The sequence below is a fragment of the Streptomyces sp. MST-110588 genome, assembly GCF_022695595.1.
Lineage (GTDB): Bacteria > Actinomycetota > Actinomycetes > Streptomycetales > Streptomycetaceae > Streptomyces.
On the sequence record NZ_CP074380.1, the window covers coordinates 1,826,698 to 1,884,368 of the forward strand.

General features: G+C 72.3%; 37 protein-coding genes, 6 pseudogenes and 1 riboswitch (2 of these 44 only partly in view). Of the genes and pseudogenes, 13 read left to right on the plus strand and 30 right to left on the minus strand.

What is annotated here, in order from left to right; translation table 11 throughout:
• Positions 1-1,058 (plus strand): annotated as a pseudogene (locus KGS77_RS08015) (D-arabinono-1,4-lactone oxidase); its annotated part reaches 235 nt to the left of the window's first position; the annotation flags it as partial.
• 51 nt (positions 1,059-1,109) lie between these two features.
• Here the strand turns inward: KGS77_RS08015 and KGS77_RS08020 are convergent.
• Positions 1,110-1,715: a hypothetical protein gene (locus KGS77_RS08020; protein WP_242579825.1), complete on the minus strand. Its 606-nt coding sequence runs from the start codon at positions 1,713-1,715 to the stop codon at positions 1,110-1,112.
• A complete protein-coding gene (locus tag KGS77_RS08025) occupies positions 1,649-2,155 on the minus strand; it encodes a hypothetical protein (RefSeq protein ID WP_242579826.1) in 507 nt (168 codons plus the stop codon). Before KGS77_RS08025 ends, KGS77_RS08020 begins: the two co-directional genes overlap by 67 nt.
• 494 nt (positions 2,156-2,649) lie before the next feature.
• On the opposite strand from KGS77_RS08025, the gene sepH reads away from it, so the two are divergent.
• Positions 2,650-3,729: a septation protein SepH gene (gene sepH / locus KGS77_RS08030; protein ID WP_242579827.1), complete on the plus strand. Its 1,080-nt coding sequence runs from the start codon at positions 2,650-2,652 to the stop codon at positions 3,727-3,729.
• Between the two features lie 434 nt (positions 3,730-4,163).
• On the opposite strand, the gene KGS77_RS08035 is transcribed toward sepH, so the two are convergent.
• Entirely contained in the window at positions 4,164-5,042 is an 879-nt protein-coding gene (locus tag KGS77_RS08035; protein ID WP_242579828.1) for a sulfurtransferase, read from the minus strand.
• Positions 5,043-5,312: 270 nt separating this feature from the next.
• On the opposite strand from KGS77_RS08035, the gene KGS77_RS08040 reads away from it, so the two are divergent.
• Positions 5,313-6,182: a VOC family protein gene (locus tag KGS77_RS08040; RefSeq protein ID WP_242579829.1), complete on the plus strand. Its 870-nt coding sequence runs from the start codon at positions 5,313-5,315 to the stop codon at positions 6,180-6,182.
• 116 nt (positions 6,183-6,298) lie between these two features.
• On the opposite strand, the gene KGS77_RS08045 is transcribed toward KGS77_RS08040, so the two are convergent.
• The 4 genes from KGS77_RS08045 to KGS77_RS08060 all read right to left on the minus strand — a co-directional run bounded on the left by KGS77_RS08045 (position 6,299) and on the right by KGS77_RS08060 (position 11,866).
• Entirely contained in the window at positions 6,299-6,952 is a 654-nt protein-coding gene (locus KGS77_RS08045; protein ID WP_242579831.1) for a thymidine kinase, read from the minus strand.
• Between the two features lie 105 nt (positions 6,953-7,057).
• Positions 7,058-8,314 carry a nucleotide pyrophosphatase/phosphodiesterase family protein gene (locus KGS77_RS08050; protein WP_242579834.1) on the minus strand — a complete coding sequence of 419 codons (1,257 nt, stop codon included), beginning with the start codon at positions 8,312-8,314 and terminating at the stop codon, positions 7,058-7,060.
• Positions 8,314-8,907: a DUF5998 family protein gene (locus KGS77_RS08055; protein ID WP_242579841.1), complete on the minus strand. Its 594-nt coding sequence runs from the start codon at positions 8,905-8,907 to the stop codon at positions 8,314-8,316. The genes KGS77_RS08050 and KGS77_RS08055 overlap by 1 nt, the downstream gene beginning before the upstream one ends.
• 46 nt (positions 8,908-8,953) lie before the next feature.
• The gene (locus KGS77_RS08060; RefSeq protein WP_242579842.1) at positions 8,954-11,866 is read right to left on the minus strand and encodes a bifunctional GNAT family N-acetyltransferase/acetate--CoA ligase family protein; all 2,913 of its coding nucleotides are present in this window, start codon (positions 11,864-11,866) and stop codon (positions 8,954-8,956) included.
• 237 nt (positions 11,867-12,103) lie between these two features.
• Here KGS77_RS08060 and KGS77_RS08065 point away from each other — a divergent pair, with 237 nt between their 5' ends.
• On the plus strand, positions 12,104-12,385 hold the full coding sequence (locus KGS77_RS08065; protein ID WP_242579843.1) for an HPr family phosphocarrier protein: 282 nt from the start codon (positions 12,104-12,106) through the stop codon (positions 12,383-12,385).
• A 350-nt stretch (positions 12,386-12,735) separates the two neighbouring features.
• On the opposite strand, the gene KGS77_RS08070 is transcribed toward KGS77_RS08065, so the two are convergent.
• The 4 genes from KGS77_RS08070 to KGS77_RS08085 all read right to left on the minus strand — a co-directional run bounded on the left by KGS77_RS08070 (position 12,736) and on the right by KGS77_RS08085 (position 17,831).
• The gene (locus tag KGS77_RS08070; RefSeq protein WP_242579845.1) at positions 12,736-13,425 is read right to left on the minus strand and encodes a GntR family transcriptional regulator; all 690 of its coding nucleotides are present in this window, start codon (positions 13,423-13,425) and stop codon (positions 12,736-12,738) included.
• A gap of 241 nt (positions 13,426-13,666) precedes the next feature.
• Positions 13,667-14,461: a M23 family metallopeptidase gene (locus KGS77_RS08075; RefSeq protein ID WP_242579847.1), complete on the minus strand. Its 795-nt coding sequence runs from the start codon at positions 14,459-14,461 to the stop codon at positions 13,667-13,669.
• 13 nt (positions 14,462-14,474) lie between these two features.
• A riboswitch (cyclic di-AMP (ydaO/yuaA leader) is annotated at positions 14,475-14,631 on the minus strand.
• Between the two features lie 289 nt (positions 14,632-14,920).
• Positions 14,921-16,339, minus strand: coding sequence for a pitrilysin family protein (locus KGS77_RS08080; RefSeq protein ID WP_242579850.1), 1,419 nt, complete (start codon positions 16,337-16,339; stop codon positions 14,921-14,923).
• 73 nt (positions 16,340-16,412) lie between these two features.
• The gene (locus KGS77_RS08085) at positions 16,413-17,831 is read right to left on the minus strand and encodes a pitrilysin family protein (RefSeq protein ID WP_242579852.1); all 1,419 of its coding nucleotides are present in this window, start codon (positions 17,829-17,831) and stop codon (positions 16,413-16,415) included.
• Between the two features lie 331 nt (positions 17,832-18,162).
• On the opposite strand from KGS77_RS08085, the gene KGS77_RS08090 reads away from it, so the two are divergent.
• Positions 18,163-20,610, plus strand: a complete 2,448-nt coding sequence (locus tag KGS77_RS08090; protein ID WP_242579854.1) for a DNA topoisomerase IV subunit A — start codon at positions 18,163-18,165, stop codon at positions 20,608-20,610.
• 166 nt (positions 20,611-20,776) lie between these two features.
• Here the strand turns inward: KGS77_RS08090 and KGS77_RS08095 are convergent, their stop codons facing one another.
• Positions 20,777-22,021 (minus strand): CobW family GTP-binding protein, encoded by a 1,245-nt coding sequence (locus tag KGS77_RS08095; protein WP_242579855.1) that lies wholly within the window; start codon positions 22,019-22,021, stop codon positions 20,777-20,779.
• A gap of 29 nt (positions 22,022-22,050) precedes the next feature.
• Entirely contained in the window at positions 22,051-23,262 is a 1,212-nt protein-coding gene (locus tag KGS77_RS08100; RefSeq protein WP_242579856.1) for a citrate synthase/methylcitrate synthase, read from the minus strand.
• A gap of 124 nt (positions 23,263-23,386) precedes the next feature.
• Here KGS77_RS08100 and KGS77_RS08105 point away from each other — a divergent pair, with 124 nt between their 5' ends.
• Complete coding sequence (locus tag KGS77_RS08105) at positions 23,387-24,679, plus strand: citrate/2-methylcitrate synthase (protein ID WP_242579857.1); 1,293 nt, start codon at positions 23,387-23,389, stop codon at positions 24,677-24,679.
• Between the two features lie 272 nt (positions 24,680-24,951).
• Here KGS77_RS08105 and KGS77_RS08110 read toward each other — a convergent pair whose 3' ends face one another.
• On the minus strand, positions 24,952-25,722 hold the full coding sequence (locus KGS77_RS08110) for a class I SAM-dependent methyltransferase (RefSeq protein ID WP_242579859.1): 771 nt from the start codon (positions 25,720-25,722) through the stop codon (positions 24,952-24,954).
• 429 nt (positions 25,723-26,151) lie between these two features.
• On the opposite strand from KGS77_RS08110, the gene KGS77_RS08115 reads away from it, so the two are divergent.
• From KGS77_RS08115 to KGS77_RS08125, 3 genes are all read left to right on the plus strand, one after another.
• Positions 26,152-27,222: a sucrase ferredoxin gene (locus tag KGS77_RS08115; RefSeq protein ID WP_242579861.1), complete on the plus strand. Its 1,071-nt coding sequence runs from the start codon at positions 26,152-26,154 to the stop codon at positions 27,220-27,222.
• 426 nt (positions 27,223-27,648) lie between these two features.
• A complete protein-coding gene (locus KGS77_RS08120) occupies positions 27,649-29,391 on the plus strand; it encodes a sensor histidine kinase (protein ID WP_242587351.1) in 1,743 nt (580 codons plus the stop codon).
• A complete protein-coding gene (locus tag KGS77_RS08125) occupies positions 29,388-30,074 on the plus strand; it encodes a response regulator (RefSeq protein WP_242579863.1) in 687 nt (228 codons plus the stop codon). Before KGS77_RS08120 ends, KGS77_RS08125 begins: the two co-directional genes overlap by 4 nt.
• Before the next feature lie 91 nt (positions 30,075-30,165).
• Here KGS77_RS08125 and KGS77_RS08130 read toward each other — a convergent pair whose 3' ends face one another.
• From KGS77_RS08130 to KGS77_RS08145, 4 genes are all read right to left on the minus strand, one after another.
• The gene (locus KGS77_RS08130) at positions 30,166-30,843 is read right to left on the minus strand and encodes a response regulator transcription factor (RefSeq protein WP_242579866.1); all 678 of its coding nucleotides are present in this window, start codon (positions 30,841-30,843) and stop codon (positions 30,166-30,168) included.
• Positions 30,840-32,009 (minus strand): histidine kinase, encoded by a 1,170-nt coding sequence (locus KGS77_RS08135; RefSeq protein ID WP_242579868.1) that lies wholly within the window; start codon positions 32,007-32,009, stop codon positions 30,840-30,842. The genes KGS77_RS08130 and KGS77_RS08135 overlap by 4 nt, the downstream gene beginning before the upstream one ends.
• A gap of 31 nt (positions 32,010-32,040) precedes the next feature.
• The gene (locus KGS77_RS08140; protein ID WP_242579871.1) at positions 32,041-32,529 is read right to left on the minus strand and encodes a DUF1453 domain-containing protein; all 489 of its coding nucleotides are present in this window, start codon (positions 32,527-32,529) and stop codon (positions 32,041-32,043) included.
• A gap of 311 nt (positions 32,530-32,840) precedes the next feature.
• A complete protein-coding gene (locus tag KGS77_RS08145; protein ID WP_242579873.1) occupies positions 32,841-34,961 on the minus strand; it encodes a DNA topoisomerase IV subunit B in 2,121 nt (706 codons plus the stop codon).
• A gap of 445 nt (positions 34,962-35,406) precedes the next feature.
• Here KGS77_RS08145 and KGS77_RS08150 point away from each other — a divergent pair, with 445 nt between their 5' ends.
• Positions 35,407-35,637, plus strand: coding sequence for a hypothetical protein (locus KGS77_RS08150; protein ID WP_242579875.1), 231 nt, complete (start codon positions 35,407-35,409; stop codon positions 35,635-35,637).
• Positions 35,638-35,802: 165 nt separating this feature from the next.
• Here the strand turns inward: KGS77_RS08150 and KGS77_RS08155 are convergent, their stop codons facing one another.
• The 7 genes and pseudogenes from KGS77_RS08155 to KGS77_RS08185 all read right to left on the minus strand — a co-directional run bounded on the left by KGS77_RS08155 (position 35,803) and on the right by KGS77_RS08185 (position 48,072).
• A complete protein-coding gene (locus tag KGS77_RS08155; RefSeq protein WP_242579877.1) occupies positions 35,803-36,618 on the minus strand; it encodes a serine protease in 816 nt (271 codons plus the stop codon).
• Between the two features lie 311 nt (positions 36,619-36,929).
• Positions 36,930-38,480, minus strand: coding sequence for an RNA polymerase sigma factor (locus tag KGS77_RS08160; protein ID WP_277994203.1), 1,551 nt, complete (start codon positions 38,478-38,480; stop codon positions 36,930-36,932).
• A 716-nt stretch (positions 38,481-39,196) separates the two neighbouring features.
• Entirely contained in the window at positions 39,197-40,180 is a 984-nt protein-coding gene (locus KGS77_RS08165; RefSeq protein ID WP_277994204.1) for an FCD domain-containing protein, read from the minus strand.
• 276 nt (positions 40,181-40,456) lie between these two features.
• Positions 40,457-42,787 (minus strand): ATP-binding cassette domain-containing protein, encoded by a 2,331-nt coding sequence (locus KGS77_RS08170; RefSeq protein ID WP_242579882.1) that lies wholly within the window; start codon positions 42,785-42,787, stop codon positions 40,457-40,459.
• Between the two features lie 752 nt (positions 42,788-43,539).
• Positions 43,540-44,303: pseudogene (locus tag KGS77_RS08175) on the minus strand (NUDIX domain-containing protein).
• A 48-nt stretch (positions 44,304-44,351) separates the two neighbouring features.
• Positions 44,352-46,415 (minus strand): glycogen debranching N-terminal domain-containing protein, encoded by a 2,064-nt coding sequence (locus KGS77_RS08180; protein WP_242579884.1) that lies wholly within the window; start codon positions 46,413-46,415, stop codon positions 44,352-44,354.
• Positions 46,416-46,546: 131 nt separating this feature from the next.
• A pseudogene (locus KGS77_RS08185) lies at positions 46,547-48,072 on the minus strand (DUF4192 family protein).
• Positions 48,073-48,396: 324 nt separating this feature from the next.
• On the opposite strand from KGS77_RS08185, the pseudogene KGS77_RS08190 reads away from it, so the two are divergent.
• A pseudogene (locus KGS77_RS08190) lies at positions 48,397-50,561 on the plus strand (RecQ family ATP-dependent DNA helicase).
• A 238-nt stretch (positions 50,562-50,799) separates the two neighbouring features.
• A pseudogene (locus tag KGS77_RS08195) lies at positions 50,800-51,324 on the plus strand (hypothetical protein); the annotation flags it as partial.
• 658 nt (positions 51,325-51,982) lie between these two features.
• Here KGS77_RS08195 and KGS77_RS08200 read toward each other — a convergent pair.
• The 5 genes and pseudogenes from KGS77_RS08200 to KGS77_RS08220 form a co-directional block, all read right to left on the minus strand.
• Positions 51,983-52,653 (minus strand): annotated as a pseudogene (locus KGS77_RS08200) (hypothetical protein).
• Positions 52,654-52,719: 66 nt separating this feature from the next.
• Positions 52,720-53,421 carry a ribonuclease HII gene (locus KGS77_RS08205; protein WP_242579885.1) on the minus strand — a complete coding sequence of 234 codons (702 nt, stop codon included), beginning with the start codon at positions 53,419-53,421 and terminating at the stop codon, positions 52,720-52,722.
• Positions 53,422-53,952: 531 nt separating this feature from the next.
• A complete protein-coding gene (locus KGS77_RS08210) occupies positions 53,953-54,861 on the minus strand; it encodes an ADP-ribosylglycohydrolase family protein (protein ID WP_242579887.1) in 909 nt (302 codons plus the stop codon).
• A gap of 11 nt (positions 54,862-54,872) precedes the next feature.
• Positions 54,873-55,532: a histidine phosphatase family protein gene (locus tag KGS77_RS08215; RefSeq protein WP_242579889.1), complete on the minus strand. Its 660-nt coding sequence runs from the start codon at positions 55,530-55,532 to the stop codon at positions 54,873-54,875.
• Between the two features lie 209 nt (positions 55,533-55,741).
• Entirely contained in the window at positions 55,742-57,367 is a 1,626-nt protein-coding gene (locus KGS77_RS08220; protein WP_242579891.1) for an ABC-F family ATP-binding cassette domain-containing protein, read from the minus strand.
• Positions 57,368-57,500: 133 nt separating this feature from the next.
• On the opposite strand from KGS77_RS08220, the gene KGS77_RS08225 reads away from it, so the two are divergent.
• Positions 57,501-57,671: the 5' end (the start) of a TetR/AcrR family transcriptional regulator gene (locus KGS77_RS08225; RefSeq protein ID WP_242579893.1), read on the plus strand. 534 nt of this gene lie beyond the right edge of the window; only the first 171 of its 705 coding nucleotides appear in the window; it begins with the start codon at positions 57,501-57,503; its stop codon lies beyond the right edge, outside the window.

Here is a 57,671-nt window from a genome sequence, read left to right on the forward strand (position 1 = left end):
CCGTGGGCGCCGGCACCCCGCTCAAGCACCTGAACCGGACCCTGTCCGCGCACGGCCTGTCGCTGACCAACATGGGCGACGTCATGGAGCAGACCGTCTCGGGAGCCACCAGCACCGGCACCCACGGCACCGGCCGGGACTCGGCCTCGATCGCCGCGCAGATCAGGGGCCTTGAGCTGGTCACGGCCGACGGCTCGGTGCTCACCTGCTCCGCCGAGGAGAACCCGGAGGTCTTCGCGGCGGCCCGGGTGGGTCTCGGCGCGCTGGGCGTGATCACGGCGATCACCTTGGCGGTGGAGCCGGAGTTCCTGCTCACGGCCCGCGAAGAACCGATGCCCTTCGAGCAGGTGACGGAAGAGTTCGATCAGCTCGTCGCCGAGAACGAGCACTTCGAGTTCTACTGGTTCCCGCACACCGGCAGTTGCACGACCAAGCGCAACAACCGCAGCCAGGGCCCGGCGGCGCCGCCCGGCAGGATCAGCGGCTGGATCGAGGACGAACTGCTCTCCAACGGCGTCTTCCAGATCGCCTGCTCGGTCGGCCGGACGGTGCCGGCCGCCATACCGGGCATCGCCAAGGTCTCCAGCCGCGCCCTGTCCGCCCGTACGTACACCGACATCCCGTACAAGGTCTTCACCACGCCGCGCCGGGTGCGCTTCGTGGAGATGGAGTACGCGCTGCCGCGGGCGGCGGCCGTCGAGGCGCTGCGTGAACTGAAGGCGCTGGTGGAGCGCTCCGCGTTCCGGGTCAGCTTCCCGGTGGAGGTACGGACCGCGCCCGCCGACGACATCCCGCTGTCCACCGCCTCTGAGCGGGACACGGCCTACATCGCCGTGCACATGTACCGGGGGACGCCGCACGCGGCGTACTTCGCCGCCGCCGAGCGGATCATGGTCGCGCACGGCGGACGGCCGCACTGGGGCAAGCTGCACAGCCGCGACGCCGACTACCTCCGCGGTGTCTACCCGCGCTTCGGGGAGTTCACGGCGCTGCGGGACCGGCTGGACCCGCAGCGCCTGTTCACCAACGCCTACCTGCGGCGCGTCCTGGGCGAGTGAGGAGCGGCGGCCGTCCCGGGCGGGCGGGGGCGAGCGGCGCCGGCGGCCGGCTCAGGAGGACTTCGGGTCCGGGGCCTGCCGGCCGTCCTGCGAGCCGGGCCGCTGCTGCCCGCTCCCGCCTCCGTCGGCGGCGCCGCCCTCGGCACCGCCGCTCTTCCCCCGGTCGCCGGTGCCGGAACCGGAATCCGAGCCGGAGCCCGAGCCGGAACCGGAGCCCGAGCCGCTCTTCGAGCCGCCGTCCGACCCGGTGCCCGTACCCGTGCTCGGCGAGCCGCCGGTGCCGGGCGACGGGGGCGGGGAGGAGGTGCCGTCCCGGGACGGCGAGGAGTGCGGTGACGCGGAGGGGTCCGCGCCCGCGGAATCACCGGTTCCGCCGTCGGTGCCTTCCTTCTTCCCCGAGGACTCGCCGGGGCCGGGGGTCGCCCCGCCGCTGCCGTCGCCCGCTCCGTCACCGGGCGAGCGGTCCTCCGAGGTCGAGCCGTCCGGCTTCTTCGGCGCGTTGTCCTTGGAGCCGGCCGGATCGATGACGCGCCCCAGGGAGCTGCCCGTCCCGCCGTCCGCCGCGTGCCCCGTCGCCAGTTCGATCCCCGTCACGACGCCCATCGCCAGGACGAAGACCGCCAGCGCGGCGAGGACCGGTCGTTTCCAGCCACGCATCCGCGTCCCGTACGTGGCCGAGGTGAACTCCCCCGTGCCCCCGGAGGCGGCGACGGCGGTCGTCCCGTCCGGCGCGCCCGTCCGGTCGTACGTGGGCAGCACCACGGTGGGGTCGGCGGGCGGCGGGAGGGCGGCACCTGGCCCGTACGGGAGCGGCGCGGTCCGGTCCGGGTACTGACCGTGACTTCCTTGAGCTGCTCACCCGTACGCCGGAAGAAGTGCTGGAAGACCGGGCCGCCGGTGGTGGCCACCACGCTGACCAGGCCCGCTCCGACGATGGTCCCGTAGACGCCGAGCCGGCCCGCGAGGAAGGCGGCCATCGCCGCCGCCAGGGAGCTGCCCGCGACCTGGGCCAGGCTCAGGTCGATCCGCTTCCCGCCCTTCTCACCCTTCTCGCCGGCCCCCTTCTCCTTTGTGCCGGTATCGGTTCGCTCGTCCATCTCCCGCCCTTGATCGGCCTTTCGATCCGTCTTGCACGGAGAAGGGACCTTCAAACGGCGGAGTTAGTTCCGAATCGGACCAATCTGTGAACCTCGCCACCCTGCTTTGTGTAGAGAGATCGACAAGACGACCCAACTCCCTTGACTTGCGAGAAGTTCGGCGGCGCGGCGGTCCACCTCAGTGGCCCGAATGGAGTACTGTGGCGAGCCCTGGCCCCGGAACCCGTCCGGCTGCCCGGACCCACGGGAGGGGCCCTGAAGGCGACACTCACCCGGGGGCGCCGCCGTTCGGAACGGGTCGATCGGGCCCAGGGCAGGACATGGTCACTGAGCGTTGCGAACTGGTAACCGTGTCATAACGGCGTTTCTGGGCCAAGCCCCGACACGCCGGGTAACTCGGCAATGTTGTGGCAGGCTGCACCCGGGCAGGCCACACTCGACTAGCGGAAGCAGCGACGCACGTGACGTCGGCAGGCACCACCCGGGAGGTCCCCATGCCCGAACTGCGTGTCGTGGCCGTCTCCAACGACGGCACACGGCTGGTGCTCAAAGCTGCGGACAGCACCGAGTACACGCTTCCGATCGACGAGCGGCTGCGCGCCGCGGTCCGCAACGACCGCGCGCGTCTGGGCCAGATCGAGATCGAGGTCGAGAGCCATCTGCGTCCGCGGGACATCCAGGCGCGCATACGGGCCGGTGCCTCCGCGGAGGAGGTCGCCCAGCTCGCCGGCATCCCCGTGGACCGCGTACGCCGCTTCGAGGGCCCCGTGCTCGCGGAGCGCGCCTTCATGGCCGAGCGGGCCCGTAAGACGCCCGTACGCCGGCCCGGCGAGAACACCGGACCGCAGCTCGGCGAGGCGGTGGCCGAGCGGCTGCTGCTGCGCGGCGCCGACAAGGAGTCCGTGCAGTGGGACTCCTGGCGGCGGGACGACGGCACCTGGGAGGTGCTGTTGGTCTACCGCGTGGCCACCGAGCCGCATTCGGCGAGCTGGACGTACGACCCGCCGCGACGGCTCGTCCAGGCGGTGGACGACGAGGCGCGGGCGCTGATCGGCGAGACGGACGACACCCCCGAGCCGAGCTTCCCCTTCGTACCCCGCATCGCGCGGCTGCCGCGTGACCGGCCGCTGGACCGCGCCCTGGACCGCCAGATGCCGGACCGCGACCGGGACCGTTCCGAGCGCGACCGCGCCAAGGTGTCCGCCGAGGACTCCGGGAGCGGCGAGGAGAACACCGCCGGTGAGCGGGAGCGCGAGCGGGACTCGCTGACGAGCCTGCTGGAGGCCGTGCCCAGCTTCCGGGGCGACATGATCGTGCCGGAGTCCGCCAAGACGGCGCAGAGCGATGAGCCGGCCGCGCAGGCGGAGGTCGAGGAGCCGCCCGCGGCGAGCGCCGGCGCCGGTTCCGCGTACGCCGACGTGCTGATGCCCAGGGCGGTGGCGGGCCACCGCGACCGGCTGACCGGGACGACCGACCGGCAGGCCGAGGCGGACGGCGTACGGCCGGGGCGGCGGGCCGCCGTGCCGAGCTGGGACGAGATCGTCTTCGGGACGCGGCGCAAGAAGCCGGAGTAGGAGCGGGGCCGGGAGCCGGAGGCCGGCCGGCCCGTTCCACCAGGAGGTTCGCAGCGCGATCAGCAGGTCCGCAGCGCGATCAGCCCTTCCGTGCCGCTGTGTGCCCTGTACCTGCGCGCGTACGGGGCTGCCGAACTCCGCACGCCGTACGGCCTTGCCGCCGTACGCCGTACCGCCGCATGCGGCCCCACAAAGCCCACCGCGCCGCGCTTCCCGACCCCTGACGGCGGGCCCGCGTGCGTCGCCGTACGCGCGCCCGGCGCCCGCGCCCTTGCGGCACTCCCCCCGGTGCCCCTTGGCACCGGTACGCCGCCGGCCTCACCCGTACGGCCCAACCGCCCCTGATTTTTTTGCCGGGGCGCACGGGGTACGGGCGCGAGCCCGCCGTCGCCCGAGCCGCGCCCCCTTCTTGCCGGCTTCTTGCCGGCTCCCGCTCAGCCCGGCTGCGGTCCCGTGGCGACCGGCCGCGACGCGTCCGAGGACCACTCGCTCCAGGAGCCGACGTACAGCGCGGCGGGCACGCCGGCGATGGCCAGGGCGAGGACTTCGTGGGCGCCCGAGACGCCCGAGCCGCAGTAGACGCCGACCTCCGCGCCGGCCGTCGCGCCGAGCGAGGAGAAGCGTTCGGCGAGTTCACCGGGCGCCCGGAAGGTCCCGTCGGGCGCGAGGTTCTCCGTCGTCGGGGCGCTGAGCGCGCCCGGGATGTGGCCGCCGACCCGGTCGATGGGCTCCACGTCCCCCCGGTAGCGCTCGGCCGCCCGTGCGTCCAGCAGGACACCGCGGCGGGCCAGGGCCGCCGCGTCCGGCGCCGTGAGCAGGGGCAGCGCGCCGGGAGCGGGGGTGAAATCGCCCGGTACGGGTTCCGGTACGTCGGTGGTCAGGGCGCCGCCGGCCGCGGTCCAGGCGGCGAGGCCGCCGTCCAGGACCCGTACCGAGGAGTGCCCGGCCCAGCGCAGCAGCCACCAGGCGCGGGCCGCGGCCCAGCCCGCCGCGGGGTTCTGTGCCGGGACCTCGCCCGGCCCGCCGTCGTACACGACCACCTCGCTGTCCGCGCCGATGCCCGCCCGGCGCATGGCCGCGGTGAACACCTCCAGGTCCGGCAGCGGGTGGCGGCCGGCCGGACCGGAGGGGCCCGCCAGTTCGCCGTCGAGGTCGACGTAGACCGCGCCGGGCAGATGGCCGGCCGCGTACTGCGGACCTCCCGGCGGCCCCCCGAGCTGCCAGCGGACGTCCAGCAGGACCGGCCGGGCCTTCCCGGGCTGCCCGCCCGCGAGTTCGGCCATGAGTTCGGTCGCGGTGATGATGACAGTCATGGCGCCCATCCTTGCGTAGCGACCCCTACGCGCTGAAGCCCGGCGTCCGCCCTGCGCACGACGGACAACGCCCGTCGGCAACAGCATCGGCAACAGCGCCGAAACGGAAGCGAAACATCAAATCGGGCAATCTCCTGTGGGAACGCGCCGAAGTCGGCGCGGCCGGGGCGCGTAGCAGGTCCGGTGGTGCGAGCATCGGCTCGGGGCCGGATCCAGTGACGTACCGACCCCGCACGGTCACCATCCCGAGGGTCCGAGGAGCAAGTGACGATGACGACGGAGGCAGCGGCCCGGCGGACGCCGGGCGCGCCCTGCTGGGTAAGTCTCATGGTGCACGGCCTGTCCGCCACGCAGAAGTTCTACAGCGCTTTGTTCGGTTGGGAGTTCGGGCCGGGGCCGCAGCACTTCGGCCCGTACGTCCGTGCCTTCCTCGGCGGCCGGGAGGTGGCCGGGATCGGCGAGCTGGCACCCGACCGGCATCTCCATGTCTCCTGGACCACCTATCTCGCCAGCGACGACGCGGACGCGGCGGCCGAGCGCATCCGCTGCTGCGGCGGCACGGTCGGCGTCGGTCCGCTGGACGCGGACCAGGAGGGGCGGATGGCCATCGCCTCCGACCCGCAGGGCGCGGTCTTCGGGCTCTGGCAGGGCAAGGCGATGCAGGGTACGGCGGTGGCCGGGGAGCCGGGCACCCCGGTGTGGAACGAGCTGGTGACCAGGGAGACGGACGCGGTCGGGGCCTTCTACGAGACGGTCTTCGGCTACGAGACCGAGCCGGCCGCGACGGCCGGGGTGGATTATCTGACGCTGTACCTCAAAGGGCACGCGGTGGCGGGGATCCACGGCGTGGGCGACGCGCTGCCGCGTGACCGGGGGCCGCACTGGATGACGTACTTCGCGGTCTCCCACACCGATGCCGCGGTACGCCGGGTCGCGGAGCTGGGCGGGCGGGTGCTGCGGGGGGCGCGGGACTCCGCACACGGGCGGCTGGCGACCGTCGCCGACCCCGAGGGCGCGGTCTTCACGGTGATCGAACCGTACGAAGACCCGGAAGACCCGGCAGAACCAGCAGGACCAGCAGGACCGGCGGGCCCGGCGGGCCCGGCGGGCCCGGCGGGCCCGGCGGACCCGAACGAGTGAGCGGGGAGAGCATGCGGCGGTCCGGGTTATCCGGTAGGGATGGACCATCGGCTCCACCTAACGGTGGCCGCGAGCCTGCCACGTCACCCGTGTCGACGCGCTGGGGCCCCCTGCGTTTAGCGCGCGGCGTCGACCGGCAGGACGTCCGGTGACAGGGCCGCCGCGTGGGCGGTGGCGGAGGTCTGGCGGCGCCGGTGGTGACGCCGGCACAGCACCTCGTAGCCGACCTCGGCCCGCGGGTCGTCCACGTCGCCGATGACGACCTGCGCGCCCTCGACGACCATCCTTCCCCCCACGGTACGGGCGTTGTGCGTGGCGCGGGCGCCGCACCAGCACAGGGCCTCGACCTGGAGTACTTCCACCCGGTCGGCCAGTTCCATCAGGCGCTGCGAGCCGGGGAAGAGCTTGCTGCGGAAGTCGGTGGTGATGCCGAAGGCGTAGACGTCCAGGTCCAGGTCGTCCACGACGCGCGCGAGCTGGTCGATCTGCTCGGAGGTGAGGAACTGGGCCTCGTCGGCGATGACGTAGTCGACACGTCCGCCGGAGGTCAGATGGCCGACGACATGCGCGTAGAAGTCCATGTCGTCCGCCGCCTCGACCGCCTCGGTGACCAGGCCGAGACGGGAGGAGAGCTTGCCCCGGCCCGCCCGGTCGTTGCGGGTGTAGATCATTCCTTGCAGGCCGCGGGCCGAGCGGTTGTGCTCTATCTGCAGAGCGAGGGTGCTCTTTCCACAGTCCATCGTTCCGGAGAAGAACACCAGCTCGGGCATAGGGGGTTGCGGGCCTTTCGGGCTCGTGCGCAGGGCGGATGCGGAGGGGGCGGGTCGGGCGGCAGGTCGGGGGCGTTCGGGGCGGCGGTGCGCGGCGGGGTCGGCTCAGGTACGGACTTCCAGGAGCGGGACCAATTGTTCGACCGGGGTCATCGAGCCGTGCATGCCCACCATCGCGGACTCCCCGGGCTCGGACTCGGTCGCGACGACCACCATGTCGGCGTGCGCGGCGGCGACGACGTCACCGATGCGCTCACGGACCCGGTCCTCCACCCGTGGCCCGAACCACCCGGCGGCGATGGCCTCTTCGCGGCTCGCCACCCACATCTGCTCGCCGACCACCTCACGCCAGACGGCGAGCACGTCGGCGGCGGCGCCGGGGTGGGCGTACACATGCCGGGCCCGTCCCTCGCCGCCCAGCAGCCGCACCCCCGCGCGCAGCTCCCAGTCCTCGTCGAAGTCGATACGGGACTCCGGGCCGAAGGGGATGTCGATCATGCCGTGGTCGGCGGTGATGTACAGGGCGGAGCGGGGCGGGAGTTGTTCGGCCAGGCGCTGCGCGAGACGGTCGACGTACATGAGCTGTCCACGCCAGGCGTCGGAGTCGACGCCGTAGCGGTGGCCCTTGCCGTCCACCTCCGCGTAGTACGTGTAGACCAGCGAGCGGTCCCCGGCGGCCAGTTGTCTGGCGGCCAGGTCCATCCGCTCCTCGCCGGAGAGCCGGCCGTGGAAGGTGCCGCCGCTCAGGGCGATCTCGGTGAGCGGGGTGTGCTGGAAGTGCGGGGAGGAGACCTGGCAGGTGTGGATGCCGGCCGCGTCGGCGAGCTGGAAGACCGTCGGGTACGGCTGCCAGGCGTACGGGTCGGTCCAGGGCTGCCAGCGGAGCTGGTTCATCAGGACGCCGGCGGCCGGGTCCTGGCAGGTGTAGCCGGGCAGGCCGTGGGCGCCGGGCGGCAGTCCCGTACCGACCGAGGCCAGCGAGGTGGCGGTGGTGGACGGGAAGCCGGCGGTGATGGGGCGGCCGGTGTTGTTGAACGAGGTGCCGAGGAGGGACGTCAGGAACGGGGCCTCGTCAGGGTGGGCGCGGAGCTGCTCCCACCCGAGGCCGTCGATCAGGAAGACGCAGGCGCGGTCGGCGGGGGTCAGGTCCATGCCCGGGTACGCGGGTGGGGCCGGGTCCTCGGGGGCGTCCGGGCCGCCCGGGTTCGGCACCTCCGGTACGGCGTGCGGCAGCAGGCCCTGGCCCGCGACGATCGCGGGGAGCAGGTCGGCGAGCGAGCCGGTGCCGTACCGGGGAACGGGAGCCGTCGCCGGGTCGAGCGGTTCGGGTTCGGGCCAGGCGGGGGCGGCGGAGTGCGCCATCAGCGGGCGGTGGCGGTGGCCGCGGTGGCCTCGGAGAGCGCCTGGGCGAAGGCGAGGGTCTGGCGCACGGTGTCCGGGCCGTCGCCCGCCTCGCTGACCCGCAGCGAGAGGTCGTCGGCGGTGGAGGAGCCGGTGTAGCCGTGGTCCGCGTCGCAGTCGGGATCGCCGCAGCTCGCGGGCTCCAGGTCCAGCCGGGCGACGGCACCCCAGCCGATGGTCAGGACGACCTCGCGGGGCAACTGCCCGGGGGTGTAGGACTCGGGGTTGGCCACGACGCGGCTGAGCACCACGGAGGAGATCCGGCCGAGCTTGACGGACTCGGTGGAGGTGGTGGCGTACGGCGAGGGGGAGGTGGCGTCGGCGGCCTGCTCGTCGGTGTGGCTGACGATGAAGCGGGTGCCGGTCAGGACGAGGACCGTGACATGGCGGCGTACCTCGTTGGCGTCGAAGGTCGTCTCCTGGTGCACCAGGTACGAGACCACGGGTTCACCGCCGACCGCGGCCTGCACCGCCTCGGCCACGAGTGCCGGGTAGTAGCCGCTGCGCTCGATCGCCGCGCGCAGCCCCTGGGTCGTCGTACCGGTCTTTGCCATGGGGTCCATCCTACGGGGCGTACCGGGCTGTATGGGTCTGCGCGCTTCAGTAGGCGGGCAGCCGGCGGGGGCCGAGGTCGGTGGTGGCCGGGGGGCGGGCCAGCCGGACGACGGCCTCCAGCACCGAGACGCCGTGCGGAGCGACGACGACCGGTTCCAGGTCCACGCCGACCACCTCCGGATGGTCGTCGACCAGCCGGGAGACGCGCAGCAGCAGCTCTTCGAGGGCGGCGGTGTCCACGGGCTGGGAGCCGCGCCAGCCGAAGAGCAGCGGGGCGGTGCGGATCGACCGTATCTGCCCGGCGACGTCACGGTCCGTGGCCGGGATGAGCCGGTGGGCGGTGTCACCGAGCAGTTGGGAGGGGGCGCCGGCCAGGCCGAAGGTCAGGACGGCGCCGGCGGCGGGGTCGATGGCGGCGCGTACGAGGGTGTCGACGCCGCGCGGCACCATGCTCTGGACGACCGGGCGCAGCTCTTCGGGCGTGCCGAGGGAGTCGGTCAACTCCGCGTAGGCGCGGCGCAGTTCCGCCTCGCCGGGCAGGTCGAGCCGGACACCGCCGAGGTCGGGGCGGTGCCGCAGGTGGGGGGCGGTGGTCTTCAGGGCCACCGGGTAGCCCAGGCCGGCGGCGGCGCGGACGGCGGCGTCCGGGTCGGGCGCCGGGAGGGCGGGGCGGACGTGGATGCCGTAGCGGGCGAGGAGGGCGCGGGTGGCGTCGGGCGGCAGCGGGACGGGCCGGGCGGGGTCGGCGTCCCGGGTGAGGTCGTTCAGCAGCCGCTCGATGTCGGCTCCGGCGGCGGCTTCCTGGATGTCGTCGTACTCCGGCACCCGGCCCGGCTCGGCCGCGTCCTGGCGCCACTGCGCGTAGCGCACGGCCTCGGCCAGGGACCGTACGGCCCGCTCGGCGGCGGGGTAGGCGGGGATTCTCGGGGCGATGGGGATGGCGGAGGTGGCGGGGGCGACAGAGGTGGCGGAGTCGGCAGGCACGGTGGGGGGCCGTACGGGGGCCGTGGAGCCGCCCTCCTCGGTGGGCGGCCGGAGTTCCGTACCGGTGTCCGGGCCCGGGTCCGTACCCGGCGGCAGGCCGGTGCCCAGGGCCTCGGCGAGGGCGTCCATGGCGAGGTGGACGACGGCCACCGGCTTGGCCGCGCCGCCGCCGGCCGCCTCGCGCAGCGCCGTGGCCAGGGCCGCGCCCTCGCCCGGCACGGCACTGCCGCCCTCCCCCACCCAGGGGATCGCGGTGACCACGACGGCGTCGCAGCGGTCGTCGGCCAGGGCTTCCTTCAGGGCGGTACGGAAGTCGCCGGGGGTCGCCGAGGAGGCCAGGACGTGCGGGCGCAGGGGCCGCAGCCCTTCGGTGAGACAGGCGTCGTACGTCAGCAGGGCCAGCGCCTCGGAGTTGCCCAGGATCGCCACCCGCGGGCCCGTGGGCAGCGGCTGGGAGGCCAGCAGCAGTCCGGCGTCGATCAGCTCGGTGACGGTGTCCACCCGCAGTACGCCGGCCTGGCGCAGCAGGGCGGAGACCGTGCTGTCGGGGATACGGGTGGTGGGGACGGTGTGTCCGGGCGGGGCGGTGCCGTTGTGGCGGGCGCCCTTGGCGACGACGACCGGCTTGACGGCGGCCGTGCGGCGGGCGAGGCGGGTGAACTTGCGCGGGTTGCCGATCGATTCGAGGTAGAGGAGCGCCACGTCGGTGTCCGGGTCCTCGTACCAGTACTGCAGGAGGTCGTTGCCGGAGACGTCCGCGCGGTTCCCGGCGGAGACGAAGGTGGAGATGCCGCAGATCCCGCCGTCCCCCGGGCCGCGCTGGTGGAGGCCGCTGAGCAGGGCGATGCCGATCGCGCCGGACTGGGTGAACAGGCCGATCCGGCCGGCGCCGGGCATCTGGGGTGCCAGCGAGGCGTTGAGGCGGACGGCCGGGGCGGTGTTGATCAGCCCGAAGGCGTTGGGACCGATCAGGCGCATGCCGTACGAACGGACCTGGCGCAGCAGGTCGCGCTGACGCTCCCGGCCCGGCGGCCCGGACTCGGCGTACCCGGAGGAGAGGATGACCAGGCCCTGGACGCCGTGTTCGCCGCAGTCCCGGACCACTTCGGGGACCTGGGCGGCGGGCACGGCAAGGAGGGCGAGGTCGACGGGCTCGGGGATGTCCCGGACCCGCCGGTAGGCCGGTACGCCCTCGGGCTCCAGCCTGCCGCCGCTTTCGGGGAAGGCGTGGTTGACCGCGTACGTACGGCCCGTGAAGCCGGAGCCGAGGAGGCTGCGCAGCGCGGAGCGGCCGACGCCGCCGGGGGTGCGGCCCGTACCGACGACGGCGACCGAGCCGGGGGCGAGCAGGCGCTGCACCGAGCGGGCCTCGGCACGCTGCTCACGGCCGCGCATCACGGCCATGGACCGCTCGGTGGGCTCCAGGCCGAACTCCAGGCGGACCACGCCGTCTTCGAAGGTGCGCTTGTGGGTGTAGCCGGCGTCCGTGAACACCTTGATCATCTTGGAGTTGGCGGGCAGCACCTCGGCGGCGAAGCGGCGGATGCCGCGCTCCTGGGCGACGGCGGCGATGTGCTCCAGGAGGGCGGAGGCCACACCGCGGCCCTGGTGGGCGTCCTGGACGAGGAAGGCCACCTCGGCCTGGTCGGCGCCGGGCTCCTTGGCGGGCAGCCCGCGCTCGTCGATGCGGTCGTAGCGGACGGTGGCGATGAACTCGCCGCCGACGGTGGCCGCCAGGCCCACCCGGTCGACGTAGTCGTGATGGGTGAAGCGGTGCACGTCGCGGTCGGACAGGCGGGGATAGGGCGCGAAGAAGCGGTAGTACTTCGACTCGTCGGAGACCTGCTCGTAGAAGGAGACCAGCCGCTGGGCGTCGTCGGGCGTGATGGGGCGGATCCGGGCGGTGCCGCCGTCGCGCAGCACCACGTCGGCTTCCCAGTGCGCCGGGTAGGCGGACTCCGACAAGGTCGACATGCGCACAGCGTACGACCCGCCACCGACAACCGGCTCGGCATGCGTGCCCGTACCGCGCGGGCAGGCTGAGCGGGCGGGAGGGATACCGGCCGAAAGGCGGGGAAGACGACCGCCGGGCGCGGAAAAGGCGAGGTCAGGGCGCGGGAAAGGAGAGGCCGGGACGTGGCCGCGCCGGAGCACTCCCAGCAGCGTGCGACACTGGTCTAGACAACCCGCAACGACTTGAAGGGCAACACCATGGCTGAGCGCCGCGTCAATGTCGGTTGGGCCGAGGGTCTGCACGCCCGCCCCGCCTCGATCTTCGTCCGTGCGGCCACCGCCGCCGGGGTGCCCCTGACGATCTCCAAGGCCGACGGCAAGCCCGTCAACGCCGCTTCCATGCTCGCGGTGCTGGGCCTGGGCGCCCAGGGCGGCGAGGAGATCATCCTGGCCTCCGAGGCCGAGGGCGCCGACGCCGCGCTGGACCGCCTGGCCAAGCTCGTCGCCGAGGGCCTGGACGAGCTGCCCGAGACCGTCTGAGCCCCGAGCCGGGCTCCGGTCCCCGCGGGCCCTTCGGGGACCCCGGGATCCGGCACGCGCGGCCCTGTCGCAAAGACCGTACGACGGTCGCCGCGGCAGGGCCGTTTTCTTTGCAGACACCTGCTCGCAGACACCCGGCTCGCAGACACCCGGCTCGAAGATTTCCGGCTCGAAGATTCTTGGCTCGGGGATTCCCGGCTCGAAGGATTCCGGCTCGAAGAACCTCGGCCGTACGTCGTGCCGCGCCGCGGAACTTACGGGGAGGCGGTCCCGGAGCACGCATCGCCCACCCGCCCGATCCCGATCCACCCTTTCCTTTTCCGGCCCGAATCCCGTATACACCGGAATTGTTAATTGCGGGCACGCGCCGTGTTGACGGGATGTTTCGCGGTGCTCACCACGTGCGCGGCGGGACGGCGCAGCCGGTAGGCCGGCAGCGCCCGCTCGATGTGCGCCGCCATCAGGGCCCGGGCCCGCTCCCCGTCCCCGCGGCCCACCGCGTCCACCACCGCCCCGTGCTCCCGCCACGACTCGGCGGCCCGGGCGGGCGGCCCGACCACGTACATCCACTCGATCTTGCGCCGTAACTGGGTGAGCAGCGCGGTCAGGCTCGGGCTGCCGGACGCCTGCGCCAGCGTCCCGTGGAACCAGCCGTCCAGTTGACGCAGGTCCGCGGCGAGCCCGTGGCGGGCCCTGGCCTGTCCCAGTTGCACCAGCGCCCGCAGCACCTTCAGGTGGGTGGGGGTGCGGCGGGCCGCCGCGCGGGCCGCGCCCAGCGGCTCCAGCAGGGCCCGCATCTCCAGCAGGTCGGCGGCCTCCTGTTCGGTCGGCTCGGCGACACAGGCACCGGCGTGCCGGCGGGTGGTGACGAACCCCTCCGACTCCAGGGTGCGCAGTGCCTCCCGTACGGGGACGCGGGAGACCCCGTAACGGCCGGCGAGCAGTTCCTCGACGAGGCGGCTGCCCGGCGCCAGGGCGCCGGAGACGATGTCGTCGCGGATCGCCGTGCACACCGCGTGCGCGGAAATATGGCCTCGCATCGTCCGTGCCTCCCCGCGATTCCCGGGAAACGCCGCCGGTCGGCGGCTTTTCCGTGACTCTATTCGACCGTGGTCGCCTTTCCGGTGGCCTTCTCCCGTTCATGGATATGTTTTGGCCATGAGCACGGGTGACGGAAACCCGTGGAGGGAAATCCGCCCGAAAACGCCGGAACCCCGGCCGGGGCCGGGGTCGGAGTCGGGGGAAGCGACGGTCTTCTCGTCAGGGGCGACGGTCTTCCCGTCAGACGTTGACGCCGTGTGAGCGCAGGTACGCCACGGGGTCGATGTCCGAGCCGTAGTCGGGCGACGTACGGGCCTCGAAGTGCAGGTGCGGGCCGGTGGTGTTGCCCGTGTCGCCCGACAGGGCGATCTGCTGTCCCGGCATGACGGTCTGGCCGACCTGGACGCTGATGGAGGAGAGGTGGCCGTACTGGGTGTACGTGCCGTCGTTCATCTTGATGACGACGTTGTTGCCGTACGCGCCGCCCCAGCCGGCCTCGACGACGGTGCCCGCGCCGACCGCGTGGACGGTGGTCCCGGAGCCGGCGTGGAAGTCGACACCGGTGTGGCTGCCGGAGGACCACAGGCCGCTGGACGCCTTGTACTGGGTGGAGACGTAGGAGCCGTCGATCGGCGCGACGAAGGCGTTGAGGCGCTTGCGCTCCTCCTCGCGGGCGGCCCGCTCCTTGGCCTCGCGGTCCTTCTTGGCCTTCTCCTCGGCCTTGCGCTTGGCCTCTTCGGCGCGCTTGAGGGCCTGCTGCTCGGCCTTGGCCTGGGCGGCGGCGGCCTCGGCAGCCTCCTGCTGGGCGTCGGCCTGGGCCGTGAGGTTGTCGGCGAGCTCGTCACCGATGGCGACGGCCTGGCGGAGGCCGGTGTCGTGCAGGCTCGCGTCGTCCGTGCCGGCGGCCATCGCGGGGGAGGCGACGGAAGCCATGACGCCGGACGCGGCGAGCGTGGCTATGCCGGCGATGTTGCGGGTCGTACGGGCGCTGCGGCTCGGACGACGGTGCTTCCCGGTGGCACGGGTGAACGCCATGGGGCGGCTGTGTCCTTTCCTTCCCTCTCGCCTACCGGGTTAGCTGACGGGTTCGGAGCAGGAAGGTCTCCTACGGGCTCCTCCGGAGAGGAGACCGATTCACCCCATGGGGACGTTGGGTCCCCGGCTCCCCTGGCTCGCGCCGTACGGGGACTCGGCGATCGCTGTCCGGCGCCGCGGCGCGGCTCACTGGTGACGGACAGCGCATCCGACGCTAGACGCGCCGTCTTGGAATCGGCAAACAGAAGCGCGAATTTGTGCCGTACGCCACACGACTCTCGTGGAACCGCCCCCAACAACCCGGGCAAAAGGAAGATCCCAGGGCACATGAGCACCCTGGGATCTCTTGCGTCCCTCAAGGGGCGCCGTACGTCTCTCAAGAGCCGCCGTGCGCCCCACGAGGGCCGTCGACGGCCGATGAGTTGCCGCCGGCTGGCGCCGGCGGCCGGCCCACCGGGGTCAGCCGGTGACGATCCGTACCTCGCCGATCCCCAGCGCCTTGACCGGCTCGGCGATCTCCGAGGCGTCCCCCACCAGGACCGTGACCAGCCGGTCCACCGGGAAGGCGCTGACCACGGCCGCGGTCGCCTCGACCGTGCCGGTCTCGGCCAGCCGCGCGTACAACTGCGCCTGGAAGTCGTCCGGGAGGTGCTGTTCCACCTGGTCGGCGAGGGTCCCGGCGACCGCCGCGGCGGTCTCGTACTTCAAAGGAGCCACACCCACCAGGTTCTGCACCGCCACGTCACGCTCGGCGTCCGTCAGGCCCTGCGCTGCCAGCGTGCGCAGCACCTTCCACAGGTCCTCCAGCGCCGGGCCGGTGGAGGCGGTGTCGACCGAGCCGCTGATGGCGAGCATCGCGGCGCCCGTACCGTCCGGGGCGGAGCGCAGCACCTGGCCGAAGGCCCGTACGCCGTAGGTGTAACCCTTTTCCTCGCGCAGCACGCGGTCCAGACGGGAGGTGAGCGTGCCGCCCAGGCAGTACGTGCCGAGGACCTGGGCCGGCCAGACGGGGTCGTGCCGGTCGGCGCCGATACGGCCGATGAGCAACTGCGTCTGGACGGCGCCGGGGCGGTCCACGATCACCACCCGGCCGGTGTCGTCGGCGGTGACGGGCGTGGCCTTGAGGGGCTCGGCGGCGGAGCCGGTCCACGCCCCGAGGCTGTCCGCGAGCGCCGTGTCCAGGTCCACGCCGGTGAAGTCGCCGACGATCACGGCGGTGGCCGTGGCGGGGCGCACATGGGCCTCGTAGAAGGCGCGTACGGCCGAGGCGTCGATGCGCTCGACGGTCTCCTCGGTGCCCTGGCGGGGCCGGGACATCCGGGAGCCGGCCGGGAAGAGCTCCTTGGACAGGGCCATCGCCGCGCGCCGCGCCGGGTTGGCGAGCTCGTGCGGGATCTCGTCCAGCCGGTTGCGTACGAGCCGCTCGACCTCGCTGTCGGGGAAGGCGGGGGCGCGCAGCGCGTCGGCGAGCAGACCGAGCGCCTTGGCCAGCCGGGAGGCCGGGACCTCAAGGGAGACCCGTACGCCCGGGTGGTCGGCGTGCGCGTCCAGCGTGGCGCCGCAGCGCTCCAGCTCGGCCGCGAACTCCTCGGCGTCGTGCTTGTCCGTGCCCTCGGACAGGGCGCGCGCCATGATTGTTGCGACCCCGTCCAGGCCCTCGGGCTCGGCGTCCAGCGGGGCGAGGAGGTTGATCTCGACGGCGACGACCTGCTGGCCGGGGCGGTGGCTGCGCAGCACTGTCAGGCCGTTGGGCAGCGTGCCGCGGCCGGGGGCCGGGAACGCCCACGGCTTGGGGGCGCCGGCCTGCGGCTGAGGGTGGAATTCCATGGTCGCTCCGGCCTGCTCGGCCTGTCCGGTGCTGGTCACGGCGTCGCTCATCGCTGCTCCTCGCTGCGTTCGGAGCCGCGTGCGCCCGGCGTGCTCCTGTTGATGTTTCCTGCGCGGCGCCCGCTCACCGGGCCGCCTCCTTGGCGCCGGCGGCACCGGCGGCGGCATCGGCGGTCCCGTCGTCCTCGGCGCCCTCGTCGCTCTTCCCGCTCCCCTCGGCCCCGTCGGTCTCGGCCGCGGGCCCCGTGGGCTCGTACACCAGCACCGCGCGGTTGTCGGGGCGCAGCCGCGCCTGCGCGACCTGCTGCACCTCCTGGGGGGTGATGTCCAGTACGCGGTTGACGGCGGTCAGCGCGAGCTGCGGGTCGCCGAACAGCACGGCGAAGCGGCACAGTTCGTCCGCCCGCCCGCTGACCGTCGCCAGCCGGTCCAGCCACTCGCGCTCCAACTGGGCCTGCGCGCGCTCCATCTCCTCGGGCGTGGGGCCCTCGGCGGCGAAGCGGGCCAGCTCCTCGTCCACGGCCCGCTCGATGTCCGGCACCTCGACACCGCCGGAGGTCTTCACGTCCAGCCAGCCCAGCGAGGGCGCGCCGGCCAGCCGCAGCAGGCCGAACCCGGCGGCCACGGCCGTACGGTCGCGGCGCACCAGCCGGTTGTACAGGCGGGAGGACTCGCCGCCGCCCAGCACGGTCAGCGCCAGGTCGGCCGCGTCCGCCTCACGTGTGCCGTCGTGCGGCAGCCGGTAGGCGGACATCAGGGCCCGGGCGGGGACCTCCTCCTCGATCACCTCGCGCAGCTCGCCGCCGATGACGTCCGGCAGCGTGCCGTCGCGCGGCGGGCGTTTGCCGTCGTGCGAGGGGATCGAGCCGAAGTACTTCTCCACCCAGGCCAGCGTCTGCTCGGGGTCGATGTCCCCGACGACGGACAGCACGGCGTTGTTGGGCGCGTAGTACGTACGGAAGAACTCCCGTGCGTCCTCCAGGGAGGCGGCGTCCAGGTCGGCCATGGACCCGATGGGCGTGTGGTGGTACGGGTGGCCCTCCGGGTAGGCCATGGCCGTCAGCCGCTCGAAGGCCGTGCCGTAAGGAACGTTGTCGTACCGCTGGCGGCGCTCGTTCTTCACGACGTCGCGCTGGTTCTCCATGGACTCCTCGTCCAGCGCGGTCAGCAGCGAGCCCATACGGTCCGCCTCCAGCCACAGCGCGAGTTCGAGCTGGTGGGCGGGCATGGTCTCGAAGTAGTTGGTGCGCTCGAAGCTCGTGGTGCCGTTGAGGGAGCCGCCGGCGCCCTGGACGAGTTCGAAGTGGCCGTTGCCCTTCACCTGGGCCGAGCCCTGGAACATCAGGTGCTCGAAAAGGTGAGCCAGACCGGTACGGCCCTTGACCTCGTGGCGCGAGCCGACGTCGTACCAGAGGCAGACCGCGGCGACCGGTGTCAGGGGGTCCACCGAGAGCACCACGCGCAGGCCGTTGGCCAGCCGGTGCTCGGTCGCTGTCAGGCCGCCGGAGCCGGCTTGTTCTGTGGCCGTGTGACCCATGGGCATGTACGTCCCTTCGATCCGCTTGCGAGGAAGTTCTGTCACTGTATGCAAGCGCGCCGACGTATGGCGAAGTTCCCGCCCGAGCGGCCCCTTACGAGCGGATCCGGGCGTCCCCCTCCGGGGTGGGCGCGGGGTCCCGCCGGCGGAAGAGGGAGGGTCGCGGTCGGCGTTGTCAGTGGGGCGGTCCACAATGGTCGGCGTCGGACACAGCAGAACCACATCCGCGTCGGACACAGCAGACCCACACCTCGGCCCCAAGACTTGGCAGAACCGGCCGGACTTGGCCGCCCACCCCCCATCGGCAGTAGACGCAGCAGAAGGAGCCGCAGCCGCGATGGCCCGCCGCAGCACGAAGACCCCGCCGCCGGACGACTTCGAGGAGAGGATCCTCGACATCGACGTCGTCGACGAGATGCAGGGTTCCTTCCTTGAGTACGCGTACTCGGTCATCTACTCCCGCGCCCTGCCGGACGCCCGCGACGGCCTCAAGCCCGTACACCGCCGCATCCTTTATCAGATGAACGAGATGGGGCTGCGGCCCGAGCGCGGCTACGTCAAGTGCGCCCGGGTCGTCGGTGAGGTGATGGGCAAGCTCCACCCGCACGGCGACGCCTCCATCTACGACGCACTGGTGCGCATGGCACAGCCGTTCTCCATGCGGCTGCCCCTGGTGGACGGGCACGGCAACTTCGGCTCGCTGGGCAACGACGACCCGCCCGCCGCCATGCGGTACACGGAATGCCGGATGGCCTCGGCGACGTCCCTGATGACGGAGTCGATCGACGAGAACACCGTCGACTTCGCCCCGAACTACGACGGCCAGGAGCAGGAGCCGGTCGCGCTGCCCGCCGCGTACCCGAACCTGCTGGTCAACGGCACCTCCGGGATCGCGGTCGGGATGGCGACGAACATGCCGCCGCACAACCTGGGCGAGGTCATCGCCGCCGCCCGCCATCTGATCAAGCACCCGAACGCCGACCTTGAGACGCTGATGCGCTTCGTGCCCGGCCCCGACCTGCCGACGGGCGGCCGGATCGTGGGCCTGGGCGGCATCCGGGACGCGTACGAGACCGGCCGCGGCACGTTCAAGATCCGCGCCACGGTCTCGATCGAGAACGTCACGGCCCGCCGCAAGGGCCTGATCGTCACCGAACTGCCCTTCACCGTCGGCCCCGAGAAAGTCATCTCCAAGATCAAGGACCTGGTGGGTGCCAAGCGCCTCCAGGGCATCGCGGACGTCAAGGACCTCACCGACCGTGAGCACGGCCTGCGGCTGGTGATCGAGGTCAAGAACGGCTTCAACCCCGAGGCCGTACTGGAGCAGCTCTACAAGCTCACGCCGATGGAGGAGTCCTTCGGCATCAACAACGTCGCGCTGGTGGACGGCCAGCCGCTGACCCTGGGCCTCAAGGAGCTGCTGGAGGTCTACGTCGACCACCGCTTCGAGGTCGTCCGCCGCCGCAGCGAGTTCCGGCGCGGCAAGCGGCAGGACCGGCTGCACCTGGTCGAGGGCCTGCTGACGGCCCTGGTCGACATCGACGAGGTCATCCGCCTGATCCGGTCCTCCGAGAACAGCGCCCAGGCCAAGGAGCGGCTGATCGGGCGCTTCTCGCTGAGCGACGTCCAGACCCAGTACATCCTCGACACCCCGCTGCGCCGCCTGACCAAGTTCGACCGGATCGAGCTGGAGGCCGAGCGGGACAAGCTCACGGCGGAGATCGAGGAGCTGACCAAGATCCTCGATTCGGACGCCGAGCTGCGCAAGCTCGTCTCCGGCGAGCTGGCGGCGGTGGCCAAGAAGTACGGCACGGACCGGCGCACGGTCCTGCTGGAGTCGGCGGGCGCCCCGGTCGCCTCCGTACCGCTGGAGGTCTCGGACGACCCCTGCCGGGTCCTGCTGTCCTCGACGGGGCTGCTGGCCCGTACCGCCAACGGCGAGGCGTCCTTCGACACCGACGCCAAGCGCGTCAAGCACGACGTGATCGTCTCGGCCGTGCCGGCGACGACCCGCGGCGAGGTCGGGGCGGTGACCTCCCTGGGCCGGCTGCTGCGGCTGCCGGTGATCGACCTGCCGCAGCTCCCGGACACCGCCGCGGCGCCGAACCTGTCCGGCGGCGCCCAGATCTCGGAGTTCCTCTCCCTCCAGGACGGCGAGGAGCTGGTCTGCCTGATGACACTGGACGAATCCTCGCCGGGCCTGGCGCTCGGCACGGAAGCGGGCGTCGTCAAGCGCGTGGTCCCCGACTATCCCGCCAACAAGGAGGAACTGGAGGTCATCACCCTCAAGGAGGGTGACCGCATCGTGGGCGCGATGGAACTGCGGACGGGCGAGGAGGACCTGGTCTTCATCACCAGCGAGGCGCAACTGTTGCGCTACCCGGCCGCGCAGGTGCGCCCGCAGGGCCGTCCGGCGGGCGGTATGACGGGCATCAAGCTGGGCCCGGACGCCAAGGTCATCTCCTTCACGGCGGTCGACCCCGCGGCCGACGCCATGGTCTTCACCGCCGCCGGCTCGCACGGCACGCTCGACGACACGCCCACGACCGCCAAGCTCACGCCGTTCGACCAGTACCCGCGCAAGGGCCGGGCGACGGGCGGGGTGCGCTGCCAGCGGTTCCTCAAGGGCGAGGACCGGCTGGTGCGGGCGTGGGCGGGGGCCGCGCCGGTACGGGCCGCGGACGCCAAGGGCGCTCCGGTGCCGCTGCCGGAGGCGGACCCGCGGCGGGACGGCTCGGGGCTGCCGCTGGCCAAGCCGGTGGCCGCGCTGGCCGGGCCGGTGTAACCGGTGTAACCGCCTCCGCGCGCGGACGCGTGAAGGTGCGTGGCGCCGGGCCCTGAGGGAGGGGAGGGCCCGGCGCCTGCCGTCCGAGGTCTGTCGTCCGGCTTCCGGTGTTGCGGCTTCCGATGTTGCGGCGTCCGGTGTTTCGGCTTCCGGCGTCCGGCGTCGGTCAGGCGGTCGGGTCGTACGGTGACGGGTCATACGCCGTGGGGTCGTACGCCACCGAGTCGTACGCCGTGGGGTCGTACGCCGGTTCCGTACCGTCCGCAGGCTCGGACGGGACGACGTAGCGCAGCACGCCCCACATGCTGTCCGCCGTGCTGTCCGCGTCCTGGGCTCCCCCCGGCGTGCCGGTCCGGCGGCAGCCGGCCAGCTCCTCGCGGAGGGCCGGGGCGTCGATACCGCTGCCGATCATGACGAGCTGGGTGACACGCGGCTCGTCCCGCTGCCACGGACCGGGATAGAAGCGCAGGAAGTCGCCGACGGCGTGCACGGTGAACTTCTGGCGGTTCTCCGGGACGTCGAAGTGGACGAAGCCCTTGATGCGGTAGAGGCCCGCGGGCCTGCTGTCGAGGAACGCCATCAGCCGGCGGGGATCCATGGGCTCCTCGGAGGTGAATTCCACACTCTGGTAACCGGAGTGCAGATGACGGCCGCAGTCCGGACCGTGCTCGTGCTCCGCACCGCACCCATGCCCCGGAGCGCAGCCTTCCGCTTCCGCCCCTCCCTCCGCTTCCTCCGCTTCTTCCCGCGCCTCACGGAGGAAGTCCTCGAAGGAGAGCTGCCGGACCGCTTCGTGAAGGTCCTCGCGCGGCTTGCGGTCGAAGAACAGCTCCGGGTCGATCCGCCCGTACGCCGCCGGGACGACGGGCGTTGCGGCACTCAGCTCCGCGAGCGTGTCCAGGAGGGACTGCCGCTCCCGCTCACCGATCCGGTCAGCTTTGTTCAGGACCACGAGGTCCGCGACGGCCACATGCCGGTCCAGCTCCGGGTGCCTGACCCGCGTGGCCTCGAACTCGGCCGCGTCGACGACCTCGACGAGACCGCCGTACACGATGCGGTCGTTCTCGCTCGCCAGGACCATACGGATGAGTTCCTGCGGTTCCGCCAGGCCGCTGGCCTCGATGACGATGACGTCGATACGGGCCGCGGGGCGGGCCAGCCGGTCCAGGTACTCGTCCAGCTCACTAGTGTCCACCGCACAGCACAGGCACCCGTTGCCCAGGGAGACCATCGAGTCGACCTGCCCGGCGACCGCCATGGCGTCGATCTCGATGCTGCCGAAGTCGTTGACGACGGCCCCGATGCGGCTGCCCCCGCTCCTGCTCAGCAGGTGGTTGAGCAGGGTGGTCTTGCCCGACCCCAGGAAACCCGCGAGCACGATGACCGGGATCTGTTGTGTGGGCGTGGCCAAGGGGGCGCCTCCGTCGTCGTCAGTAGTCGTCACTCACCCGCCGGGCCTCCGCCCTCGCCGGCCCGTGCCGCCGTCCGGAGCTCCGGGGCGGGCACCGGCTGCGGCGGGGGCGGGCCGACATAGCGGGCCGCCGGGCGGATGATCTTCGAGTCCTCCGCCTGCTCCAGGATATTGGCGCTCCACCCGACCACGCGGGCCGCACAGAAGGTGGGCGTGAACATCTCGCGCGGCAGCCCGCACAGCTCCATGACCACCCCCGCGTAGAACTCCACGTTGGTGTGCAGCTCACGCCCGGGCTTCAGCTCGGCCAGGATCGCCTCGACCCGCTCCTCCACCTGGACCGCGAAGTCCACCAGCGGCCCTCCGAAGTCCTGGGCGATCTCGCGCAGCATCCGCGAGCGCGGGTCCTCGGTGCGGTAGACGGGGTGACCGAAGCCCATGATCCGCTCCCCCGCCAGCACCCGTTCACGGATCCAGTCATCGATACGGTCCGGCGTGCCGATCGCGTCGAGGGTGTCCAGGGCCCGGCTGGGGGCGCCGCCGTGCAGCGGGCCGGACAGCGCGCCGACCGCGCCGGCCAGGCAGGCGGCGAGGTCGGCGCCGGTGGAGGTGATGACGCGGGCGGTGAAGGTCGAGGCGTTGAAGCCGTGGTCGATCGTGGAGATCAGATAGCGCTCGATCGCCCGGACCCGGGCAGGATCGGGCTCCTGCCCCGTGAGCATGTAGAGGTAGTTGGCCGCGTACGGGAGGTCCTCACGCGGTTCCACCGGGTCCAGGCCCTGGGCGATGCGGTGGAGCGCGGTGAGCAGGGTGGGTACGGCGGCGGCTGCCGTCAGGGCGTCCTCCCGGCGCCGGCCGGCGTCGATGTCGTACAGCGGCCGGAAGCCGACGGAGGCACCGAGCAGGGAGAGCGCGGTCCGCAGTCCGGCGAGCGGACCGGACAGGGCGCAGGCCCGGGCGATGCCGGGGAGGGCGTCCCGTACGGCCTCGGGCAGATGCCGCAGGGCGGTGGTCCGCGCCGTGAAAGCCGCTCGCTGGTCCGCGTCCGGCAGGAAACCCTCGAACATCAGATGCCAGACGTCCTCGAACGTACGGCTGCCGGCCAGCTCCACGGCGGAGTACTGGCGGTAGTGGTAAAAGCCCTCCCGGCCTCGTACGTCACCCAACCGGGTCTCGGTGACGACGACCCCCGCGAGCCCCCGTGGCACGTCGATCGGCGCACTCGCCTCGGCGATCGGCATGGCGAATCCCTTCCCTCGTACTCTCCGGCTCTCCTTCCGAGCCTTGATGCGACTGTCTATGATTGACAAGTCAGCCGTCAATATTGATTGAATCAATACATGAGTCGCGGATACGGTGAGACCCATGGCAGATCAAGGAGCTGACCGCATGGCGGGCGAACGGCGACTGACCACCCGAGAAGCGGCCGAGCGGCTCGGTGTGAAGCCGGAGACGGTGTACGCGTACGTGAGCCGTGGCCAGTTGACCAGCCACCGGGCGCCGGGCGGCCGGGGCAGCACCTTCGACGCCAAGGAGGTGGACGCGCTCGCCCGGCGCGGCGGACGCCGCGAGCCCTCCTTCGGCGGCAGCGAACCCGCCGTCCGTACCGGCATCACCCTCATCTCGGAGAACCGCTGCTACTACCGCGGCGTCGACACCACCGAACTCGCGGCCCGGTACGGCTACGAAGAAGTCGCGGAGTGGCTGTGGACCGGCGCACTACGGCCCGGCATCCGCTTCGGCGCCCCCGAGGAAGCCCTGACCGCCGCCCGGCGGGCCGTCTCGGCACTCCCCGCGCACAGCGGGCCCATGGACCGGCTGCGGGTCGCGGTCACCGCGGCGGCGGTGTCCGACCCGCTGCGCTTCGACCTGTCCGACCAGGCCCTGCTGGCCACCGCCCGCACCCTCATCCCCACCCTCGTCGACGCCCTCCCACCCGCCGCCGAAGATCACTCCAACACCTCTAGCCACTCCGGCGCCTCCAGCCCCTCTGGCACCGCCGCCCCCGACCGGATCGCGCACCGCCTGTGGACCCGCCTGACACCCGAGGAACCCGACGAGGCATCAGCGCGCACCCTCGACGCGGCCCTGGTCCTGCTCATCGACCACGACCTGGCCGCCTCGACCTTCGCCGTACGGGTCGCCGCCTCGGCCCGGGCCCACCCGTACGCGGTCGTCTCGGCCGGATACGGCGCACTCGACGGCCCGCTGCACGGCGCCGCCAGCGGCCTGGCCCACCGCATGCTCGTGGAGGTCCTGGAACGGGGCAGCGCGGCGGCGGTGGTGGCGGACCACCTGCGCGCCGGTCGCCGGGTCCCCGGCCTCGGCCACCGCCTCTACACCGACGAGGACCCACGTGCCCGAGCCCTCTTCGCACTCCTTGCGGACATACCGCGTGCCCGTCCGGCCCTGGAGGCGGCGCGCGAGGTCGTCACCACCACCGCCCGGCACACCGAGCTGTACGCCAACGTCGACCTGGCCCTGGCCGTCCTCACGGTCTCCACGGGCATGCCCGCCGAAGCCGGCGAGACGCTCTTCGCCGTGGCCCGTACGGCAGGCTGGATCGCCCACGCACTGGAGGAATACCAGGAACGCCCCCTGCGCATGCGCCCCACCGGCCACTACCAAGGCCCCCGCCCACCCCAGCCCCTCCCCTGACCACCCCACCGACCGCCGAGTGCCCGCCCCTACAGACAACGGACCTGTCGCTACTCCTCGGTCCAGTCGGAAGTACGTGTACGTGGCGGTGCGATGCCGACCCGTACCGAGGCGGATCTCGGCGAGCAGGCGCCCCGTCAGGGGCAGCTCGGCGCCCGCCTCGGCCCGCTGCCATGCCGAGCCGAGGAGTCCGGTCAGCACGCGGACCGGGCCAGAGGTCGACGCGGGTGAGCCGGGCCAGGTTGTCCGGTCTCACCATTCCGTTAGGAGATCTAGCAGCGGCCCTCGGCCCCGAGCCGGAAGACCATGTAAGCGGCATCGCCCTCAACAGCGTTGCCGTTGCCGTCGGTTACCGACACCGTGACCAGCCCGGCCGCCGCGGCAAGCTCCTCGAACCCGGAACGGGTGTACCAGTGCAGCACCCACGGACGCTCCACGACAGTGCTCCCGTCGTCACCATGACGCTCGTAGCGCACCAAGGCGCTCTGGGTCCGTAGGTGTTCGTCGCGCTCCTCGGACACCAAGGAGAACCGCAGCTCGACGCCGTCGTCGGCGACAGCGGTACGGACCTTGCCGACCTGACCGGCGGGAGTGGGAGACGGGATGTGCAGCGGGATCAGCGCGGCACCGCCGTCGACCAGATGGCGGCGGATGCTCCGCAGGGCGGCAGCGGCGGTCCCGTCGTCCGGCAGCAGGTTGAAGGTCGGCCCGGCCAGGAAGACCGCTTGGAACCGGCGTGGCAGGTCGAGCGCTTCCATCCGCTGGTGGTGGACGGTGACGGCGACCCCCGCCTCCTCGGCCCGGCGGCGGCAGCGCTCCAGCATGTCCGCGGAGGAGTCGACCCCCTCGACGTCCAGGCCGCGCCGCCGAAGAGCGAGCAGCGGATCACCGTCCCCACAGCCCAACTCCAGCGCCGGAGCACCCGTCTCGCGCACAAAGGCCGCATAGACCTCGGCGTCCGGCGAGAAGGACTTCAACGGCGCGTAGCACTCCGCGACGATGCCGGTATAGAAATCAGCCGGGTCTGATCCATGCGCGTTCATCAATCCTCCCCACCATGTCGCGTCCGTGCCGACAACCGCCCCCGGCCGCCGGACGTCAAGATCATTACCGTGTCTTCGCTGCCGCAGCAGCACGTCTGCGGCAGCCGTGGCAACGGCGGCAACGGCAGCAACGGCGGCAACACCAACGCCGATGATCAGCTTCGTGATCCCGGCGCAGGCTAATGGTCAGGTGATCGGAACCACCAGCGAATAACCACTCGGAATTCGAAGCGCCCCCGAAGCGTCCCCGAGGCGTCGCGGGCGTGCGGTCGGAGAAGTGCGGCCGGCCATCGATCACCGCCGGGGCATCGGACATGTCAGGTGATGGTCTGTTGCTTCCCCCCCCTGATCCGCTGGTGTCCACAGACCGTGGTCGGATGTCGTTCGCCGTCAGGTGGCGGGCAGCCATTCCAGGTTAGGCTTACCTTTGTGAGTACCTGCGCTACTGCTTCCCGTGAGTCGGCTGAGCCGATGGCCGGTACCGCTGCCACCGCCCGTACCTGGTTGCTCATCGAGCAGACCGGACCATGGGGCGCCCAGGCCCTGACCAGCAGTCACCTCGATTCTCGTGTCGGACGTACCCTGGAGTCGGCCGCCGAAGGCACCGGCGTACGTGTCGCCCTGATCCGCCGCCCCGGCCGGCATGCCGACTGCCATGCCTCCTTGCACCGGCGCGTCTACGTCGCCCACACCGCCCCGGGCCGTTCCTGGATCCGCACCACCACACTCACCGATCCGGCAGCCTTGCTGGAACTGGATTTCGCGGCCCTGGGCGCGGGGGAGGCCGGGACCCTGGACGGTCCGACGGATACGCCGACGGACATGTCGGCGGATATCCCGGGCGGTGGGGCGTCCCAGGCGCTGGAGACCCGGAGGTCGGGGGGCGATGAATCGGGGGGCGATGAAGCCGCCGGGCAGATGTCATGGCGTCCGCACGGCGGTGAGCCGCTCGTATTCGTCTGCACCAACGGCAGACGCGACCGCTGCTGCGCCCTCCTCGGCCGTCCGCTGGCCGCCGAACTCGCCGCCGATGGAGCCGATACCTGGGAGGTGACCCACATCGGAGGCCACCGCTTCTCCCCCACGCTCCTGCTGCTTCCGTACGGATACGCGTACGGAAGGGCCTCCGCACACCTGGTGAAGGAAGCCGTCGAGGCGGTCCGGGACGGCCGGGTGTCCCTGGACCACTGCCGTGGCCGCTCCACCTGGGGCCGCCCGGCACAAGCCGCCGACCTGGCGGTCCGCGAACTGACCCGCGAGGAGCGGGCGGACGCGCTCGACGTCGTACGGGTCGAGCAGGTCGAGCGGGTCGAGGCAGCAAGCCGGGGCGAGGGCACCGGGCCTTCGTGGAACGTCACCGTGGCACACGGCGACGGACGCACCTGGCAGGTCGCGGTCGAGCAGCGGTCCGACGGCGCACCCACCCCCGCCAGTTGCGGTGCCCCTCTCGGCCCGCCGGCGCGCATGGCCGTCGCCGGCATCACCGCCCTTGCCGCCTGACGCGCCCGCCCCAGACCCCGCCGCAGTGTGCGGATCATGATCACAACTCCCCCGTCCGGCCTCATTCCACCCTGCCCCTTCCCGTATCCGCCCTCGCCCTGCGGGCTCGGCTTCCCCTGATCACGTTTCGAGGTTAAGCGCGCACGCTTCGCGACGTAAGCCCTGTGGATAACTCTCGGCGGAACCCTCCCACAGCCGCGCGGACCTGCGCTTTCCATTGCGCAAGCCGTCGTCGCCGTCGGCTGTGGCAAGCGGGAGGGATTACCGGGTGGCAGGTTCGCCCGCTTACTGTTCGTCCGTATGGGCGAGAGGGATGAGAGCGCCGCCGAGGCGAGTGGCGCACGCGGGGCCGACGGCAGGCGCCGGTCCGTCCTGACGCGCCTGCGGCCGGGCCGGCCGCGCCGGGTCTTCGCTCAGGTGCTGGTGATGCAACTGGCCATCGCCGCCGGTGTCACCGCCCTCGCCACCGGCCTCTTCCTCGCGCCGCTCGGCGCCGAGCTGGACGACCAGGCGATGCACCGCGCGCTCGCCATCGCGCAGACCACCGCGGCCGAGCCGCGCCTGGCCGACGCGCTGAACAGTTCCCGGCCGACCCGCGACAACCCGCTCCGGGACAGGGCCGAGCGGATCCGCCGCGCCACCGGGGCGGAGTATGTCGTGATCATGGATGAGCACGGTGTGCGCTGGTCCCACCCCGACCCGGAGGAGATCGGACGGCATGTCTCCACCGATCCCGACGCCGTCCTGTCCGGCCGCGAGGTGATGCAGATCGACGAGGGGACACTCGGCCGGTCCGCGCGCGGCAAGGTGCCGCTACGGGACGCCGGCGGCCGGATCGTCGGCGCCGTCTCCGTCGGCATCGCGTACGAGAACGTGCGGGAGCGGCTCCTGTCGACCGTGCCGGCCCTGCTGGCGTACGCGGGCGGTGCGCTGGCCGTCGGTGCCCTCGCCGCGTATCTGGTGGCCCGCCGGCTTCAGCGCCGCACCCATGACCTGGCCTTTTCCGACATTTCCGCGCTGCTGGCCGAACGGGAGGCGATGCTGCACGGCATCCGTGAGGGCTTCGTCGCACTCGACCGGCACGGCCGCATCCGCCTGATCAACGACGAGGCGCAGCGCCTGCTGGATCTGCGGACACCCGAGGAGGTCACCGGGCGCTCCCTGGACGCCGTGCTGCCCCCGGGGCGCACGACCGACGTCCTGGCGGGGCGGGTGTCCGGCGCGGATCTGCTGGCCGTCAGTGGGCAGCGCGTGCTGGTGGCGAACCGTATGCCCACCGGTGACGGCGGTGCGGTGGTGACCTTGCGGGACCGTACGGAACTGGAACGGCTGGGACGTGAACTGGACGGAACCCGCGGGCTCATAGACGCGCTGCGCGCTCAGGATCATGAGCACGCCAACCGTCTGCACACCCTGCTCGGTCTCCTGGAGCTCGGGCTGTACGAGGAGGCGGTGGAATTCGTGACCGAGGCGGTCGGAGTGCACCGGGCGACGGCCGAGCAGGTCACCGAACGCATCCACGATCCGCTGCTGGCCGCCCTCGTGGTGGGCAAGGCCACGGTCGCCACCGAGCGCGGCGTCCGGCTGAGCCTGACCGCCGCCACCCTGCTGCCCGACCGGCTGGTCGATCCGCACGGCCTGGTCACCGTGCTGGGCAACCTCATCGACAACGCCCTGGACGCCACGGCCGGCCGGCGCGGTGCCCGGGTGGAGGTGGAGGTACGGGTCGCCGGCCCGACCGCCGTGCTGCGGGTCCGCGACAACGGTCCGGGGGTCCCGGAGAACCGTCGCGAGGTGATCTTCACCGAAGGCTGGACGACCAAGGAACCGCCGGCTCATGGGCGGCGCGGCATCGGCCTGGCACTCGTACGCCGGCTCGCCGAGCGTTATGGAGGCACTGCCGAGGTCGGTGAGCACCCCGAGGGGGGCGCGGTGTTCACCGTCACGCTGCCGGATGCGCTCTCCGGTCCGGTGACGGACTTGGACTCGGCCTCGGACCCGGGCCCGGACCCGGACGCGTCCTCCGCGACGCCCGACGACGGCAACGGGGACAGCCACGGCCACCGCGACGGCGACCGCGACCGCGACGACAGCGGTGACATGCGCGGCGGGCCCCTCGTCGCCTCTGACGGCCGACACCCCGACGACCCTCCGGGAGCCTGGCGATGAGCGACGCACCGATCGACGTACTCGTCGTGGACGACGACGTCCGCGTCGCCGGCGTCAACGCGGCGTACGTGGCGAAGATCGCCGGCTTCCGCGTCGTCTCCCTCGCCCACACCGCCGCCGAGGCCCTGGCCGCCCTGGAGACCCACCCCGTCGACCTGGTCCTTCTGGACCACTACCTGCCGGACGGAACCGGGCTCCACCTGGTGTCCCGGCTGCGGCAGCGCGGTCTGCTCACCGACGTGATCATGGTGACGGCGGCCCGCGACATCGCGACCGTCCAGGCCGCCATGCGTCACGGCGCCCTTCAGTACCTGGTCAAGCCCTTCACCTTCGCCGGGCTCCGCTCGAAGCTGGAGGGCTACGCGGCGCTGCACCGCAGGTTCGAGGGCGGCGGGCAGGCCGAGCAGTCCGAGGTGGACCGTATCTTCGGAGCGCTGGGGGCCGCCCACGCCGGTCCCGCCGAGCTGCCCAAGGGGCACTCCACGGCCACCGCCGACCGCGTGCGTTCCGTACTGCGCGGTGCCCCGGCCCCGCTGTCCGCCCAGGAGGTGGCCCGGTTCGCCGGGCTGAGCCGGCAGACCGCTCAGCGCTACCTGAAGCTGCTGGAACGCGCGGGCCGCGTCCGGCTCACCCTCAGATACGGCGAGACCGGACGCCCGGAGCACCGCTACGAGTGGATCTGAGACGCCGCGGAGTACGTACGGACGGGCGCCGGTCCACACATCGGCCTACGTACCGCCTACATACCGGCTGCATACCGGGCCACACGTCGGGCTACCCACCGGGCCGCTCGCCGGGCGGTTGCGCGAGCCCGTGACGGTAGGCGTAGTGGATCGCCTGGGCCCGGTCCCGTACCCCGGCCTTGGCGAAAAGGTTGTTGATGTGGGTCTTGACCGTCGCCGTCGAGACGTGCAGCGTCCGGGCGATCTCCGGGTTCGAGAGCCCTTCGGCGACATGGCGCAGCACCTCCACCTCGCGGGCGGTCAGCCCGTCGGGGGGCGGCTCCGTGGCCGGCCGCGAGGGGTGCACCGGCTCGGCGAACCGTTCCAGCAGCCGCCGCTGCACCTGCGGGGAGAGGCCGGCGTGCCCGGACAGCACGTCCTCGATGGCCTTGACGATCTCCTCGCCGTCCGCGTCCTTGGTCAGATAGCCGCGTGCCCCGGCCTGGAGCGCCGGAAAGAGCGAGTCGTCATCGGCGTAGGTGGTCAGCACCACGACCTCGGTGCCGGGGTGCTCCTCCCGGATGCGCCGGGTCGCCTCGACCCCGTCGCAGCGCGGCATCCGCAGGTCCATCAGGACGACGTCCGGCGCCAGTTCGGCGACCAGGCGAACCGCCTCGTCGCCGTCCCCTACCGAACCCACGACCTCGATGCCCGGCAGCAGCCCCAGCAGCATCACGATTCCCTCACGCACCACGGTCTGGTCGTCGGCGACCACTACTCGCGCCGTCATGCCGGCACCCGCAAGCGCACCACGAAACCCTCCTCGTCGGGGCCGGACTCCAGCGTTCCGCCGAGGAGTTCGGCACGTTCCCGCATCCCCAGCAGACCGTACCCGGATCCGGAGGCCGCGAGCGCGCCGGGCCTGTCGCGTCCGCCCCGGTTCCGTACCATCAGCTCCACCTCCCCGTCCGCGTACTCCAGCCGTACGGTCACCCGGGCGCCCGGCGCGTGCTTGCGCACATTGGTCAGCGCCTCCTGCGCGGTCCTGCGGACGGCCAGGCCCGCCTCCGGCGCCAGCTCGCGCCGCTCCCCCACCACTTCCAGCCGTGCGCCCTCCGTGGCCGCCATCAGATGGCGCAGGTAGTCCTCCACCGGGGCCATCTCGCCGCGCAGCGCGGACAGGGCCTGACGCGTGCCGTCCAGGCCCTCACGGGCCATCCCCCGGGCCGCCACGACCCGCGCCAGGATCTGTTCCCGGTCGGCCTCCAGGTCCGTGCTGCGCTGGATCTGGAGGCGGGCCGCCTCCAGATGCACCAGTTGGGCGCTGAGGCTGTGGGCGAGGACGTCGTGGATCTCACGGGCGATCCGTCCGCGTTCGGCGAGGGCAGCCGTCTCCGCCTCGGCCTTGCGGGCCGCGCGCTCCTGCGCCAGCAGCCGCTGGGCGTTGCCGCGGGCCTGGGCGTCCAGCCGCAGGACGTAACCCGCCAGCCCCATGCCGATGGTGGTCGCCATCGTCGTGACCCAGTCGTCGTTGTTGGCCGCGGCGTAGGCGCCCAGGCTCACGACGGCTCCGGGTACGGCCAGGCGGAGCGGCAGCCGTTCCATCGCGGAGATGCCGCAGGCGCACCACAGGACGATCGCCGGCACCCGCGCGCCGGCCAGGTGGAAGGCGTACGCACCGGCCACCAGCAGCACGAACAGTCCGCCGGCCGGCCACGTCCGGTGGGCCAGCGTCGCGCGGAAGAAGCCCCAGAAGGCCAGGCCGCCGAGCATGATGCCGGTCAGCACCGCGGCCAGCCCCAGGTCGCTGAAGGTGCGGTTCGCCAGGGCGCTCCACAGCAGGGCGCCCATCACCAGGGCGCGGGCGGCGCGCCCCAGCCAGAGCCGGGTGCCACTGTGGCCCTCACGGGACAGCGCCTCCCGTAGGGGCCAGCTCGTCCAGGAGTTCAGTGGCACATACGGTCCTTCCTGCGGGCACCGCCCGGCGTCATCGGCCGGCAGGGACACGGTACGTCGCCTGGTCCCCCTGGGCCCGCCAGGTCAGGACGCCGGTACGGGCGAGCAGCATGGCGGCCATGGTCACCATGGTGGCGGGGCTGCCCTGATGGACACCCAGTGCCGTCGCGACGCCGTACAGGCCCAGCCGCAGGGCGATCCCGCCGGCCCATACCGCGAAGGTCACGGCGCGCCCCTGGCACCAGGTCACCCCGTCCCGGTCGGTCCATATGCGCGTCGTCCATGCCCATACGGCGCCGGTCAGCAGGGCGGTGATCACGCCCACGGCCAGCAGGGCGACGGACGCCGTACGGTGCGCGGGGTCCAGGAGATCCGGCTTGCGCAGCGCCATGAAGGCGAGCACGGCGGGCAGCACCCACCAGCTCTTGCGGTCCAGGGACAGCTTCTGCGGCCTGAACTGCTGGACCAGCACGATCGCGACAACGGCGACGATCACGAGAACATCGGGCACGCCGTTCATGGCGGAGCCTCCGTGGTACGAGAAAAGACAGAAGCGAAGAGAAACGAAGCGAACGAGCCAAAGGGATCGGCGAACGATCAGAAAGCGATCGATCGGAGAGTGATCAGCGAGCGACAACGTTCGTTCGTGTTCGACGCTACGGAGACGGCCCGGGTGACCGGATCGGCGCCAGGGTGGGCCCCGGGTGGAAAAACGCGACGGGCGGACGTCCACCCATAGGTGGACGTCCGCCCGTCAGGACCAGGCACAACCCCTGGTCGAAAGGCTTCTTCGGGCAGGCGCCCCGACTGCTCGGCAGGGGCGCGCCTCACTCAGGTGTCGATGCGCGACCGGTCCAGCGTGGACGCGGACGCGGTGATGAACTCCTTACGGGGCGCCACCTCGTTGCCCATGAGCAGGTCGAAGGTCTTCTCCGCGGCCTCCAGGTCGCTGATGTTGATCCGGCGCAGGGTGCGGTGACGCGGGTCCATCGTGGTCTCGGCGAGCTGGTCGGCGTCCATTTCGCCCAGGCCCTTGTAGCGCTGGATGCTGTCCTTGTAACGGACCTTCTTGCGCTGGAGTTCCAGCAGGGTCTGGCGCAGTTCGCTGTCCGAGTACGTGTAGATGTACTTGTCCTGGCCCTTCTTGGGCTGGAGCAGTTCCACCCGGTGCAGCGGCGGCACGGCCGAGAAGACCCGCCCCTGCTCGACCATCGGCCGCATGTAGCGCTGGAAGAGGGTGAGCAGCAGGGTGCGGATGTGCGCGCCGTCGACGTCGGCGTCCGCCAGGAAGATGACCTTGCCGTAGCGGGCGGCGTCGATGTCGAAGGTGCGGCCGGAACCGGCCCCTATGACCTGGATGATCGCGCCGCACTCGGCGTTCTTGAGCATGTCCGCCACGGACGCCTTCTGGACGTTGAGGATCTTGCCGCGGATGGGCAGCAGCGCCTGGAACTCGGAGTTGCGCGCCAGCTTGGCCGTACCCAGCGCGGAGTCCCCCTCGACGATGAACAGCTCGCTGCGGTCCACGGCGTCGCTGCGGCAGTCGGCCAGCTTGGCGGGCAGCGAGGAGGACTCCAGGGCGGTCTTGCGGCGCTGTGCCTCCTTGTGCTGCCGGGCGGCGATCCGCGTACGGGCCGCCGCGACGATCTTCTCCAGGACCGCCCGCGCCTGCTGCTTGGCGTCCCGCTTGGTGGAGGTCAAGAACGCCTTGAGCTCCTTGGCGACGACCTGGGCGACGATCCGGGAGGCGGCCGAGGTGCCCAGCACCTCCTTGGTCTGCCCCTCGAACTGCGGCTCGGCCAGCCGTACGGTGACGACCGCGGTCAGGCCCTCGGTGGCGTCGTCCTTGACGACGTCGTCCTCGGCGACCCGCAGCAGCTTGGCGGCGCGCAGCGCCTCGTTGACGGTCTTGGTCACCGAGCGTTCGAAGCCGGTGACGTGGGTGCCGCCCTTGGGGGTCGCGATGATGTTGACGAACGACTTGAGTGTGGTGTCGTACCCCGTCCCCCAGCGCAGCGCGATGTCCACGCCCAGCTCGCGCGTGACCTCTGTCGGCGTCATGTGGCCGCGCTCGTCCAGGACCGGCACGGTCTCCTTGAAGGTGCCCTGCCCGCTCAGCCGCAGCACGTCGCAGATGGCCTTGTCCTGGGCCAGGTACTCGCAGAACTCGCTGATCCCGCCGTCGTAGCGGAAGGTCTCCTCGGAGGGGCCCTCGCTCTCCACACCGCGCTCGTCCCGTACGACGAGGGTGAGCCCGGGCACCAGGAAGGCGGTCTGGCGGGCGCGGGCGTGCAGCGTCTCCAGGGAGAGCTTGGCGTCCTTGAGGAAGATCTGCCGGTCCGCCCAGTAGCGCACCCGCGTGCCGGTCTTGGTCTTGGCGATCCGCTTGCTCTTCAGAAGGCCGTTGGCCGGGTCGAAGGGGGCCTCGGGGCCCGATTCGGTGAAGATGCCCGGCACGCCGCGCCGGAAGCTGATCGAGTGGGTCCTGCCGTTGCGGTCCACCTCGACGTCCAGCCGGGCGGACAGCGCGTTGACCACGGAGGCGCCGACGCCGTGCAGGCCGCCGGAGGCCGCGTACGAGCCGCCGCCGAACTTGCCGCCGGCGTGCAGCTTGGTCATGACGACCTCGACGCCGCTCAGCCCGGTCTTGGGCTCGACGTCGACGGGGATGCCGCGGCCGTTGTCCCGTACCTCCACCGACCCGTCCTCGTGGAGGACGACCTCGATGCGGTCGCAGTAGCCGCCCAGGGCCTCGTCGACGGAGTTGTCGATGATCTCCCAGAGGCAGTGCATCAGGCCCCGGCTGTCCGTGGAGCCGATGTACATACCCGGGCGCTTGCGGACGGCTTCCAGGCCCTCCAGGACGAGCAGATGCCGCGCGGTGTAGTTCGATCCGTCCCGGTCTGCCCCGGTCAGCACGGCGGTGGACGGCACAGACATCTCGGCGGTCACGCGGTTCGCTCCTCGCTGAATTTCTGGCGGTCCGCATTCCGCGGACCGGATGGTGGCGGTATCGCCGGTCAGAGCGTACCGAGGCCCGGTAGAGCCGATGTGACGCCACCCGTAAGCAGGCCCATGGTAGTAGAGTTTCGCTCGTACGTTCGATCCCTCGTTGGGGTGATGGCGGACTGACGCGCACATCACGTTCCCTTCGAGGCATGAACCATTTAGGCTCCGGGCACGTCCTCTTGAACAACCCGGCAAGCCAGCCGGGAGGACGAAGCCCGGCAAACAACGTGAATCACACCACCCAGCACTACGGCTCATTCGCCGCCACCCGGCAGCACCCGGCCCTCCGGAGAAAAAGTTTCGGAGAAAAGGCACGAGCGGGAACGTTTTCGGCCTGGTTGGATGTTGACCCTGGTACGACAGCTCGTCGAGCTAGAGAAGAGGCGACGTGACTACTGTTCTGACCCCCGCGAGCCCGCTGACGGCCGCTGACCGCTGCGACCGCTGCGGCGCCCAGGCATACCTGCGCGTCGTCCTGATGTCCGGCGGAGAACTGCTCTTCTGCGCCCACCACGGTCGCAAGTTCGAGCCAGAACTCAAGAAGATCGCCGCGGAAATACAGGATGAGACGGAGCGGCTGACCGCCTCTCCCACGCCTGCGTCCGAAGAGGAACGCTGACACATCGCATCCACGACGAGCGAGTAGCGGCCCAGGGCCGTGCAGCGGGCGGGCTCCCCGGCACCACCGGGGAACCCGCCCGCACTCGTACGCTCAGCCGCCCGGGCGCCCTCCGCGGGCACCGGGTACGCGCGCCTGCACCCGCCCGTGCGGCCCCCGTCCGGCTCAGCCGCCGCCATGCTCGGTCACCAGCCGGCTCACCGCCGAGATGCGCGTGTAGACGCCCGGGCTGCCCGCATTGCCGCAGCCCGCTCCCCAGGACACCAGCCCCACCAGCCGCCCGCGCGCGACCAGCGGCCCTCCGCTGTCGCCCTGGCAGGCGTCCCGACCGCCCGCCGGCACGCCCGCGCACACCATCGACTTGGCTTGATATGTACCGTCGGCGCCCCCCGGGTACGCCGCCGAGCACACCGTGTCCGCGAGGATCTGCACCTGCGCGGCGTGCAGGGTCGAGGCGTAGTCGCCGTTCCCGGTCGTGTCCCCCCAGCCCGAGACGGTGGCCTCGGTACCCGTCTCGTACGCGTTGTCCCCCGCCGCCGCCATGGGAATCGCCCGGCTGCCCGTGGGCTGCTCCGCCAGGGTGAGCACCGCGACGTCGTTGGCGTTGGTCCGGCTGTCATAGGCCGGGTCGACCCACACCCGCTGCGGCTTCAGCTCCTGCCCGACGGTGCCGCGCATGTCGTCGCGCCCGGCGATGACCCGCAGGTCGCCCACGTCCTGCCAGCGCTTGCCCAGCACCTCCCGGCTCAGGCAGTGCGCCGCCGTGACCACCGTCGTACGCCCCACCACGGCCGCGCCGCAGAACTGGCCGGACCGGCCGCTGCCGAAGCGCTCGCGGGAGGCCAGCGCGACCGTCCAGGGGCTGTCCGCGACCCGTACGGCATGCCCGCCCACCACCGATTCGTCCGCGGCCGACGGCACCGGCACGGCGAGGACGAGCGCGAAGGCTCCGAGGAAGGCGGCACGGGCGGACGATCGCATACGGGCTCCTGTACTCCGGGAGATGAGTCGTATACCCACAGTGAGGCCACCGGGCGCGTCGCGCACCCGGACGGCCCCGGGCCCGGCACTCGTACGGCCCCGGGCGGTCACCCGTACGGAGGATGCCTCGCACAAACAACCGGGGGCCCGGTCCTCTCCTGAAGGAGGAGGAGACCGGGCCCGGGGCAGGGATTCCGGAGCGGGAGCGTCCGCCCGCCGGATCAGTTCCGGTAGTCGGATCAGTTCCGGTAGTCGAACCGGTCCAGATAGCTGGACCGGTCCCGACAGCCGGATCAGACCAGGTAGCCGGATCAGTCCAGGTAGTCGCGCAGCACCTGGGACCGCGAGGGATGGCGCAGCTTCGACATCGTCTTGGACTCGATCTGGCGGATGCGCTCACGCGTGACGCCGTAGACCTTGCCGATCTCGTCCAGCGTCTTGGGCTGGCCGTCGGTCAGGCCGAAGCGCATGGAGACCACACCCGCCTCACGCTCGCTGAGCGTGTCCAGGACGGAGTGGAGCTGCTCCTGGAGCAGGGTGAAGCTGACCGCGTCGGCCGGAACGACCGCCTCGGAGTCCTCGATGAGGTCACCGAACTCGCTGTCGCCGTCCTCGCCGAGCGGGGTGTGCAGCGAGATCGGCTCGCGGCCGTACTTCTGGACCTCGATGACCTTCTCGGGGGTCATGTCGAGTTCCTTGGCCAGCTCCTCCGGGGTGGGCTCACGGCCCAGGTCCTGGAGCATCTGGCGCTGGACACGCGCGAGCTTGTTGATGACCTCGACCATGTGGACGGGGATACGGATCGTACGGGCCTGGTCGGCCATGGCGCGGGTGATGGCCTGGCGGATCCACCACGTCGCGTACGTGGAGAACTTGTAACCCTTGGTGTAGTCGAACTTCTCGACCGCGCGGATCAGACCGAGGTTGCCCTCCTGGATCAGGTCCAGGAACAGCATGCCGCGGCCCGTGTAGCGCTTGGCCAGGGAGACGACCAGACGGAGGTTGGCCTCCAGGAGGTGGTTCTTGGCGCGGCGGCCGTCCTCCGCGATGATCTCCAGCTCGCGCTTGAGCTTGGGGGCGAGCTTGTCGGAGTTCGCGAGCTTGTCCTCGGCGAACAGGCCGGCCTCGATGCGCTTGGCGAGCTCGACCTCCTGCTCGGCGTTGAGGAGCGGAACCTTGCCGATCTGCTTGAGGTAGTCCTTGACCGGGTCGGCGGTGGCACCGGCCGCCGCGACCTGCTGGGCGGGGGCGTCGTCCTCGTCCTCGTCGGACAGCACGAAGCCGGCGTTCTCGGTGCCCTCGGCCTCGGCCGCGTCGCCGCCCTTGCCGGGCGCCGGGGTGTCCTCGATCACCTCGTCGTCGAGCAGCTCGTCGACGTCCTTCTTGGACGTCGTCTTCTTCGCGGCGGTCTTCTTGGCGACCGTCTTCTTGGCCACCGTCTTCTTGGCCGCGGCCTTCTTCGCGACCGTCTTCTTCTCGGGCCCGCCCTCGGCCTCGCCGTACGACCCGTCCCCCGTGGGGGCGGCGGCGGTGGTCTTCCGTACCGTGGCGGTCTTGGCCGCGACGGACTTGGTGGCGGTGCGCTTTGCCGGACTCTTCGCTGCGACGCTCTTGCGGGTGCGCTTGGGCGCCTCTGCGGCACTGACCATCAGCGTCACACCCTCCTCGTCGAGGATCTGGTTGAGGCTGCGCAGAACGTTCTTCCACTGGGTTGGCGGAATCTGGTCAGCCTCGAAGGCCCGACGCACGTCATCGCCGGCGATCTGCCCATCAGCCTTTCCCCGCTCGATGAGCGCCATCACAGACTCGGACTCGGCGATCTCCGGCGGGAGCGTACGGGATGTGCTGGCCGACACGAACAACCTCTCGGAACGATGGATACGGCTTCCGACCCCGTCCACTGTGGATCGGAGCCGACGACCGTCGGCGGGGATTGGACCGACGGCGCAGGGGCAACCGGGGAGTTGAACAGCGTCGCAAACGCCGTCCGTATTCCTTCCTCGGCCATCACCTCTTAAGTCATCGCGCATCCCCGACGAGCGTTACGCCCAATCTGCGTGGCCCGAGTCACACCGCATAACGACACATTCCCCGCTATATGGCGCGCAATCCTCTCTTCGGCGCCCACGGCAGCAGCGACGGCAGCGCGGCAGCGACAGATCCGGCGGCGGCTGATCGCGGCAGTCGTGGGCCACGGTGGAGGTGGAGCGGTGGTGGAGTGGTGGTGGAGCTGTGATCGACGGCGGCAGCGGCCGGTGACGGCAGTGACAGTGGCGACGTCAGTGACAGCGGGGGTGGCAGGCCCCACAGCGATGGCGGGGACCTCAGTGACTTCAGGGACGCCGGTGGCTTCAGGGACGTCGGTGGCGGCCGGGGCGTCGGTGGCGGCGTCAGAGGATCGACGGCTGCGGCTACGGCGACGCCGGCGCCCCTTCGGAGAGCGGCGGAGCCCCGTCAACAGCATCGCCGGATCCGGGCATGTCCCGGACCCGGCGATCTCCCGAACACCGGCGGTCCTCCCGCCGTGGCGGTCCTGTGCGGGTACGTTTCGTCCGCGGTCGCAGACCTGCGACGGCCGTCAGTGCTCGCGGGGCGCGGGCACCACGTGATCCGCCGGAGTCCCGGCCCCCTGGGCCCCGGCCTCACCGTGAGAGGCGAGCAACTGCCGCATCGCGCTCTCGGCGCCGGCCGCGTCGCCCGCGCCGATCGCGTCGACGATCCGCATGTGCTGGCCCACGGACACCTCGGCGGGGCGCTCACAGCCGCCGGCCGGGCCGCCCGAGACGTGCAGGGCGGAGGTGACGATGCCGGAGAGGTGCTCCAGCATGCGGTTGCCGGCGAGCTGGAGCAGGAGCGAGTGGAACTCGGCGTCGGCACGCGCGAAGGTCAGGGTGTCGCCCTGGGCGGCGGAGTGGCCCATGATCTCGACCATGTCGGCCAGCCGCTGCTGGATGTCCTCACGGCCGTGGCCGGCGGCGAGACGGGCGGCGAGCGGCTCGATCGTCCAGCGCAGCTCGGACAGCTCGCGGCGCTGGTCGTCGCGCTGTGGCCCGTACGCGCGCCACTCGATGATGTCGGGATCCAGCAGGTTCCAGTCGCTGACCGGGCGCACTCGGGTGCCGACGTTGGGGCGCGCGCTGACCAGGCCCTTTGCCTCCAGGACGCGCAGTGATTCGCGTACGACGGTGCGGGAGACCTCGAAGCGCTGGCCGATCTCCTCGGGGACCAGCGGCCGGTCGGCGCCGAGATCGCCGGAGACGATCATCTGACCGAGCTGCTGTACGAGTTGGCCGTGCAGCCCGCGGCCTCGGCTGCCCGCGGCCCGGCGGCCGACCCGGTTCATCTCTGCCTCGGTGCCGTCCCAGGCCGGCGAGACGCGGTCGGTACGGTCGGTGCCGGTCCCGCCCGCCGCGTTGGGGTAGGGGTAGCGGTCAAGCTCGCCCGGTCCTGCGAGGCCGGAGTCGACGGGGCGAGCCGCGGTCATCATGGTGTGCGCAAGGGTACTCACGCATCCTTTGTCGGCGACACCCCGAAGGCCCTTGAGGTCTTTGGTGAAAAGCACACGAAAGGGTGATCGCCCACAGCCCCTCAATTGACGCTTTATCGGAAAGAAAGGGGCTGATCGCTGAGGGTGTGGGGTGGTGGCGGGTTTGGGGGTGGGGTTGATCGGGAGTTCGTCGTGGGACCGGTCGCAAGGCTGGTCGCGGGGCGGTCTCGGAGGCGATTTCGCGGCTGTCGGGTCCGTGGGCCGGGCCGGGTACGAGGCATGGGCTACGGGGTGCGGGGGTTTTCGGAAAAAGGAGGGGCAGGCCGGAGTGCCGCCAGGGCTGTCACCGGCTCAGCGGATCCTTCGGCTCAGCGCCGTCAGGACGTACGCGCACACCAAAGTGGTGAGCGCCAGCACCAGTGCTCCTCCCACAGGCTGAGCCGCCATCCGCAACACCACCGACGCCTCCCGGTCGAACCCGGGTGGCCACTGGATCAGCGCCGCCGACCGCAACCGCGCGGAGACGTCGGCCAGGGCGCGGGCAGCAGGCACGTCCCACAGCCGTTGCACGGCCGGGACGATCAGCATCGGCACGGCCAGCACCACCGCCAGCCCCATGGCGGTGGACCGGAACAGCCCGGCGGCCAGCAGCCCCGCCCAGGCGCAGCCGACCACGAGAACCGTCCAGCCGAAGGCGAACAGCGCTCCGTCAGCGGCCCGCGGCAGCGCCTGCGCGCCGAACAGGACGCGCATGAGCAGACCGTCCACCAGCAGCACGGCCGCCGCGAGCAGTAGCGCTATCGCACCGCTGACCAGGAGCTTTGCCATGAGCAGGCCGAGGCGCCGAGGGACGCCGCCCCGGTCCGGGGCGAGCGCCGGGTACCGGAACTCCTGGCCGAAGGCGAGCGCGCCCGCCAGCCCGGCGCCCAGGGCGGCCGGCGGGAACGGGAGCTGGGCCGGCCAGGCGGTGATCACGCGGGCGAAGGAGACGTCGGCGGTACGGGTCTGCAGCAGCGCCAGGGCGACGGACGCGGCGAGGGCGACGGCGGGCACCAGCAGCGCCGCGCGGTCGCTGACGGTACGGCGCAGTTCGTACCGCAACGGCCATACGGGAGCGGGGGCGGACAGCCGTGGGATGACGCCCCGTGCGGCGGCGGAGGAGCCGGAGGAGGGGGACGCAGACGCCGAGGTGTTCGCCGGTCGCAGAGCCGATCGGGACCTTGACCGGGGCGTCCTGGGAGACGCGGTGCCGGGCGGCGCCGGGGAGGCGGAGGACGAAGACGCGGATGCCGCCGTACGGGCAGTGGCGGGGACCGCGGGCACTCCGGGGCGGCGGGCGATGAGCGGCGTCATCGGCTGCGTCATCCGAGGGGTCGGCCGGGAACTCAGCCGAGGGGACGTACCGGGGGCCGATCGCGGGAACGAGCCGGGCGCCGATCCCGGGGACGGTCCGGGGGCCGGCCGGTGGGACTGTCCAGGGGCCGGCCGACGGGACGGCCCGGGGGCCGATCGGGAGTCCGGCTCTGGTTGCGCCGCGTCGGACCGGGTGACGCCCGCTGGGTCGGTTGACGCCTCGGGTGATCTCCTGGCCACCACATGGTCCGGCTCCGCACCCGGGACCACCACCGCGTGCAGCGTCATAGGAGGCGCTACCGAGGACACATGCGGTGCGGCGGTGACGGTCACCTCGCTCACCTCACCCACCCCGCCCGCCTCTTTCGCCTCGTCCGCCCTGTTCGACGGGGACGCGAGGCGGCCGTCGGCGCGATCGAGCGGGGTGACCGGACCGGTGTGCCCGACCTCCTCCGCGAGCCGGTGCACGAGGATGCCGTGCCGAAAAGCCGTGTCGCCGACAGTCGCACACGTGCTGCCGTAGACAGCGATACGGCTGCCGCTCTCCCGTACGACTTCGATGGCGCGGCCCACGGCGGGATCGGTGGCGTGCCGGGCGCGCTGGGATTCGTCCATGAGGACTGCCGCGAGCCGGTCGGCGTGTGGGGACCGTACGACGACGCGGGGACGCAGACGGGTTCGGGCGAAGTCGGTGGCGTCCTGGTCCGCGACCAGCCGGCCCTCCTCGATGGTGACCACCCGGTCGGCGAGCCGCGCGGCTTCCCTGGCGTCTCGGGAGGTGACCAGTACGGCGGCGCCCTGTGCCGCGTACCCGCGCAGCAGGCCGTGCAACCAGGCCACCTCGCGAGGGGACACACCGGCCGAAGGATCGTCGAGGACGAGGGTCTGGGGATCACCGAGGAGGGCGACGGCCAGAGCCAGCCTGCGGTCCATGCCCCGCGAGAACTCGCCCAGGCGCTGGTAGGCGAGTCCGCTGAGGCCGACGACGTCCAGTACGTCATCGGCCCGGCCCGCCGGAACGCCCGCCGCCGCACTGAGCATCCGCAGGTGCCCACGGGCCGTACGGGACGGGTGACCGGGGACGTCACCGAGCACCACACCGACTTCGCGGGCCGGGTTGGGGACGCGGTGCAACGGACGGCCGCGGAAGAGCGCGACGCCACGGCCCCGTTGGAGTTGCAGCATCAGCCGCAGCGCGGTCGTCTTGCCCGCGCCCTCGGCTCCGAGCAGGACGGTGATCTTTCCGGGAGGCGCCTCAAAAGTGAGGTCGTCGACGGCGGGGGGCAGCTCACGGCGGCGGGCGCTGGTCAGTCCGATGGCTTGGATCATCGCGTCCCTCGTGGGGCGTGGGATCGCGTCCCTCGGGGGGCGTGAGACCGAGGGCGGGCAGGAGCGGGGACGAAGGGACTCACCCCGCCAAGGTAACCCTTTATGTCCCATTTGCCGGGGATGAGAGGAGTGGGATGGGGCTTCGTGTCAAACCCGCCCCGATCCCGGTTCCGGGCCCCTCCCCCTCCCCCACCCACCCCGCCTCCACCTCCGCCTCGCCCTCGCCCCGCCTCCGCCCAGCCCACAGCGCCCCTCGTGCTCCCCCATCTCTGCCACACCCTGGCCGAACAGGGGGCTTGAGCACGCTCAGAGTTCTTCAGGGGCTTGAGCACGCTCAGAGTTCTTCAACTGACCGCCTTCCTCAACTGGCTGCTCTCGCCTGACCGCTTCTGAAGCGGGACGCCAGGAAGGCCGTCGTGACATGGCCGGCAGCTTTGCGTGCCACCCCGCTTGAGCGCTTCCGGCAGCGCATTCCGGGGAAATGAAGCTCACCGGGCAATCGCCTCTCGCCGGCGCTGGACGCATGCGCAGGCGCGTCGGCTGCTCTCCCGTGTCCGTACGGCCATCGGTCATCGCCCGGCCGGTCGCGCTCGGGACGGGTGATACCGCATCGTGAGCAACACGTCACACATCACATGTCGCGTCCGAGGTCACGGGTGCGCAGATCACGGATACGGACCGGGTCCTGGCTCGGGCCGTCTGTCTGCGGTTGCGCGTGCGGCCGGCAAGCGCAGGTCGCAGCAGGGGGTGGCTCAGACCTCGGGGCGGAGCATCGGGGGGTTGAGGAGGGTGGCGCCGCCGGCCCTGAAGAGTTGGGCGGGGCGGCCTCCCTGTCGTGTCGTCGTGCCGCCCGTGGGGACCAGGAAGCCTGGCGTGCCGGTCACCTTGCGGTGGAAGTTCCTGGGATCCAGGACCACCCCCCAGACCGCCTCGTAGACCCGTCGCAGCTCGCCGACGGTGAACTCCTGCGGACAGAACGCGGTGGCGAGCGAGGAGTACTCGATCTTGGAGCGGGCCCGCTCCACGCCGTCCGCGAGGATGCGGGCGTGGTCGAACGCGAGCGGCGCGGCCTGGTCCGCGTCACGGACGTGGTTGTTCTCCTGCTCCAGAAGCGTCTCGACCGGGGCCCAGCGCGCCCCTTGGGTGTCGCCGCCCGCTCGCGGGGCGGGCAGGTCGGGGGCGAGCACCAGATGCGCCACGCTGACCACGCGCATCCTGGGGTCGCGCTTGGGGTCCCCGTAGGTGGCGAGCTGTTCGAGATGTGCGCCGTGGGAGGGGGCGGTCCGGCCGGGCCGTGGGCGTGCAGCCCGGTTTCCTCGGCCAGCTCCCTGGCCGCCGCGGCCTCCAGGTCCTCCTCGGCCCGTACGAATCCGCCCGGCAGGGCCCAGCGCCCCTGGAACGGCGGTTCTCCGCGACGCACGGCCAGCGCGCACAGCGCGTGGCGACGCACCGTGAGCACGACCAGGTCGACGGTGACGGCGAACGGGGGGAAGGCCGACGGGTCGTAGGGAGACATGGCGCGATCATAGTCGTCCGCCTGACGATAAACAGGCCCTGCAGCACCTCACGCCCCCAGTTGCAAGCCATTTGCCGCCTCCTCCACCATCCCTAGACCCAGCCTGCTGATCCGTACGGCGAACGGCTTTTCCGCCACGCTCAGTCCGGTGAACTGGAGCGCCCCCAGCGGTGTGCTGCCGGCCGGACGCAGCGCGACGCTGCCGGCCGGCACATCGGGGCGGATGCCGGCCAGAGCGGCCAGTGCGTGTACGGCGCCTGCCGCGGCGACCGCCGCGGGCCGGCAGGCCGCGGGGTGCGGGACGGGGGCGCCGCCGCCGGTGCGCTGATCGCCCGCGTACATCTCCGGGAGGCGGTAGGAGAAGCTCTGTGCCGCGTCGAGCATCCCCCGTACCAGGGACCCCGCCTCCTTCTCGTGGCCCGCGGCCAGCAGCCCGGACACGGCGATCGCCGTTTCATGGGTCCGTACGGCACCGCTTCGGTGACCGAAGGGGTTGTAGCCGCTCTCACCGGTTCCCAGGCCGCGCAGGCCCCAGCCGGAGTCCATGGCCGGGCCGCCGAGCAGCCGCGCGAGCTGCTGTGTACGCGCCTTGTCCAGCAGGCCGACGGCGTGTTCGCCACCGCCGAGCAGGCCGGTGTCCAGGAGGTGCGCGGCGAAGGATCCGAAGCGGGGCATCAGGCGCCCGTCGGCGGTTCTCAGGGCCGCCGGGCGCCCGCCACCGCGGTCCTCGACCCAGAAGTCCTCGCGGAACCGTGCCCGCAGGCCGGCCGCCCATTCCCGCAGGGCCGTGCCGCCCGGGCGGCCTGTGGCGTCGAGGAGGTCGGCGCCGAGCAGGGCGGCGCGGTGGGCGTGCGCCTGGGTGGCACAGCGGTACGGGCCGCTGGGCGCGGGGTCGGGGACATAGCCGCCGATCCTGGCTCTGCCCCGTTCCCCGGCCGCTGTGCGCAGCCACGCCAGGCAGCGTTCGGCGGCGGGCAGCAGCGGCTCGGTCTCGTGGTCCGGCAGGCCCCAGCGGCGTGCCTCGGCGAGGACGGTGGGGAACAGCAGGGTCGCTTCGACGCCGGTGCAGCTCGGCGGGGCATAAGGTCCGGCGTCGCGCAGGGCCCCGGGAATTCGGCCGAAATCCGCCCCCGCGGCGGTCACTTGGGTACGGGCGAGGCAACGCAGCGTACCGGCCGCGAGACGGGTGCCCAGGGGCAGCAGCATGCGCGCGGACCACAGCGCCTCGGCGGGGGAGAGGCCGCATCGCCACGGGGCGCCGCCGGCGATGTACATGTCCAGGGGCGCGCCGGGGACGCGGGTCAAAAGGCCGTGGAGGTCGTCGAGGCCGGCCTCCAGCAGTGCGTCGGCCCGGGTGTCGTCGCAGCGGAGCTGTGCCACGGACCAGGGCCTGGGCGGGCGTTCACCGCGAAGCCCCGTCAGGGCGGAGGGCGTCGAGTGACGCGGGTGGGGGGCGGTGGGTCTCTCCAGTCGTACGCGCAGCTCGATGGTCCGCCGGCCGCCGGGTTCCAGGTCCAGCTCCCAGCACAGCAGTCCCGCCGAGGCCATGACGTCGTTCGGTGCCGGGGAGGCGGTCACGACCGCTTGCGCCCCGGTCGTGGACCAGTGCAGTCCACAGTCGTGGACGCTGGCGGGCAGTTCGGGTCCGGTGAGCCCGACGGCCGCGCCGCTCAGCTCCGCGAGGTCCGTGCCGAGCCGGGTCTCGACCGGGATCCGCAGCGGTCGCAGGGCGCTGTTGTGAAAGGTGATCCGCTCCAGGCCGTCGGCGCTCCTCAGGCGCTCCACGCGGATTTCGGGGTCCGGGCCCCGGTCCGCGGCCGTACGCACCGTGCCGATGAAGCGGGCCCGGTCGGAGGCGATCATCCGACCTTGTACGGCCAGTGGTTCACAGCCCGCGACCCGCAGCTCGCACCGGGACAGGAGGCGGCGGCCGGCGCGGTAGAAACCGTTCAGGCCCCGGCCGGTGAGCTGGCCGTCTTCGCCGGAGATCGCCAGGGCCGGCAGGGCGACGCAGATCAGTGCGGAGTGGACAGGCTGGGGCTCCGGGGCCCGGGTGGACACCGGGCGGAGTTCGCCCGGTACCCGGCGGGCCGGCTGGGTGAGGGGGACCATGCTCGGCACTCTGTGCGCTCCCTGGTGTCTGGGCTCCGTAAGGACTGCGCCACATACAAGAACGGCGGGTTCGGAACTCAGGTCACGCGCGGCGTACGGCGGCGTGCCCGGTGCGGGGCTCAGCGCTGTGTTCACTGTCGGCTCCGGTCGTCGTCCGGGCTGATGCGGCGCCCGGTCCGGCCGGTACCGGGAGGGCTGTCGGAGCCGGCACCGGTACGGGGACGGGTGCGCGTGCGGGTACCGGGGCGGTTGTCGGGGCGGGTCCGGGCCCGGGGCCCGCCGGGGCGGTCAGTGGTGGGACGGCCGGTGGTGGGGCGCCCCGCGCGGGCCTGACGCCCGGGCCCGGCGCTTTCGCTCGCCCGGGCGTTCCTGCGCGGGAGCTTCGGCCGCAGGGCTCCGGCGGGCGGGGCCACGGATTCGGTGGTAGGGAGCGGGGAATCGGTGGAGAGCGTCAGGGAGCCGGTGGGCGGGGGCACGGATCCGGTGACCGGCTCGGTGGAGGGAGCGTCCGGCCGGTCCTGGTCCGCTTCGCGCAGACAGCGGCGCAGCAGTTCGGGGTCGAGGCCCTCGTTGAGGGCGTGGTGCAGCAGTTGGGCGAAGAGGTACTCGGGGTCGATGCTCAGGGCACGTCCCAGCGCCACGCGCGCGGCCGGTTCGTCATCGGTCGACCAGGCGGCCCAGCCCGCCAGGGCCAGCGGGGCGACGGCGTGCTCGGTGTAGCCGTTGACGCAGCGGCGGGACAGGGCACGCCACAGGCGCAGGGCCGGCTCGGCGTCGGCTCCTTCCATCCAGCGGGTCGCGGCCTGGTCCCGGGCCGCGCGGTCCTGGAGCCCGAGGATGAGCTGTGCGGCCTCACCGTCGGCCAGGAGCGCGTCGTCGCAGGCGTCCCGGGCGCGGCGGCTGCCCGTCGGCGGATCCTCGCGGAACCGGTGGACCAGCCGTGCGGCGAGGTCGAGCGTCTCCTTGCGGACGTCCATCTGGTCCTGTGTCCGGAGCATACGAGGGATCAGGGCCAGGGCCGTGGCGTCCAGTGCCTTTTCCTGACCCCCGGCTCGCGGCCCGCTGTGGGCGGTCAGCCGGGCCTCCATCTCCCGCAGGGAACCGCCCACTTGCACACCGGCGAAGGCGGCGGCTGCGGCCATCACCGACGTACCGGGCATGACCAGGGCGGAGCCCTCCACAGGGCAGCAGCGGAAGTCGGGGCAGCAGTAGGACCAGTAGCGTCCACGGGAGATGCACAGCGCTTCGAGGACGGGGACGTCCAGGCTCCCGCAGGCGGTGCGGAGCCGCTGGGCGAGCGGACGGAGCCGTTCCATCACGTCCCGGCCGGTCTCCCCCTCCCGGGGCTCCCGGCAGAGGTAGACGATGACTCCGTCGGGGCGTCGACCGCGCTGCTCCCCGGCGGTGATCAGACAGCTCGCGAGCTGGTCGCAGATGTACGGCCACTGCGTCCTGTCGGCCGGGATGCCGAGCCTGACCCGTCCGCCGAAGCGTCCTCGCGGGCCGTGCAGTGCGACCAGGACGATGCTGTCGTCAGGGTAGAAGCCGAGCAGGTAGGGCAGGGCGTCGGCCAGTTCGGCCGGGCTGCGCAGGGTGACCTGGGGTTCGTCGGACAGGGCCGGGGCGGCCGGTGCCGAGTCGGAGCGGGCGGGCTCAGGGCGGGCCGGGTCCGGGCGGACGGGCTCGGAGCGGGCCGGGTGGGACCGTTCGGGGCCCGGGCGGTTGGGGGACGGGAGCGGTCGCAGGAGCCGAAGGAAGCGGAAGAAGTGGAGGAGCTGGAGGAGCTGGAGGAGCTGGAGGAGCTGGAGGAGTTGGAGGAGTCCGACGGATTGGTGGGTTCGGTGTGCTGGTTCATGGCTTGAACATCCCGCGAGTCGCCGCTCCGCCGCGACCCCTGTGGATAACTCAAGGGTGACCGATGTTTTCCACAGCCGCGGGTGAGCGTTCGCGCGTTGTCGGTGGCATCGGGTTGCATGGAGCCATGAGCAACGAAGACCTGCGCGCCTCGGCCGATGCCGTCCTGTCCCGCCTCGTCGGCGACCCCGGCGGCGGCGCCACGCTGCGCGAGGACCAGTGGCGGGCGATCGAGGCGCTGGTCGCCGACCACCGCCGTGCGCTGGTCGTGCAGCGTACGGGCTGGGGCAAGTCGGCGGTGTACTTCGTCGCGACCGCGCTGCTGCGCCGGCGCGGCAGCGGCCCGACCGTGATCGTCTCCCCGCTGCTGGCGCTGATGCGCAACCAGGTGGACGCCGCCGCGCGCGCGGGTATCCACGCGCGCACGATCAACTCCTCCAACACCGAGGAGTGGGACACCGTGCAGGCGGAGGTGGCGGCGGGCGAGGTGGACGTCCTGCTGGTCAGTCCGGAGCGGCTGAACAACCCCGACTTCCGCGACCAGGTGCTGCCCAAACTCGCGGCTGCGACGGGGCTTTTGGTGGTCGACGAGGCACACTGCATCTCGGACTGGGGCCATGACTTCCGGCCGGACTACCGGCGGCTGAGGACGATGCTCGCCGACCTTCCGCCGGGTGTGCCGGTGCTGGCGACGACCGCGACGGCCAACGCGCGGGTGACGGCCGATGTCGCCGAACAGCTCGGTACGGGCGAGGGTTCCGCCGAGGCGCTGGTGCTGCGCGGGCCGCTGGAGCGGGAGAGCCTGCGCCTGGGTGTGCTGCCGCTGCCGGACGCCGCCCACCGGCTGGCCTGGCTCGCCGATCATCTGGATGAGCTGCCGGGCTCGGGCATCATCTACACCCTGACCGTGGCCGCGGCCGAAGAGGTCACCGCTTTCCTGCGGCAGCGGGGCCACACCGTTGCCGCGTACACCGGCAAGACGGAGAACGCCGACCGTCAGCAGGCCGAGGACGATCTGCTGGCCAACCGCGTCAAGGCGCTGGTGGCGACGTCGGCGCTGGGCATGGGATTCGACAAGCCCGACCTGGGTTTCGTGCTGCATCTGGGATCGCCGTCCTCCCCCATCGCCTACTACCAGCAGGTGGGGCGGGCCGGCCGCGGGGTGGAGCACGCGGAGGTGCTGCTGCTGCCCGGACGGGAGGACGAAGCGATCTGGAAGTACTTCGCCTCGCTCGCCTTCCCGCCCGAGGAGCAGGTGCGGCGGACCCTGGAAGTGCTGTCCGCCGCCGACCGGCCGCTGTCGCTGCCGGCGCTGGAGACACAGGTCGAGCTGCGCCGCTCGCGTCTGGAGACGATGCTCAAGGTCCTGGACGTGGACGGCGCCGTGCGGCGGGTGAAGGGCGGCTGGACCGCGACGGGACGGCCGTGGTCCTACGATGCCGAGCGTTACGCGTGGGTGGCGCGGCAGCGTGAGGCGGAGCAGCAGGCAATGCGGGACTACGCCACGACGACGGGCTGCCGGATGGAGTTCCTGCGGCGGCAGTTGGACGACGAGGCGGCGGCCCCCTGCGGGCGCTGCGACAACTGCGCCGGGGCCCGGTTCACCCCTGAGGTGTCCGCCGCGTCCTTGGACGCCGCACGGGGTGAGCTGGGGCGGCCGGGTGTGGAGGTGGAGCCGCGGCGGATGTGGCCGACGGGGCTGCCGGCCATCGGCGTGGACCTCAAGGGCCGTATTCCGGCCGGGGAACAGGCGGCGACCGGGCGGGCCCTGGGGCGTCTGTCGGACATCGGGTGGGGCAACCGGCTGCGTCCGATGCTTTCGCCCCAGGCGGCGGACGGCCCGGTTCCAGATGATGTCGCGGCGGCGGTGATCACGGTGCTCGCCGACTGGGCCAAGGGCCCCGGGGCTGGGCCTCGGGTGCGCCGGACGCGCCGGCCCGGCCGGTGGGTGTGGTGACGGTGGGCTCACGGACCCGGCCGCAACTGGTCCGCTCGCTCGGTGAGCACATCGCCTCGGTCGGGCGGATGCCGTTCCTGGGGACGGTGAGTGTTGTGGACGACGAGGGCGGTACGCGGATTTCGCGGAGCAACAGCGCGCAGCGGCTGCGGGCGTTGCACGGCGCGTTGAGTGTGCCGCCGGCGCTGGCGGAGGCCCTGGGCTCGGCGGGTGGCCCCGTGTTGTTGGTGGACGACTGGGCGGACACCGGCTGGACGCTGGCGGTCGCCGCGCGGCTCGTACGGAAAGCGGGGGCGGCCGGGGTGTTCCCGCTGGTCCTCGCCGTACAGGGATGAGGTGAGGGGAGTGAGCGGGTATCGGCGGCCGGTGGGGCGGGAAGAGATAGGAGGAGTGCGCCGGATGGCAGGGCGTCCGCGTGGATTGCTCGTTGCCGCGCGCCGGTGCGGCGGTGAGAATGGAACTCGCTTCCCCCTATCAGCCGTCCGCGGTCAGGCCGTGCCGGGCTGCGCCGGCTCAGCCGGCCGCCGTCCGAGCCGCTGTCCGACGCGTGCACGTGGAGACGAAGGGAGGGCCGTGACCTTCGGCATCGCCCGGCCCGCGCATGTCTTTCTGCCCGCCTCCGCCGACTCCACCGCCCGACTGAGCCGCATGCTGGCGCCCTCCGAATGGGCCTCGGCGGGTATTCCTCCGCTGCGTGACGCCCAGGAGCTGGTCAGCGGTCTGTACGAGCGCCATGCGCCGGAGTTGTGCACCGCCGTCGTGGCCGTGCTGGACCTGGAGGACCGGGTGACCGCGAGTGCGTCGTTCGTCCAGCGTGCCGACGCTCCCGACGGCTGGGAGCTGCGCAACGCCCTCCTGGAACGGTTACGCCGGATCGTCGCGCACGACCTGAGGCTGCGTGCCCCTGTCCGTACGGCCGTACTGCTCTACTGCCGCCAGGGTGACGCGCGTTGGACGGAGACGGACGGCGCCTGGATGTGGGGGCTGCGTGACGCGTGCACGCTGCACGGTCTGCGGTGCGGGGCCTACGTCACGCTGACGGCCGACGGCTGGCGGGTGCCGAGCGAGGACCGTGGCGGGAAACGACCGTGTGCGCTCGTGCGCCCGCTGCCTGATCAGGGGCGGGACCGGTCACAGGACCCGTCCCGCGATCTTGTGCAGTCGATGCCCCGGGAGCAGCCGTCGCAGCAGACCCGGCCACGGTCACCGGCGCGTCCGCTGTCGGCTCGGGGAGCCCGCACGGCTGACGGCATCCGGCCGGCGGCGGAAGTCCGGTCGACCGATGGCATCCGGTCGGCAGCCGGGGGTCGGTCGGTGGGCGGTGCGGCGACCGGGGCGATACCTGTGCCGGTAGGGAGCAGCGGTCCCCAGGCGACAGGGCGCGGCGACGACGGGGTGGCGTGGAGCCCGCGGCGGGCGACCGGTACGGCAGCCCGGTGACGTCCCGGTCCTGTGCCACTGCCGTACCGCAGCGTCCCCTTCAGGCGAATCCCCTTTAGGCTAGTCCGCTTTGGGGGTGAGCCCTGGGGGCGTTCACCGGCCTTTCGTACCGGTCGCCCGTCGTCCCATCGTCTCGCCGTCTCGTCCTCTGCGCACGGACCCGGCGCCGGCCGTTGACCGGTCACCGGGGGATGCAGCGAGACGGAGGCGCAGAGCCGCGGAGGCACAGAGGAGAGGCACGGACGCCCGGGGCAGGGAGGCGCGGCAGCGAGCCCGGTCGGTCCGGTGACCGCCGGGCTGCTCCCTGCCGCTCCCGCTAGGCGCTCGCGCCGAGGATCGCGTTGATCCGCTGCGGGTCGCCGCAGACGATCAGCAGGGATCCGGCCCGGGCCATGGCGGTGGACAGCGCACGCACGGTGGCTTCCTCGGTGCCGCCGTTGACCGCGGCGACCACGACGGGACGCCCCGTGACACGCTCGGCGGCGGCCTGCGCGTAGAACACGTCGTCCGCGGCGTCGTGCTGCGCCCAGTAGGACGCCTCGCCGAAGGACAGCTCGTGCGCGGCCCAGGGGTGATTCTCGCCGGTGGTCAGCACCAGGATCTCGCCCGGCGCGCGCCCGGACTCCAGCAACAGGTCGACGGCCTCGTCGGCGGCGTCGATCGCCCCGCCGTCCGGTGCCGGGATCAACTGGAGCTGGGGTCCGGAAGCGGCGCCGGTGCCGGAACCGGTGTCACCGGTGGGGGCGGCGGACTGCTTGCCGGGGCCCGGGCGCTGGGCCGGCGGAGCCGCGACCGGCCCGCGGGGCGGAGCGGCGGGTCCGGGCTTGCCGGGGCGGGCACTGGCCGCGGGCGCTCCGCGCGGAGGCGCGGGGCGGGGCCGGGACCAGGAACAGGACGGGGGGTCGGCGCGGTGCGGCCGGCGGCCGGAGTTGCGCGGGGACCCGGGACACTCTCGTGAATCTGAGGCTCCTCGGGGATGAGAGGCATAAAGGGATGTCTATCAAACGTAGGTGCGGAACGCGTCAGCGGGTACCGAATTCACGTCCGCACCGCTCAGAAGTCGAAGCCGAGTTGGCCACCGGCCTCCAGAGCGGCTGATTCAGGTGTCATGCGCACTTTCTTCAGGTGCTGCCAGCGGGGCAGCGCGTCCATGTAGGACCACGACACCCGGTGGTGCGGCGTGGGGCCGTACTCCTCCAGGGCCGTGCGGTGCGCCGGTGACGGGTACCCGGCGTTGTCCGCGAAGGCGAAGTCCGCGTGTACACCGTCGAGTTCGGCCATCATGGCGTCGCGTCGCACCTTGGCGATCACCGAGGCCGCGGCGACCGCGACACAGGACTGATCCCCCTTGATGACCGTACGAACCCTCCAGGGCGCACCGAGGTAGTCGTGCTTGCCGTCGAGGATGACCGCGTCCGGGCGGACCGGAAGCCCCTCCAGAGCCCGTACGGCCGCCAGTCGCAGTGCCGCGGTCATGCCCAGCTCGTCGATCTCCTGCGCGGTGGCGTGCCCCAGGGCGTAGGCCGTGACCCAGTCGCCGAGGAGTGCGGCGAGTTCGGTCCGGCGCTTGGGTGTCAGGAGCTTGGAGTCGGTGAGTCCGGCGGGCGGGCGGCGCAGTCCGGTGACGGCAGCGCAGACGCTCACCGGGCCGGCCCAGGCACCGCGGCCGACTTCGTCTACTCCCGCGACGATCTTGGCGCCCGTGGTGGCGCGGAGTGATCGCTCGACGGTGTGGGTTGGGGGCTCGTACGGCATGGCGCCAGTCAGGGTACGCCTAAACGCGGCGGGCGTCCGCATCGGGCGTGGCCGGGGCCCGCCCCACCCCTCTCACCTGGGCCGATGAGGCGTACGGGGGCCCGGCCCCGACCAGCCACCGCCGGCGCCGGGCAACGGCCCCGGGAGGTCCCGCCGGGGCTTGTGCCGCAGGCCCGGCAAGCGTCGGGGCGCGATCGGACGGAGTACGGCTTCGCCTGATGCCGAGAACCGGACGGCGAGGCGGGCAGGGCGAGCCGGAGCGGGGCGATGCCGGGCGTCCGGCCGGACGGAAAGTGGAGGATCGCATTCCGGTTGCGGCCTTCAACTGCCCGCCTGTCGACTCGGGTTGAATGGTCGGCGGTACGGGCACCCTGGCGCGTCGGCAGGCTGCACCGACAGGCCGACGTGCGCGGGACTGGCGACGGACGGGCCCGCCGGTCCCGCACTCGTCAGCCCCGCGCACGCCGCCGGTGGCTCCCATGGCCGTACGGAAGCAGCGCACTGGCAACAGCCCGTACCCGGGCGGCTCGCTCAGGCGGCGCGGGCCGGCACCCAGGCAGGGAGGGGTTCGGTGCGGTCCAGCCAGTCCCGGGGCGGGGCGCCGCCCTCGGAGGCGCCGACGATCCCTCCGACGATCGCGCACGTCGTGTCCACGTCACCGCCGGCCTGGGCCGTGGCCCAGAAAGCGTCCTCGTACGCACCCAGGTGACGTGCCGCGGCCCACAGCGTGAACGGCACGGTGTCGTGGGCACTGGTGCGCCGCCCGCAGCCGAGCACCGCGGCGACCGTGCCCGCGTCGCCGTAGTCGAGCATGTCCCTGGCGCGCCGCAGACCGGCCTGGACGGCGCTGCGCGGGATCAGCTCCAGCACGCCGTCCAGCAGCTCCTCCGGCTTGGTTCCGCGGGCCGGACCGGCGGCGATGGCCGCCGCGGCGGCGACCGCCATCGCTCCGACGACCGCCTCGCGGTGCTGGTGGGTGGTGTAGGCGGAGATCTCCGCCTGATGCGTGGCCTGCTCGGGGTCATCGGCGTACCAGGCCCCGAGCGGGGCGATACGCATGGCGGCGCCGTTGCCCCATGACCCCTGGCCCTTGAAGAGGCCGGCCGCCAGCTCCCGCCAGTCGCCGCCCTCGCGGATCAGCCGGAGCATACGGCTGACCGCCGGGCCGTAGCCGCGGTCGACGTCGTGGTGCTCGGCGAAGGACAGGGCGAGCGCGTCCTGGTCGATGCGGCCGTGCGCGGTGAGCACGGCCAGCACCGAGCAGGCCATCTCGGTGTCGTCGGTCCACTGCCAGGGAGCGGGCGGAAGCCGGCGCTGCTTGAGCTCGGGGTAGTGGACGGGGACGAAGAACTGGGATCCGAGGGCATCGCCCACGGACAGTCCTCGCAGGCTTGCGAGGGCCCGCTCGAAGCGGTCTGCGTCACGGTGGTCGGCGGTCATCGGTGTGCACTCTAACCGGTGATGCCGTACGGCTCCGGTTCACGCCAGCGCTCGAACGGGCGGTCCAGTGAGTAACGCCCGTCCGGACCGAGCAGCAGCGTGCGCCACTCGGCGTTGCCCGGGTTGGCCAGCGACTCGAATTCCGCCACGGTCCAGTGGAACCACCGCATACAGAACAGCCGCATGGTCAGCCCGTGGGTGACGATCAGGACGTTGGGCGGGTGGTCCGGGTCCTCGAAGCTGCGCCACAGGCTCTCCAGGAACGCTCCCACCCGGTCGTAGACGTCCGCGCCGGACTCGCCCTGCGCGAAGCGGTAGAAGAAGTGCCCGTAGGCGTCGCGGTACGCCTTCTGCCGCCGTACGTCGTCCCGGTCCTGCCAGTTGCCCCAGTCCTGCTCACGCAGCCTGGGCTCCTCGCGGACCCGGACCCGCGTCGCGTCCAGGCCCAGCGCCTGGAAGGTCTGGTGCGTGCGGCGGTAGGGCGAGACGTAGGCGGATATCCGCTCGCCGCCGAACATCCCGCGCACCGGCTCTCCGGCCTCCTCCGCCTGCCGCAGCCCGGCCTTGGTCAGGCTGAGCGCGTGGTCGGGCTCTCGCTCGTACACCGTGTCGTCGATATTCCCCTCCGATTCGCCGTGCCGGATGAGGACTATGCGTCGGGGCCGTGCCATGCCGCCACCCTAAAACGCCTGCCCTGTACATGCCTCGTACGGCTGTCGTTCTCCTGAGGGCCCCTGCGTGCCCGGGGCCTCCACGCCCTCATCGCGGACCGCCACAGACCACCGCGAGCCACCACAGGCCACCACAGAACGCCTCGAACGCTTCGAACGGTCGCGCGCGTGCCGAGCCCCGGTCCACGGCCCGCCCATACCGCTCGCGCTCACCGCGCCGGTATCAGGTGACCCCGGCGTATCTCGCACCGCCGACCGGTGAAGTGCCGGGCCAGGTCGCGGTCGTGCGAGACCACGACCAGGGCGCCGGGCCAGGCCGCCAGCGCCTTCTCCAGTTCCTCCACAAGGTCCAGGGCCAGGTGGTTGGTGGGCTCGTCGAGCAGGAGGAGGTCGGCGGGACGGGCCAGCAGCCGGGCCAGGGCCAGCCGCCGCCGCTGGCCGACGGAGAGCGCGCCGACCGGCACGGTCAGGTCCCGCTCGCGGAACAGGCCGAAGGACAGCAGCAGTTCGGACAGCTCCCCGTCGTCACCGGGCAGCCCTTGCCCGAAGGCCGTCAGCAGCCGTTCCCGCGGACGGCGGACCGGTATCTCCTGGGCGAGGTAGCCGATGCGCCCGCGCCGCACGACCGTGCCCGCGTCCGGCTGCCGGACGCCCGCCAGCACGCCCAGCAACGTGCTCTTCCCCGCACCGTTGGCTCCCTGGACCAGCAGTCGCTCCCCCGCCGCGACGGCCAGCCCGTCCACCGCCAGCCGGTCCCCCACCCGCACCCCGACGAGCTCGACGAGAGTGCCCTGGGCCGCCGTGGCGTGCGACGGCATCCGGAAGCGCAGCGGTTCGGGGGGCTTGGGCACCGGTTCCGCCCGCAGTCTGCGCAGCCGTTCCTGGGCGTTGCGCACCCGGCCGGCCACCGAGGACTGCACGCGCCCCTTGTCGCGGTCGTACGCCATTTTGTTGTTGTCCTTCATCGCCCGGCCCGGTGCGACGCTGCGCGCGGTCGTCGCCGCGAAGTCCGTCAGTCGTGCCACCTCCGCACACCACTGTGCGTACTCCTGCTCCCACCGCCGCCGGGCGGCTTCCTTCGCGGCGAGGAAGGTGCCGTATCCGCCGCCGTGGCGCACGACCGTGCGCCGGTCGGCATCCACCTCGACGATCGTCGTGGCGACCCGCCGCAGGAAGAGCCGGTCGTGCGAGACCGCCACGAGCGTTCCGCGGTGGGCCAGCAGCGCGCCCTCCAGCCATTCCAGGGCCGCCGCGTCCAGGTGGTTGGTCGGTTCGTCCAGCAGCATCACCTCCGGTGCCGCCGCGATCAGACAGGCGAGGCCGAGCCGCGCCTGTTCACCACCGGAGAGGCTGCCGAGCGTCCTGTGCCGCGTTATGTGGTCGAGACCGAGGCCGTGCAGGGCCTTGTCGACGCGGGCGTCGGCTTCGTACCCGCCCCGCAGCTCGAAGAGGGTGAGCAGGTTGCCGTACTCCTCAAGCAGCGCCGGCTCCGCCGTCCCGGCGGCACCCATCCGGCCCTCCAGTTCACGCAGCCGGCGCTCCATGCCGCGCAGTTCCGCGAGCGCGGCGTCCACCGCCTCCTGGACCGTCCGGTCCGGGGGAAGGCCGGGTGTCTGGCCGAGACGGGCCGCCCCGCCCTCGGCGACCAGCACCGCCCGGCCGTCGTCCGGCCGCTCCGCACCGGCGAGGAGCCGCAGGAGCGTCGACTTGCACGCACCGTTCTCCCCCACGACCCCGACGCGGTCGCCGGGACGTATCGCCAATGAGACTCCCTCCAGCAAGGGGCGGTCACCATAGGACTTGGTCACTTCGTGCAGCGCGATCTGTGTGGGCAATCGGTACCTCCGGACGCGGACGGGCTGGCTTCGGACAGGAACGGCGGGGCGACACAACGACGCCAAATGCTACGGCTGTTGCATTACGATGATGATGGCACAGTCGACCCGACTAACGCAACTGGAGTTGCAGTTGACCGAGAAATCCGAGGCCGCCGCGCCGGCGCCGGGCAGCCGCCGCCCCGGCGGGCGCACCGCCCGCACCCGCGCCGCCGTCCGCGACGCCGTCCTGACGGGACTGGTCGAATACGGCTACCCCGGCCTGACCGTGGAGTACGTGGCCGAGCACTCCGGCGTCCACAAG

What these genes read in the sequence shown, in the direction of transcription:
- KGS77_RS08155 (WP_242579877.1), bottom strand. Translation starts at nt 36,618, where the DNA reads ATGCGATCGTCCGCCCGTGCCGCCTTCCTCGGAGCCTTCGCGCTCGTC.
- KGS77_RS08205 (WP_242579885.1), bottom strand. Translation starts at nt 53,421, where the DNA reads ATGCCGTACGAGCCCCCAACCCACACCGTCGAGCGATCACTCCGCGCC.
- KGS77_RS08130 (WP_242579866.1), bottom strand. Translation starts at nt 30,843, where the DNA reads ATGACGGCGCGAGTAGTGGTCGCCGACGACCAGACCGTGGTGCGTGAG.
- KGS77_RS08140 (WP_242579871.1), bottom strand. Translation starts at nt 32,529, where the DNA reads ATGAACGGCGTGCCCGATGTTCTCGTGATCGTCGCCGTTGTCGCGATC.
- KGS77_RS08210 (WP_242579887.1), bottom strand. Translation starts at nt 54,861, where the DNA reads ATGACCGCCGACCACCGTGACGCAGACCGCTTCGAGCGGGCCCTCGCA.
- KGS77_RS08045 (WP_242579831.1), bottom strand. Translation starts at nt 6,952, where the DNA reads ATGCCCGAGCTGGTGTTCTTCTCCGGAACGATGGACTGTGGAAAGAGC.
- KGS77_RS08065 (WP_242579843.1), top strand. Translation starts at nt 12,104, where the DNA reads ATGGCTGAGCGCCGCGTCAATGTCGGTTGGGCCGAGGGTCTGCACGCC.
- KGS77_RS08080 (WP_242579850.1), bottom strand. Translation starts at nt 16,339, where the DNA reads ATGAGCGACGCCGTGACCAGCACCGGACAGGCCGAGCAGGCCGGAGCG.
- KGS77_RS08070 (WP_242579845.1), bottom strand. Translation starts at nt 13,425, where the DNA reads ATGCGAGGCCATATTTCCGCGCACGCGGTGTGCACGGCGATCCGCGAC.
- KGS77_RS08025 (WP_242579826.1), bottom strand. Translation starts at nt 2,155, where the DNA reads ATGGACGAGCGAACCGATACCGGCACAAAGGAGAAGGGGGCCGGCGAG.
- KGS77_RS08035 (WP_242579828.1), bottom strand. Translation starts at nt 5,042, where the DNA reads ATGACTGTCATCATCACCGCGACCGAACTCATGGCCGAACTCGCGGGC.
- sepH (WP_242579827.1), top strand. Translation starts at nt 2,650, where the DNA reads ATGCCCGAACTGCGTGTCGTGGCCGTCTCCAACGACGGCACACGGCTG.
- KGS77_RS08120 (WP_242587351.1), top strand. Translation starts at nt 27,649, where the DNA reads ATGCAACTGGCCATCGCCGCCGGTGTCACCGCCCTCGCCACCGGCCTC.
- KGS77_RS08090 (WP_242579854.1), top strand. Translation starts at nt 18,163, where the DNA reads ATGGCCCGCCGCAGCACGAAGACCCCGCCGCCGGACGACTTCGAGGAG.
- KGS77_RS08215 (WP_242579889.1), bottom strand. Translation starts at nt 55,532, where the DNA reads ATGGCACGGCCCCGACGCATAGTCCTCATCCGGCACGGCGAATCGGAG.
- KGS77_RS08180 (WP_242579884.1), bottom strand. Translation starts at nt 46,415, where the DNA reads ATGGTCCCCCTCACCCAGCCGGCCCGCCGGGTACCGGGCGAACTCCGC.
- KGS77_RS08085 (WP_242579852.1), bottom strand. Translation starts at nt 17,831, where the DNA reads ATGCCCATGGGTCACACGGCCACAGAACAAGCCGGCTCCGGCGGCCTG.
- KGS77_RS08055 (WP_242579841.1), bottom strand. Translation starts at nt 8,907, where the DNA reads ATGGCAAAGACCGGTACGACGACCCAGGGGCTGCGCGCGGCGATCGAG.
- KGS77_RS08060 (WP_242579842.1), bottom strand. Translation starts at nt 11,866, where the DNA reads ATGTCGACCTTGTCGGAGTCCGCCTACCCGGCGCACTGGGAAGCCGAC.
- KGS77_RS08125 (WP_242579863.1), top strand. Translation starts at nt 29,388, where the DNA reads ATGAGCGACGCACCGATCGACGTACTCGTCGTGGACGACGACGTCCGC.
- KGS77_RS08110 (WP_242579859.1), bottom strand. Translation starts at nt 25,722, where the DNA reads ATGAACGCGCATGGATCAGACCCGGCTGATTTCTATACCGGCATCGTC.
- KGS77_RS08040 (WP_242579829.1), top strand. Translation starts at nt 5,313, where the DNA reads ATGACGACGGAGGCAGCGGCCCGGCGGACGCCGGGCGCGCCCTGCTGG.
- KGS77_RS08100 (WP_242579856.1), bottom strand. Translation starts at nt 23,262, where the DNA reads ATGCCGATCGCCGAGGCGAGTGCGCCGATCGACGTGCCACGGGGGCTC.
- KGS77_RS08170 (WP_242579882.1), bottom strand. Translation starts at nt 42,787, where the DNA reads ATGATCCAAGCCATCGGACTGACCAGCGCCCGCCGCCGTGAGCTGCCC.
- KGS77_RS08105 (WP_242579857.1), top strand. Translation starts at nt 23,387, where the DNA reads ATGGCAGATCAAGGAGCTGACCGCATGGCGGGCGAACGGCGACTGACC.
- KGS77_RS08050 (WP_242579834.1), bottom strand. Translation starts at nt 8,314, where the DNA reads ATGGCGCACTCCGCCGCCCCCGCCTGGCCCGAACCCGAACCGCTCGAC.
- KGS77_RS08075 (WP_242579847.1), bottom strand. Translation starts at nt 14,461, where the DNA reads ATGGCGTTCACCCGTGCCACCGGGAAGCACCGTCGTCCGAGCCGCAGC.
- KGS77_RS08020 (WP_242579825.1), bottom strand. Translation starts at nt 1,715, where the DNA reads ATGCGTGGCTGGAAACGACCGGTCCTCGCCGCGCTGGCGGTCTTCGTC.